The following is a 57,671-nucleotide window of genomic DNA, read 5'->3' as shown; positions in this document are numbered from 1 at the left end:
ACATTCGCTCTTACTTACCCTCAATTGACAACACTTCGCACGTCAAGTCGAGCGCGTAAAAGCGTATACTGAGCGAGTTGACCTGAGATTGACCACTCAACCTTGGCGTAGTGGGCAGTCGGAGCATCCTCGACTTCGAGGAGAGTGACCGCTTTGAGGGGCTGAAAATATCGGAGCATTAACGAATAATATAAAGTGAATAGCCCCAAGATTTGTAGACGCCTTCTTTCCTAATTTTGAGGCAAGAAGAGCATCATGAGCAAATCGAATTTCAGCGAAGAGTTTAAGCGCGACGCGGTGCGTCAGATCACGGAACGGGGCTATCCGGTTGCGGAAGTTTCGCAGCGGTTGGGTGTCAGCCAGCACTCGCTCTACGAATGGAAGAAGAAGTTTTCCTCTTCGTCTGGCAATCAGGCCAGCGACCAATCCGAAGAGATCAGGCAACTCAAAAAGGAACTGGCGCGGGTCACCGAGGAGCGCGACATATTAAAAAAAGCGACCGCGTATTTCGCCAAGGATGCAAAGTGAAGTACGCGTTCGTTGCCCAGCATCAACAGCGCTTTTCGGTGCGAATGATGTGCCGCCTGTTGCGCATCCATCCCAGCGGGTTTCATGCCTGGCTTCGGATGCCGTTGAGCAAGCGTGCCTGCGAGGACAAGCGACAAATCGATCTGCTCCAGACGGCTTGGGAAGAGAGCGGCAAGGTCTACGGATATCGCAAGCTTCATGACGATCTGCTCGATCAGGGCGAGACATGCTGCCCTAACCGGGTTGCCCGTCTGACACGGATTGCCGGGATAAAGGCTCAGATCGGCTACAAACGCCGTCCTGGAATTTACGGCGGCAGGCCTTCCATTGTCATCGACAACACTCTGGACCGTCAATTTGACGTTGCTGCTCCGGACAAGGCGTGGGTCACTGATATCACCTACATCCGGACCAACGAAGGATTCGCCTATCTCGCTGTCGTCATCGATCTCTATTCCCGCCGTGTCATCGGCTGGTCGATGCAGAGCCGTCAGACAACGGATGTCGTGTTGCAGGCGTTGCTGATGGCTGTCTGGAGGCGAAAGCCAAAGGAAAAGGTTCTGGTGCATTCGGATCAGGGATCGCAATTCACCAGTATGGACTGGGCATCGTTCCTGAAGCATCACAATCTGGTTCATTCGATGAGCCGACGGGGCAACTGCCACGACAATGCCGTGGCTGAGAGTTTCTTCAATCTGTTGAAGCGGGAGCGGATACGCCGAAAGGTCTATCGCTCAAGAGACGAAGCCAGGCAGGACGTGTTCGACTACATCGAGATGTTCTACAACCCGAAGCGCAAACATGTCAGAAACGGGATGCTGTCGCCCGTCGAGTTCGAAAAGCAGCAGAAAACCTAACCTGAGGGTGTCTACGAAACTCGGGGCTATTCATACCATCCAGGCGTCCTAGCGCTCGCTCAGCCAAGCTGAGGCGCTCTAGCAATGAAAGCACATCAATCGCCGGCTCGGGCGGCAATGGTGGGGGACGAACGCCCGCACTGTTTCACTGGCAGCGACCGTCTCGACGAAACAACCCAGGCAATTTTTCCCAATATCAGCCGCGCCCCTTATTTAAGCAAGACGCATTTCATTTAATTAAGCGACCGACGTAGATAAGCGCGCTTAATTAACGCGCCGACATTGAACTCCTGAGCTTTGGTCCAGGCGGCACAGGCGCCTAATACGATGATTTGGCGCCGTTAAAGTGACAGCCTGATACATCCTTTGTTAAAGCTCGCCTCATATTCCCGCTCGCCCTCGGCACTGGTGTCGAGAGAAACGGAATGAGCATGATCAAACACGACCTTTCATCACGTCATTTTCAGCGAAAAATATCCCAGTTCTGCGAACTGCGTATCGCGCCGATCACATCCAGGCGGGTGCCGGAGAACATCCGGCCCTACCTGGTCAGCTTAATCATCTATCGGAAATCGCCCCCGCTTCTAAATGGCCATATCGACTGGACGATGATCAGTCAGGCCTGCGGGATCGAAGCCGAGTTGATGGCAGAACTGAAAAAGCAGCTCCGGCCAGGCCTGGATGCAATCATCCGCTGGCTCGGCGCACCACCAGTGGCCGAAGAACGACGACCGCCAAAACCGACAGTTAGCTCGGGCAAAATGGCGCCCGCCAGGAAGGCAGCTTCCGCACGCTCCGCCCGACAGCCGCAACGCTCGGAGACCGACGGTACCTTTGTCGGGTCTGCGTCAACATCGCGCGGCCCTGCACCAAAACCGATAAGCCCTTTCCCAGAAGCACTATTTGAAGCGACAGAAGATCCGGCGAGCTTTCAGGACGCATTGGTCTACCATATGCGTCGGTTCGGCGACACATATTGGCAACTCCACCGCGCCGTTGTTCATCTGGATGAGACATTTGATAACAAGACGCTGCTATCCTGGATGCAGGGGGAGCGCGTGTCCCGCTCCGTTGCCAGCTTTAATATCCTGCGCCGCATTGAGCGGCGCTATCGGTTGCAGGATATTTTAAGGACAAGCTGCCGCACCAGGCGCGCTCGCTTTATGGTCATGATCTCGGCGATATCAGCCCGGCTGAGCGGCGCAGGATTTCAGTGCATCTGCCAGATGACTTCAGTAGCCTGCCCTTTACCAAGCGCGAGGAGATTCGCCATTGGGTGCGCCGGGTGATCATTTCCGGATCGACAGAGTATCGCCGATATCAGGCAGCAGCCAGCAAGCAACGTTATGCCATTCGCTTTCCCGGTGTCACTTATGGCGGAAGTTCCATATCACCCCGGTCCTTGGCATCTGCAGTCGGCGCCAATCAGAATCCAATGATAGAAAACGATGATCCGGATTTGCTCTCCGGGGTTATCGATGCGCCGCCAAGGCTTGCAATGGAAATGGCAGACCTTATCCGTTTCAAAACCTCGACCCTGACTGCCATTGGCTTTCAACGGAATGGCGTCTGGGGCGAGGAAACGGCCTCTCAGAAGATAGAACATCTCGGGTTGATGTTCGGCGCACTAGCTTCCTCGCCAAATAGCGCAGTAAGAGGTTTCGGCGTACCGCTTAGCTGCCAAAATCCTCAACCAGGTTTGGGAAGCTGCGTAAGATCGAATGAGATACTCGGCTCGGATTGTGATGACAGTCTCCGTCCGAGCCGACCTCTTCGTTTCGCCTTGAACCATATCGAACCCAAGCACCTGGCAGACCAATCCAGATCCAATTGATTTCCTTTATTAAATTGGATGTCGCCCTTCTCACTAATGGTTGTTTTCCCGCAACAGGACTCGGGACTTTTCTATTTCATCGGCCGGTAGAATGCCGAACGTGCGATGGACCGCCGCTTGATATTGCCTCTGGACGGCATCAACGCCCGTTGTGATTGCGCTCCTCCAAGATGGACCTCTGCCCCACGCTTCGTGAAGAGCATCTGCCAGATCTCGGCCAGCTCCGGTTTCCTGCAATGCCTCAAATAGCGTTCCGGCCTGACGCAAGTCCTTTTCCTTCTTTGCCCTCCCTCCAGCATCATCTTGACGCCGGCCGGCCACGATCAGTTTATGGACGGCGAACCGTGACGGATCGGGCACCACGACCGAAACACCGGCACCATGCAGCAAGATCGTTCGCACCGGATCGCGTATAAGGAAATCCATGTATCGGAGAGGTTCGGCAGACGCGCCGCCCAGAGCCGGCATTTGCGCCGGTTGATCCGCGTAATCTTCCGATCCCCGGTTTGTCGTCAGGAACTCTACTCGATAACCGCTCGAGTTGCGGAAAGCATTAGAGCGAGGTGAACCGGAAACATGAGGGACGGCCCGGAATGACGGATCGATGGATTGAAGGAGAGCGACAATCGGTGGAATCGAATCCTCGACCTCGCTTGATATCGCGTAATCTTGTGCCAGGTCCGCGTCACCTGTCAGGATCGCAGCCATAGGCAGCCGGATACCGAGATGGGCCGCATAACATTGGAAAGCGACTGTGCCGACGAGGACACCACGGAGCCGGAATAAACCGGCTGATGCCAATGCCTCAACAACTGTGCCTGTGAAGCGATCCGGAGCAATTAGACCCGCTTCGCGTGTCAGCGCCGCCACTATCTTTCGCCGGTTCTGGTAATCATCCTTCTCACCCCTGAAGGCTTCAACCCGGGTTGTGATTTCATTATCATCAGTAGGGCCGACATAGCGCCGCTTTTGACCACCATTGCCGTCCGGTTGGTCGAAATACCAGTATGAGCGGCTATCGACCTTGACCGAGACAAAGCGACCAGTGGGCGGAAAATCGGCTGACCATTGCGCATCAAAAGTCCGTTGCTGCAACTCCGCGACCATCGTCCGGAACATGAGGTCGATCTGCTTCATTTGAGGCGCCCTATAACATTTCCTCAAATCTAGTATAGTCGATCGGTTTGCGCAAGCCAGCCCACCGAAATGCGACTCAGGGACCCGAAATTTTCAACGGCCAAAATCATTAATCCTACGAGGCAAAAGCGATCTGAAACAATTGGAAATTCCGCGTCACCTCAAAGGAACCGTCAACGTCGAAATACAAATATTTTTTTGCAATTGAAGGAAAAGAACCCATCACCCCTACTATTTCCCCGCCACGCGCACTTCACGGCAGATATGAAGGCGCGCGGCCTCCATGCCTAGCTCTTGAAGGGATCAGAACCGACGACCCTGCTATTGCAAACTCCCTCAGCAAAGATCCGCAGACCAACCAATAACTTGGCTTAACTGTACGACTGACTTGGGACCGATTTCGCACAGACCGGCTTGTAAAATGCCAAGCGATAGCTACCGTTCTTGCTCTGAGCTGAGCCAGCCTTCATCTTCTCGATCTGCGAGGATATCGCGCTTATGACAGCCCCGAGGCAAAAAGGACAGATTCCTATGGAGCAGCTGAAACGCGCCGAACGATACCTCGCGAGGGTTCGAGCAATTTACACCGGCACCTTCGCCCAGTCCCATGATCAATGCGACTACGAAGACGACTTGCTTTCGTTCTTCATGCATTGCTATCACATACGAGACTGGATCGTTCATCTAAACAGCGTTGGTTTAACGGCAAAGGATGTCGATAATTTCATAAACGCCAATCGATGTCTTCAGCTCTGTGCTGACCTATGCAATGGAACAAAGCATTGCAACCTCGATCGAGCGGCCAGAAGCGGAAGTCAACCCCGCGTTTCTGGCAAGGCATACAAGGCGTCAACCTGGTTTACCGGCTCCGAGGGTGGTGAGGTACTTCGGGCAAAGTACGTGATCGTCACTTCCAATGGTTCAGTTGATGCCCTTCAGCTTGCGGAAGACTGCATGGAATGCTGGTCCAAATTTGTCGTCGAACTAGAAACGAAATTCAATCAACAATCTGGAGGTTGATCTTGCGAGGGACGTCTGAATAGTCTGTCCCTGCCGCTTCGGCTAAGTGGTATCACGTTTTCTGCTACTCACTCACAGAGAACACGGTAGCGTTTATGGGACAGTTAGGCGAGAAGTAGTTCGATCCCCGGAGCGGGAGAACGACCGAACTATAGTAGACGGCGCAAGGGAGGGCCCCCCCTAAAACTCGTTCCAGAATTTTCTAAACGCTTCCATGAATGTGTTGTAGTTGTCAGGCGACCAACACACGGAATGCCCATAGCGGAGCAGCCAATGGATACCATTTGCGCAGGTTAACTGCGACTTGTCGGACAGGTTATAGATGTGATTGAAGCAGTTGATGACAGTTTGTTGATAGCTGGTGCCGAAAAGGCTATCCGGCACATTCCAAAGCATCCCTTCTAGGAAGTATGACGGTGCAACACCCTCTTGCAGCCTACCGTTTGCGAGCATGCGGTTACGGATGTTCTTGAAGATGCGGACGGTTGGCTTGAAATAGCTATTTGTTTGCTGGTGCTTCGCCGTGCAATTGGCCGAATGCTGTTTGGGATAGTTGACAATCTTAGTACCGTCCTTGGTCCAGAACACGATACCTTCGCGATAAATTGGTTGACCGTAGGCCGGATAGCTCGCGTAGTGGCGATGTTCAGCACAAGCGAGGACATCAGCATCCCGGCGGTTTGCATTACCGGGCACGTAGATGGCCTTGCCGCTTCCATCAACGCCATTTCCATAATTCTTTGTAAGCCACTCCGTCACCTCCTGCTTGAATTTGGCGAGGGAGTAGTCCGCCTTCGTCCAGCCTTTGTCAAAGTTGGCTTTATCATTCGCCGAAAGCTCGCTGGTGTCGGAATAGTAGACTGAACTCAGGCGAATGACGATGTCCACGTCACTGTCTGCCCATACGTTCGTATCGTTACCGTATGAGCCCTGAAGGAATGTGTCGAAATTCTTTGGGTAATAGGGGGAGCCGGAATCGTTCAGGACAGCGCTGATGCTCTTGTAGGTGGCGGCTGACTGCTGGACGCTGCCTTGTGCCGACCACGTTTCCAATTGTGCTTCATCGACAGCCATTATCGCATCCTTTACAGGAGGAATTCTTTTAGGGTTGGTTCAACCTTCGCGAATGACTCACGTCCGCGCTGTCGCAGAATATTGAGCTTCTTAAGATCGTGTTCGAAGAGATCAGTAGCCATTTCCGGCTGCTCGAAGGTATCGCTGATCCTAACTGTGGGCACGTCCTTGAACAGGATCGCGCGAAGCTGGTCCATTGACTGAGTATTGATCTCCAGCGTCTTCTGGAGAAGCTGGACGCTCTGAAGGTATTTTGCCCAGTACATCATGCTGAACATCGATTTTTTCGGGCTAGGGTAAACACCGACGCCGATACTAATCACTCGCAAATCCTTGTGCGCGAGATTCAGTGCACGGGAAGCGTCCGCGATGGCATAGAGGGTGGGGTTGTTTGCGCAGTAGCCCCCATCAACAAGCTTGACCTCGTCCCCGGCGGCGGTAGTCACAGTGGTCGGCTCGAAGAACGGAAATGCAGAACACGACGCCCGTACAGCATCGCCAATTTTTACACCGAATCCAGGCTTGAATGTCCCCTTGCGGCCATGAGCCTGCTCGATACTACCTTTGAAGATCATGGGCCTCTCAATCACCCATTTCGTAGTGACGACGCCTACGGCGGTCTTCACGTCATCGAACATAGCGTCTTTGAAGATTTCTCGGGCCAACTCAGCCAGTTTGGCCGACTTCTCGGATGGCTTCTTAAGACTCATCACATCGGGCACGAACTTCTTATACAGGTCGTGGATTTCGCTGATCGACATCCCGAGCGCGATCATCGAACCGATAATAGAGCCAGTACTTGTGCCAAAGATGAGGTCAAACCGCTCGTGGAGGCGGCAACCGATCATGCCTTCGATCTCTTCGAGGACGCCCAGGCTATAAAAGCCTTTGGCGCCGCCGCCATCAAGGCTGAGAATGCGATATGGCTTGGTCCGCTCTTCCCCTTTGGTCACGGCTTAGCTCCCTCGCTCTGTGTGGCTAAAGGGCGATTGCTGCAAGGAACATAATACCACCCTCTACTCGCTGACGGATGCTCTGGAGCTTGGCAAAGCCATGTTTCCCCGCCGCGCCGTGGGTAGCCTCGTTGAACACGTGGAATAGCTGAAGGATGTCATCGATATCCTTTTCCACAAAGCCCAGCATCTCGGGAGAATCAGCGCCCTTTCTTTTCAAGAGATAACGAATCTTCGCACGACGGCTCGGTGTTCCGTTGGGGGTCTTGTCGTAATTGCTGTCCGCTGCAATCACGTCGGCATTATCCGCCCACTTTTCGAGAATCTCGGTGAAAATTTCCCTGACGCTGGTGCAAAAGTGACGAGCGGCGTCTGTATTCATGGGGTTAAGGGCGTAGAGCGCGCCCTTCCAGCGGTCGCAAAGGTCTTCAGAAAATCCAGAAAGGTATTCGAGGATGCCGCTTTCATCCATTTGTTCCGGCGTCAGCGGTGCTTCGGATGTGAGTGCTTCGGCCACATTGGCGCTGTTGCTAGCTTCTTTCTCGGTCAATTCGAGAAGGTCAGACACACCCGGTGAATATTGCGCCGACCGTTCAACGCGCTCGAAACTGTCGTAAACATCGTAGGCGGAGTTCCGCACTTCAACATAGCGGGTGGTTGTCGATGCTTGACTTTTCAGCGAGGCGATTTGCCGAGCGAGAGCCTGCCGATTTTGATGAACCTTTGCGTTATGGGAATTGACCGCTTGATTGTATTTCCTGACGGCTGCTTCGTTCTTTTGGTTTTGCTGCCGTACAGCGCGATTGTAGTCGTTGACGACCTGCTGATTGTGCCGATTGACACGGTCAACTTCGCGGTTCACTTCGCGGACGTATTTTTCGGCAGCTTGGCGATTAGCTCGATTGACACGGTCGACCTCGGCATTGTAACGCCGGACCCAAGCATTGTACTGCTGCGGAGTCATTCGCCGCGTCATCAGCGCCCCCTTTAAAAGAGATTTACCCACTGCCTAGAATTTAGTCAGCGCGGTGATGTGTTGCAAGGGATGGTTGCTTAAGGTGTGGCAATATCCACTGCAATTTGCGAGCTTCCTGAAATTATCGGGTGCGGCGCTCATCCAACGTTTTTCTACAGTTTCTTGCGTGATTTCGGTTCCGGGTGAGATCTTCCTATCTTGAACGCGATCGTGGATAAGATTGATTGCGTCAAGATCGTTTTCGAAGGCCCCGCCTTTGATTCAGACTTAGATGCCGCCCTTCGTGAGAAGGCCACAATAAAATAGGATTTTAGCGATGGCGAAAAGCCGCATCGACAATCACCTCAAGGAAGACGCTTCTGAGCTTCTGGTAGCGAAGCTGCTTCCGGAGGAGTGGGTTATTCGCAAGCTGCATCCGGACTATGGCGTGGACGTGTCGATCGAAGTTTTCGAGCGCCAAGGACAGCAGATTCCAACCTTGGGAGAATTCCTGTTTGTTCAACTCAAGTCAACGACGTCGCTAAAGCGCGGCGTTGAACAAATCAGACCACGGGGAAATGTTGAAAAAGCTCTCGACACTCAGGACAGAGAAGCAGAGCATGAGCTCGACGTTCTACGATTTGTCATTGACACCGACACGATTGATAATGCGCGTCTCATGGGACCATCGACACCCCTTATGCTATTCGTTTGCGATCTCTCTGAGAACGAAATCTATTACGTCTGCCTGACCGACTACTACGACAAGATCATCGAACCGCGGGCGATCGACCTCAGCGGGCAGAACTCCATCACAGTGCTAATCCCGGCCGCAAATAAGCTAACCGATCCAAGATCTGTCCAGGTAATGCAGTTCTACGCGGCCCGCGCAAAACTCTACGGCATGTTCAACTTGGCGCAGTTCCAGTATCGCGAAGCTCGCTGGATTCTCCAAGAGCTAGCAAGCCATGAACATGTTGAGAAACTAGAAGCTAATTTCGCGATGATCGAGAGGTTCGCGCGGCGTCTACGTGCCATGCCTATCTGGGAGCGTGACATCCCATGGCAGTTAATGCGGGACTATAGAGCCAGGCTGGACTTGATCATCAAGAGCATTGAGGCCGATACGCTCGGGCTTATATTACGGGGTCTCGAAGCGTTCATTAAAGGCGACGATGCTGCCCTTACACCGCTCAAGCAATTCCATGGGCTTTGCATGCTGTCTTGGGAGCAGTTTTCCGCCATTGGCCAAACGTTCGAGGACATAGTTCGCGAGTGGTTCCTTCCAACATGGGTTGGTCAACTTGGAAGTGGTGAAGAACCATATTTTCGCGAAATTCAACCACAGCCCTCCAAATAGAATGCTCTGAGGGCGCGGCAAGCGGAGGACACGTATTACCGAAGCCGCTATTAGCACTCCTCGCCTGAGCCGAAGTGTCGCCGGCCGGGGCAGGCGCTACGGCGAGCGGTCGCTATTGACGATCACCACATCATCCGTAGCGGCCGAAATGAAGACACAAGATTGCCGTCGGCGTAGGCACAAATGACAGCAACTTACTCGTGAAGGGACGCCAAACCGCAGCCCAGATATCAAACTAGATGCGTAGAGACGACAGTACTCGTATTTGCCCTTTTCCCCTATCCGATTTCGGTGGTGCTCATTGTGAAGCATGGCCATCCTCAATGGATGCCAAGACGTGCATCTATGCTGTCGGAAAAATAATACGAGCCTGCGTACCGATTTCCTGAAGGAGGTAGAGAAGTCCACCGCCATCGACCAACTCGATAGGCTTGTCAGACGCGAAATTAAACGCGTCGGGTCCATATCCGCTCGTCGTGACCAAAATGCCTTTGTTCGCCCCTTCGTTCATCATCGTTCCATAGAGGTCTCTTACTGCCGACACGCCGACGGTGTGCCGATAACGCTTAGCCTGGATCACAACCTTGCCGCCCAATATCGGTCTCTTGTCATAGGCGATGCAGTCCACGCCACCATCTTTGGACGAGCGGGTGAGCTTCGATTCGAGTCCCATCTGGCCGAACAGGTTTGCGACCAGAAGTTCGAATTCCCCCGGGGTTAGATCCATCAGGTTCGGTGCAGAGCTCAAGCCGGAAACAAGGTCTGTCTGGTCGATAAAACGGGCATCCGTGATGTCAAACTCGACAATGGGTTTTACAGGTTGGGCCTCGGTGGCATGCCTTGACACCGCCGCACCAAGATTTCTGAGGCATATCGCCTTGTCGACCCGAGCCAGATTGATCGCGGAGAAGATTTCCTTGGTCGTCCTTACGGAGATCAGATGTGGCTGCACATCGCGGCCAGTCGCGGGGTCGACTGTGTGGATGAAGCCGTTGAAGCAGCATGTGTCGACCGCCTGCCCCTGATCCGCCTCGAACACCTCGTGCAACGTTCTAAGCGCGATGCTTGCAATTACATCCTGGTATATTGACTTAATGTCGGCCGGTTTCCGCGGCTTTCCTTCGATCACATCACGCGCCTTCACGAACCGGTACTCAGTGCATTGGGGTACGATTTCCGATGTCGGCAGCTCATACTCGATCACCAACTGTTTCGATGGAGCCGAATAGCCGATTGAAAAAGCCCTTGGGAAACAATCCGGGTAATTTGAACGCTCGAGAACCATTGTATTGTAGGCAATCACTGCATCGGGATCGAGAGCGAAATAGAGATCCTTGAATGCGTCGACCTCGGCATTTCGTTGAGACACTTTCAGATTGAACGCATTTAACTCGCTATCATGCTGGCTCGTTAAAGAACGCACCTGATTCAAGCGTTCTGCCTCGTTTTCATGCCAAACCGCCAGATCGGCCGCATACCGATTTTTTGCCTCATCGACTGCTCTCTGATAGCGCTTATTGGCGCCTGGCACGAGCGATGCAAGTTTGGACGGCTGGCGCGCCACCGCGAGATAACCCTCTAACTGCGGCTGTTGTGCTGCCGTCTCCAGGGCTTTATTCAGTTTTAGTACAGGTGCTGATTGGCTTACCCGGAGACTGTCAAAGTCCAATGTATCGTCAATCGCCAGGGTGTCGTTTAGAATATCTTCCAGCTCTTGCACTCGATCAGCGATCTCGGAAGTCCGATAATCTGCTTCCTGTTGTCGGTCTTCGACCTTGCGAAGAGCCGCTGCTTTCTGAGCCTCCCGTTGAGAGACGACCTGCTGCCGCTGATATAGGCTTTCATCCCGAAGCCTTTGCCGCTCTTGTTTTTCGGCCTCTCTGACCTGTCGTTTGCGGTTCGCGGCACTGACACGTTGCTGCCGTGCTGCTTCGCGGGCCATCGCCATAACAAACTTTTCCAACCCACCCCGTCGCGCCATATTCCAATTCCCCCTGAAGCGATAAGCCTCGACATAAATCTCCAGCCTCAGCTGGCAAACACTCGTTACAATTTCCGGACTGGCATTGATCGTATCAACGTCTGGAAGCTTTGACCGGCACCAGACCACGCCGCCTGAGAGCCGACCACGTAAAGGTTCTGCTTCGCCCGGGAAATCGCGACGTTGAGAATATTGGGCGGGTTGCCTGCCCAGACGCGCGCCCTGTGCTGGCCGGGTTTCGGAGCGCCGAGCAACAGGATAACAGTCTCCGCCTCACGGCCCTGGAATGTGTGGATCGTCCCGACGCGATCTCTGACCCATGTGGCGGCGTCTTCGCCGATCGCGTTGAACAAATCCTTCTCGCGCTCCAGCCGCCGGCGCATTTCCATTTCGATAATCTTGAACGGTGATATGACGAATACGTCTGGAGAGACGATGCCAAGCATCGCAATCTTGCGCATCATACGGACCACTATCTCGCCTTCTCCGGAAGACCACTTGGTTTCCGCGTCGGCGTCGATATCGAACCAGCATGAAGGCCCGAACGCTGCACCAATCTCTCCGGGATCGGGCTTGGCAACGGCATGCACCATTTGTCCGTCATAGGCGATTGCATTTGACACCGAAAACATCGGATCCTGGCATCGCCGATGTACAAGAAGGGGAAATCCAACCTTTCGCAGACCGGCATCTGCGTTGAACGTCGACTGAAATGATGAACCGTGATCCGCCAAAGTCTGCACGGATGCAGTTGGGGCAGACCACCGATCTGGATCAACGTTGAAGAATTTGCAGATCTCGACGTTCAGCTTCTCGGGTAGCGAGACCACTGGCGGGACCTGGAGCGGGTCCCCGACCACAATACAACGTTTTGCCCTCATGATCGCGCCAACTGCGGCTTGCGGCACGGCCTGACCAGCCTCATCGACCAGAAGCCAACCAAGGGCTTCCGAACCCAGATCGCCAAACATCGTATTGACGGATGCGAAAGTGGTCGACACAGCAGGAATAACCATGAAGAGGGTTGACCAGAGATCACCCAGAAGCGCTTTGTGCGCCGGGTTCGCCAAGGCCCCGGCGGTAAAGGCGCTCATCAAGATGTTAAGGTTATGAAGAACCTTCTGCGCAGAAGCATCAACGAACGCTTTCTGAACGTTCAATGCTTCCGCAAACAAATCCTCGCGTTTGCGGTGCAGGCTATCCGGAAGCCAGGGAGCAGCTAGATTGATCACCTCGTGAGATTGAGCGAAAAACCTGTTGTCAATGATGCGGTCACCAAGCACCTTTCTCGCAGATTCAATAGTTTCGAGGTGATCAGCGATACTCGATCGGAGCGCGCTGAGTTCCTCGTCAATCCGATCGAGTTGCTCCTGCCGCCGGCAAAATTCCGCCTTGGCGGCTTCAAGTACTTTGGATGCGTCCGTCCATCTCGCTCGCGCTCTATCGCAAAGGTTGTCAATGTTGATCTTGCGGGTCTGCCAGCTTCGCCAGGAAGACGTCCCGAACAAACGGGCAAAAAATCCCGGACGGGCAAAAATATGAGCGTGCGAATCTTGCTGCGCCCGATCAAACTCCGCCTGTGCCGCGGCAAGCGCCGTCTCTGCATCCCGCTGCTGATCGCCGGCGTGTTTAGCAAACGAAACCAGTTGCTGCCGTTTAGCCGACATCGCGACAACAGCGTTTTGTGCAACAGGCAATAGTCTGCAGGATTTCCGAACCTGCTCGATATCTGCAAGGTCTTGATCGATCTCTTTGCGCAGGGTCCGAAACCGATTGCGCGCCTTTCGCCAATTCGTAAGGGCTGCTGCTTCACTGACAGGCGGCGTCTCATTCGTCACGACCGACGGGATTTCGCGACGGATTACTTTTCCGTCGTCATCCTTGATTTCACGCAGGACGTCATCACCCTTGGCCGCTTTCAGATAGATACGGAAGCCACCATCCTCATGCCACCAAAAAGTCTGCTGAAAGGCAGAGCGTTTTCCTCCGTTACCCAGGACGGCCGCGATCAGTCCCCAGGTTTGCTTCTGTGTGACGTTTGAATCCTCGTCATCCTCAACACCGAAGCGTCGTGGGTTTGCGACAAGGTCGCTGATCGAGCGCAGATAGGAAATCTCATCGGCTCGCCCATTGTTCTTATGAAGCGGCAATTCTTCGCTGACGTTCTGGACGGCTTTATTGTTGCTTGAGGCAATGACAATCTCATGCCCTCGCAACGTTGGATCTACCCGGTAGAAATGGAAAAACGCATTGCCGCCCACGCCCATTTTCTGGCCTGTCGTCGAAAATGCGTCAGCCGGCTTTTCAAACTGCACCATGGCCGTTGCACGATCGAGTACACATCCAACGACAATATCACGCAGCAGCGTTGTCTTGCCGGTTCCCGGCGGCCCATTCACACCAATCAGGCCGGCTTTATCGCCCAATTCCGCTCTGGCAACATTCACCGCAGCTTGTTGCAGCAGGACGAGTGGATGGTGACCGCTGGAAGGCCAGCGGGCTTGAGGCATCTTGGCAGGCGCGACGTATGGCTCGATCGTCGCCGGCGGTGCCAACACATCAACTGCTTCCTTAACCTTCGAAATCCCAAGAAATCGGCTGAGCCCCTCCCCTTGCTTGCCGGATGACACGAGCTGCGATGCAAGGCCGATATCATCGAGAAAGAAGGAATTGAGAAGTGAAGGCTCAGGTGGCGTCCTCGAGTTGAAATGATGGAAAACCTTGAGCGCGAAGGATGGTGCCTCAACAAGATCACGAGGAACATCGAACTGCCCCACCAGCCACTCGTGGGCTGCAGTGATCGTGGCGGCATCCAAAGGCAATGTATTGCCGTCCTTGTCTTTTCGCCGGACCAGCTTTTCCAGTTTCTCCAACACCGATGCCTGAGCAACTGGCCAGTTGCCAAGCTGGCCGAGATTAAGGGCCAATGCTTGCCGCAGAGCCCAGGCAAAGCTCGATACCGCGATGGCGTTCTCATCCAGAAGATAACCTTCTTTGTCGACGAGGACAGCCGCGATGACCGCCTTGCGTCCATCTGGTCTTGAACGCTCTTCATCCTCACCAAAAGCTTCCACCAAAAGGTCTGTCGCACGGTCCAGGGTGATGCAGCCGAGAACAACCTGAAAGTACAACCGATGTTTGGGCTTTGCCTTGAGGCCGCGTTCCCACGGAAGCCCCGCCCCGACCAGGGGCACTATTCGGCTTCGTTCTCCAGACGCCAGGTCTTCCGGCCGTTTGTAACTTTGAGGCGATAGTGCCTCCAGGGCCATCCAGGCAGCCAGTATCGAGGAAGGATCGTCTTTTCGCCCGCTGGGCTTGAACTCTTCCAAATCTGCCAGTTTCGAAACAGATTGGGGTACCGAAATTTGCGATGGTTGTTGTATTGATGGACTGGAATTTCGCCTCACCACCGTAGCCGGGTCCGAAGCACCTACTGGGAGGTTTCCGCCACGCTTTGAACTTGACAGCTGTATGAGAGCAGTATCAACCTCTTGACCGAGAGTCGCAGCCTTCTGGACAGTTCGTTTCGAAAGTTCGAAGGCCAAGCTCTTCAGTTCCGTTTCATCGTCCCTGAATTGTTCGAATAAGGCTCTGAGCTCGACAATGGATTTCTGTAAATAGGGCCGCTGCTGCATGTGAATTTCCGTGACAACTCCAGAAGCAATCGCTTATTTAGAGTTGTATGTCGAGAGCGTTGGTTAAAGTACGCGAGCCCTGAACAAGGTCCCCCAAAGGACTCCCCATTACAGTTGCGGCAAATGCATGATTTTAGGGCTTAATATCTAGCACAACGATTGCCCGTTTAGGCGCCGAAAACGGTAATTTATATCGGCCGATCATGCCAGTATATCTAAGGCGATTTCCTCGATATTCGCATTGTGCAGGTGCTTTGCGCTGCTTAATTCGGACGGCAGGTGCTCGCCCACGAAATAACTTCGAGAGGCGAGATTGAGCATAGGGATATCTCCGTGCGAATCCCCCGCCGCCGCGACGGCATCCCTGTTGATACCCAATTCGACAATCAGGGAGTTCAAATAGCTGGCTTTATCTTCCGGCCAAAAATGAACGATGGTCCCTTTCTGTTCCCAGCCGGCACCGATGGCGCAATCTGCACCCAGTTCTGAGGCGAACCAGCCGACAGCGAATTCCCAAGTGATGGACACAAGGGCGATCTTGACTCCGGCCTCTTTGAGGCGTGCAAACCCTTCTTTGACACCCGGAGCTAGACGAAGCTCCGACAGATGTCCAATCAGGGCAGCCCGGTCAAAGGGGGCATACCACTCCAACATTGTTTCACGTCCGGCGGCAATCTCATCTCGGGAGCGGAAAAGCTCGAAAGCGTCCATTTCAACCGTACGGCCTAGTTTCCGGGCAATACAGCCGCAGACATTTTCTCCCCGCAGAATGGTTCCGTCTGCGTCAAACGCAGCTAGTTTGATGGCGCTAATCTTCTGTCCCCTTCATGCTCGTTGGTGCCCACAGACCGGGGTAAAAGAAGCCGCCTGCCACAACGTCTCCGGTTGGCGCTAAACTGACATCCGCCCCTTTGCCAGACGAGCCCCTTTTATTTCGCCTTGAGTAGATTCGAACTCAGGACCTCGCGCTGGCACCATTATCAAGGTCCAAGGGAAGTATCGCCCTGCGAGGGTCAACTAACCTCGGTTCCATATCGTGCCACCATCGCCCTCGAGAGTGATAACTGTGCCGTGGGGTATGGACCGCGCCGCCAGATCCTTCATCATCTCATTTGCCAGTGCTGGCCGTGCCGGAACCGGTACGATCCGCTCATGATAATTGGACCCCTCCAACAGGTCGCCGCCAATGACCACTGGAAGTAGGTCTATAGACTTGAGGCGACCCTCAGCGTCGAAATGACACGTGGCAATGACGCTTTTCCAGACGTCGGGATCGGTCCAAACGACTTCGCCTTCCTCCAAATGAAACAGGAAGTTGCCAAGACCAAAGAAGATCGGCGCATCACGATAGATTTCGATCGGCTGCAGCACCGGTGCGCCATGGCTGACAAACGCGCCGGCGCCTGCATCGATACAGGCGCGGGCGAGCATCTGAACCCAGCCAGGAACCTCGCGCCAGCTCGGCTCCCAGTGATGATGATGGAGATAGGCGATGACGAACGCACCTTTGGCGGCCGTCTCGCGGATCGTCGAAAGATGGATGTCTATACTTTTCTCGTCCACCAGTATTCGCCGCTGGTTTTCCTCGGCACGGCGAAAGACAGTACCGTAGAAATCCATATCCTGTGCATCGTTGAGAACGCGCGGATCTTCCGGCTGTGTGTAATTTGCCCGCTCCATGGGGGTGCTTTGAAATGTCTGCTGGATGCCGGCCAAGAACCCAAACGTCGCGGCATCGACGTCAAAACGCCGCGAGACGTCGAGATGGTTCACACCGGGCCTAGCCGGTCGCCTCGCCGTCGCATCGGCGGCATACATGTTCGAGGGTCCCGGTCCCGCATCCGCGGCGACAAGCGCCACCTCCCTGTCGCCGAACATCCTGGTCCCTGGCAGGCGCGCATGGGCAGCGTCGACGCCGATACCCGCATGCAGAAAGTCCCTCGCTGCCACTTCCTCCAGGGTCGATAATACGCCGGAAGGCCCCAGATCGAAGGCATGATTATTGCACAGCGCCAGCGCGTCGAAGCCGATATCCTTCAACGTATCCAGCACGACCGGGTCGGAACAGCCGAAATAGAAGCCCTTCATGGGCCACCCGCCATGCCGGCCATAGATCGTCGTCTCCAGATTGGTGAAGGCGATATCGGCCCGACGGATCACCCGCTTGATCTCGTCGAAGCCGCTATCGACGACCTCTCTGACATCGTGATGAATGAGGGATTGGCCCGTCAGGACGAGCGTGAACGGCGAAGACATGATGACAAACCTAAATGGTGGAAGGAAACAGGCGGCCAGCAGCGCCGCCCGGAACTATCGTGAGAGGGTCACTTGGGAAGCTGCGGCGCGATATCCATGCGGAACCACTTCGTGGCGATCCGGCTGATCGCGCCATCCTTGATGCTGGCTTCCAGCACCGCATCGAAAGCGGCGGTTAGATCGGTATCGTCCTTGCGCAGGCCGATCCCCACACCCGGACCCCAAGTGCCACCGGAGAGCTGTGGGCCGAAGAAGTCCACATCCTTTCCATCCGGCGTCTCGATAAAGTCTCGCCAGACGAAGAAGTCTCCCAGCCCACCATCGACGCGCTGGGCGACAAGATCGAGTTTGAGGTTTTCCTGGCTGTCATAGCTGCGCACTTCGGCGATGTCGCCGAATAGCTCCTTCACCACCGCTTCGGAATTGGATGATCGAAGAACGCCAAGTGTCTTGCCGGTCAGACTTTCCCGCAATTTGGCGACGGCCTCTTTCTTGGCGTCATCCATGTCTGTGAGGTTGAGCTTTGCCGTGACATCGCCATGCTCGAGCCCCAGGTTGCGGCGCATAACGATCTGGTTCGGCCCGACGGCGTAGGGCTTGGAGAATGCAATCGATTTCTTGCGTTTTTCGGTGATGGACATGCCTGCCATGATCGCATCGTATTTCTTCACCAGCAGGCCCGGAATAATGCCGTCCCAGTCCTGCGCCACGAAGGTGCATTCGATCTTCATTCGCGTGCAAAGTTCCTTGCCTACGTCGATGTCGAAGCCGACGAGCGCACCGGTTTCGTCAATATAGTCCCAAGGCGGCGATGCGCCTTCCGACGCAATGGTGATCGCCGTGCGCTGCCCGGCCTGGCCCAGGCCCGTACCGAGCACGAGCGCGGCCAGTATGAAGCTCAGATGTTTTCTCATGTTCATTCCCCTTTTTCTTGGTTGAGACGCGAAGGATGAGCGGCGTAGCACCGCACAAGACTGTCCCTGAGGCCGCAACTGACACCAACCTCGTCGGTATTCCAGGCCGCTGCGATCTCTGGCAGCGTGATCCGGGATGTACCCGAATGGCCGAGCAGGATGGCTTCGTCGCCCAACTTGATGTCGGGGACGTCGGTGACGTCGATGCGAAGATGTTCAAGATGGGCAGGAGGCACGATCGGCACACGCCGCCCGCCAACGATCGCTGCTGATCCAGGCGCGAGCCGGCGTGGCACCCCATGCCCCCAGCCGATTCCAAGGACCGCGAGACGCATGGAGGCTTGATAGCCTGGCAGACGCGGACTAGGCCCCAAGCTGTCGTCGCACTGTTTGAGCGCAATGATCCGCGCCTTGATCGCCGACAGGGCTGGGCGCGTGACCAGATCACGCCCGCCAAGTTGCGGGCACGCCACGCCGAACAGAAGGGCGCCGGGATCTACGGCGTCGAAATCAAATTCCGGATGCCTTATCATGGTGTCACTGCTGGACACCATGACGGTTGCCGGCAGACGCCCGCTTGCTTTCAGCCGTTCGAGGATCGGCGTGAGACGCGCCACCTGTTCGGCTGCAGACGAGCCGGCCTCGCCGAATTCGCTGAGATGTGCATAGACCCCGTCCAAGGTGATAGCAGGTTCTGTCGCGCACAGATCCAGCAGACGCTCGAGACCGGCAGGCGCGACACCGGCACGCCAGAAGCCGAGATCCACCTTGACGAAAACTCTGAGCCGCACACGGGTCAAAAGCCAGCGCCGCAAGTCTTCCTCGCCAGAAATCGTAATGGTCAGGTCGAGATCCCACACTAGATCGACCGCCTTGGGGCCAATACCGGCATACATCAGGATCTGCGCTGCCGGTACCGCCTTGCGCACCGCAAGGGCGTCGCGAATGGACACCACGCCAAAGGAGTCGACACCCTCGGTGGCGAGGGTCGCGGCCACCTGGCCTGCGCCGCAGCCATAGGCATCCTGCTTCAGGCAAGGCAGGATCCTGGTCGTCGGACCGACGACGGCCCTGATGGCGCGGTAGTTGGACGCGACGGCGGACAAGTCGATCTCGCGCCAGGCGGTCTCGCCGGCAAGAATGCTGTCCTGACGGAGACTAATGTTCATAGCGCACCTGCTTGAGAACTGCGCGGCCGGCACGGGCCTTCGTTCGCGGAGTATCTGTCAATCGAATCTCCAGCGCTCGCAACAAACGTGTGAAGATGATGGTGAGGCTGAGATACAGAAGGCCCGCGGCGATGAAGATCTCGTACGGAGCAAAAGTCTCCGCAACCAGCTTCCGCGACAGCCCTGTTACTTCAAGCAGCGTGACGGTGCTGGCCAGCGAGGTTGCTTTCAGCATCCCGATCACTTCATTGGCGTAGGAGGGTAAGACGCTTCTGAAGGCGATGGGAAAGACGATCCGGCGCCTGATCTGCATCGGGGTCATGCCGACGGTCTCGGCCGCCTCGACCATGCCGGGCGACACCGCTTGAATGCCGCCGCGGAAGATTTCTGTCATGTAGGCGGCGCCGTTGAGCGAGAAGGCCAGCAGGCAGCACCAGAACGGCTCGCGCAGGAACACCCAGGCGAAGCTCGCGCGAATAAACTCTATCTGGCCGAGGCCGTAATAGATGATGAAGAGCTGGACCAGCAGCGGCGTTCCGCGAAAGACGTAGGTGTAGACGAGAACCGGGAGGGAGAACGTTTTACGTGTGGATGCGCGCATGAAGGCAAGCGGAACCGAAAGAGCCGTACCGGCGCCCAGGGAGGCGAATGTCAGCAGCAGGGTCAGCGGAATGCCACCCGCGAGCACGATCGTACTGTCTAACAGGAGTGCGATATCCATGGTGTCGCTCCTCAGCGGCCGGGCACGGCAAACCGCCGTTCTAGAAGGTTGAAGGCGACCAGTGCTATGCTGGTCAACACGAGATAGAGAGCGGCCGCGGCGAGATAGAAAGTCAGCGGCGCCCGCATCGAACCCGCCGCGATGGAGGCGACCCGCATGATGTCGGTCAGCCCGACGATCGAGATCAGCGACGTCTCTTTGATGAGAGAAATCCACTGATTGGCCAGCGCCGGCAGAGCGATGCGCATCATCTGCGGCAGGATGACCAGCATCCAGGTCTGCCAGGGATGCATACCCAGCGACCGGGCCGCCTCGACTTGTCCTTCCGGAATGCTGAGAACAGCGCCGCGAAAGATCTCGGCCATATAGGCGCCGGAAACGATGGTAAGTGCGACAACCCCCGCCAGGAAGGCGTTCACCTCCACATACCGGCCGAAGAGAGCGCTCATCGCAATGGTTCCGCCAAAGAAGATCAGCAGAATGACCAGCAGTTCCGGCACACCGCGGACGATCGTCGTGTAGCAGCCGACGGCAGCGCTCAGCGGTTTGAGCGGCGACAATCGCCCTGCTGCAGCGGCCAGTCCGAGCGCCGTGCCGAGCAAGCCGCTGACCACCGCCAGCAGTACGGTCGTCTTGAGCCCGTCAATGAACTGGATTGCAAAACCATCCATGGGGTTGACCTTCTATCGATGAGAGGCGAGGAAACCGCGGAGACGATCGGATGCCGGCGACAGGAAGAATTGTGGTGGCGGCGCTTCTTCCTCGATCAGCCCACGATGCATGAAGGCCACCCGCGTCGACACTTGCCGTGCAAAGGCAAGTTCGTGGGTCACGATCACCATCGTTCGCCCCTCGCCCGCCAAGACCTCGATGACGCGGAGCACCTCGCCGACGAGTTCAGGGTCCAGCGCGGAGGTCGGCTCGTCGAATAGCAGCGTCAGTGGCTCCATGGCCAATGCGCGTGCGATCGCCACACGCTGCTGCTGGCCGCCCGAGAGATGCCGCGGATAGGCATCGGCCTTCTCGGATAGCCCGACCTTGGCGAGGTAGTGATGCCCCAGATCCGCTGCGGCGCCGCGCCGCATTCCCTTCACGTGCACAGGCCCTTCCGTGACGTTCTCGAGCGCGGTCTTGTGCGGCCAGAGATTGAAGCTCTGAAACACCATGCCCATCGAGGCGCGGATGCGGCGAACCTGCCGTTGGTCGACGATCGAGGCAGATGCGTCCTGCCAGGCGGCTGGCCGGATGGCCAGCCTCTCGCCGTGAACCCAGATATCGCCGCGATCAGGGACGGTCAGTAGGTTGAGACACCGCAGAAGCGTGCTCTTTCCCGACCCGCTGCTTCCGAGGATCGAAAGAACTTCGCCGGGCCGGACATCCAGGCTCACCCCCCGAAGGACATCGGTGGGGCCAAGACGTTTTTCGATGCGGTCCGCGCGTATGCCGTGAGATGACGCTGGTTCAAGAAATGAGGCGCCGGACGTCATGGGTACCGCCGCAAATGCGATGCATTCCCTACAGGGGATCCGACAAAATTCGGGCACGATAAAGCTCTTGTTGCGCGCATGGAGCGGCACCATCCTCTTGCTTCTTCAAATTTCGAATGATCGGAGCGATTTCCGCTCCTCCGTGCCGAATGCGTCCTCGGCCGCGTCTGGGTGTAAAAATTGCTCCGAAATTCGGCAGGCGTCAATTTATAAGCAAGATTATTTTCTAATAAGCCACGCTTATAGGATAACAGCCATACTTCGCCAAATTTGCATATTGGTATAAGCTCTGCTTTGCGCATAAATGGATTTGCACGTTCCGGGAGTTCCGCCATGGTCGAAATTGCAGGCACCGGCATTACGCTTCGGCATCTTCAAATCCTGCGCGAAGTCATCAGGGCGAGGTCGGAACGTGCGGCAGCGGCAGTGCTCGGCATCACGCAACCCGCCGTCAGCCAGCAGCTCAAACAGCTCGAGGCGCTGCTCGCCGTGCAATTGTTCGTACGCGACAAGGGTCGGCTTCTCCCGACCGCACAAGCGACGGCGCTCTTTCGCGACACGGACGCAACCTTTGCCCAGATGGACAGGATCGCCAAGACGGTGACCTCGATAAAGGGTATTGACAGCGACACGATCAGCATTGCCGCGCCTTATGTGTTCTCAATGAAATTGATTCCGGATGCCATACGCGCGCTACGCTTGCGTCAGCCGGTTCATGGAATTCAGCTCAAGTCAGGCAGCTATCACGAGATCGCCGCGCATGTGCTCGAAGGGCGGGCGGACATCGGGCTCGCCCGCCTGCCGCTTGACGAGAACGTCTTCGACTGGCGCCCCGTCGCGACAGCGACGAATGTTTACGTCTTCTATCCCGGCCACCGGTTCTCCGGGAAGGACATAATTCGGCCGGAGGATCTGATCGGCGAACCTTTGGCGGATGTCGAGCCACAGATGCACTCACACCAGATGAACGAAAATGCGCTGCGCTACATGGGCGAGGAGCCGCATCTGGCAGTTCAGGTAGATATCATCGGCCAGGAGATAAACTATGTAGCCGCGGGCCTCGGCATCACGAGCAGCAATACTTTTGCCGCGCGCCAGTTTGCAGCCTTCCCCGTCGAGTTTCGTCCATTCGAGCCTAGCGCGCTCTATCACTACGTTGTCTTCTGGCAGAAAGGCCGACGGCTCGGGCCGGTGCTGCAGGAAACGATCGACATCATTGTGGAATGCGCAACGGCCGGAGGAAGTACCACTCAAAAGGCGGAAAAGGCGAAAAGCAGTTGAAAGGAATCGAACCTGAGCCACCTCAATTGAGGGAGAAACTTAAATTTATCTCATTGAGATCCCTGCGATTTCGGTAGAATTCTGTGAGATGAACAGACTTGGACACTCAAATCCTTCTCAATCTCTTCGAGTTGGTCGCGCCACCAATATATAGCCTCTCGTAAAAGCTCCTGACCATCCATGTCCAGAGTGTCATGAAAAAGGCCATGACCATCAGCTTCGACGCCAAATTGGTAAGCCTTCAACAGATTGTTGCGCTCGTCCTCGATGAAGTCCCAAAACACCCAATGGTGCGCTCTCTGCGCCTTCCATTCTGCCCATTTAGCATCGATGGTCACTTTGTGGGCGGCCGAGATGTCGATATCAACTTTAGCCAATACATGACCAATAACGCGGAGCAACGTCACTTGGCTCAACCACATCATTCTCCATTCCGGATGTTCGTCGTCAATCTCTTGATGGTTGAATGAGAAGTAAATTCCTAAAACTTCCCAAAATGGCTCCCATGCCGCGAGCGTAGTCCGTCCCATTTTCTTGACAAACAGATCGTCGCGCCCGTTAGCGATATGCCTTCTCATTGCATCCCCACGATTGTTCGGCTTCCTGTTTTTTCGAGAATATGTCGATCAATGTTTTCTTTTACCGTCGTCTCTTCATTCACCTGGCAATAGAACAGCAATGGTGATTTTGGCGCCGATGTATTGGCGGCTCGGTTTTTGCACTGAAAAACTCCTCGTTCTTCGACTTAGCATTGAAACACGCACGCCAAGACGATATGCAATCTCTGGGCGAGGGGATAAAGTGCTACCAAAAGTTAGGCTGCTGCAGATTGGCGATATTCACCTAGTTTCCAACGCTGGCAACAAGGCCTTCGTGGACGACAAGGACACCACGTTTCCTCTGAATCTGAAGAACATCATTTCGCGCAGCCCAATCAAAACTGTTTTCCGGCGCATCTTTGAGATCATCAAGGAGCAGGATATTGACGCAGTCCTGTTCATGGGCGATCTGACTGATTACGGCAAACTCGACGGCTATGAAGCCTGCTCAAAATACATTGCTAGCGCACTGCAGATCGGCTCAAAAGGTCTATATCGCGATATTCCAGTCGGCATTGTTCCCGGAAACCATGACATAAACCGCACCCTGGCCCTTAAACCCGGCATAAGCACGAAATTCACGCCTTTAGTGGAAGCCCTAACTGGTGCCGGCCTGCCCCCCTTGCCCGTCAATAAGGCGATGCATCGATCAGTCGAAAAAGGCAACGCTCGCATCGAGCTCTTTCTTCTCAACAGTTGCTGGGGCTGCGGTGAAGAAAGCTACATTCCGCCCGAATTTCGCAGCCAGATTGCTGCAGCAATGGAAACGGTGATGGGCGGGCCGGACTCCGACGCCGCGATTAGGGCGTATTATGATCGCCAGTTAGACACGCCAGCGATCTCGGAGGAAACGATCGAAAGCGTTGTGACGAAAATGGAAGCCCTTTCGGGCGCCGCTATCCCAGTGCTCGTCGCTCACCATAACCTGCTTCCGCAACGACGGCCGCGGCTCGCTCCTTACACTGAGCTCGTTAATGGCGGCGCGCTGCGTGGCGCCCTCGGGGAGCTCGGACGGCCGGTGATATATTTGCACGGCCACATCCATGAGGATCCTATCGAGGTGCTGCAGCTTCCAGGCGGCTTTCCCGTCGTCTCGATCAGCGCACCCGATATTCCCAAAGGCTTCAATTTGCTCGATGTTCTGTTCGGAGAGAATGCAGTCCCGCTTGCCTGCCACGTCACACCCTACAGGGTCGACAAATCAGGGATCTTGAAGCGCGAAAACACGATCTCAATCGCCCTAAACAATGGACGCAAGCGGAGTTCCGATCGCAACACCGGCATTATCTACGGAAAGATTTTGGAGGTCGGCCAAATATACTGGCCCGAACTGACCAAAAATTTTCTCGATGAGGCGCACGGCTTGGACGAACAGCGCCTGACGATCATCGTCGAGCAATTGCAGGCTGAAGGCAGTATCACGATCGACAACTACGATCTGTCGCCGACGCACTGGATTTTGAGAGCGGAGAAGTAGGTGGCAGCCGTGGTGAACCCTTTCCGGCCAACGCGATGGGAGCATGAGAGTTCAGGCTCTCCTCTAATATGGTTCACTCCAACAGCCGCGCATTTGGCGGCCGATAAGTCGGTTTTCGTTTATGGAAGCAGAGGGAGTGGCAAGACCACGCTTCTTAGGAGCATTTGCTGGGAGGATCTGCTGTCCAACCCTTCTCTGCGAATCCAGAAGACCATCTCCGACTTCAACCACATCGGCGTCTATTTACGCTTGCCGGACCACGTTTCGGGCTCAATGGGCTATATGCGCTGGTCCGAAATCTTCCCGGACTCGCCGCGCCCTGACTACGAATTCTTTCGCTTCTATTCTCTTGCTCTCGAATTGATCGCCGTGGAAAAAGCACTTTCAGCTGCTCACACCTTGCGCGTCGAGAGCATTTTGACCCTTTCGGCAAGCAGCGAGCTTTCGATCGTAGCGAGCACGACGGCGGAGTTCCCGGAAATATTGTCTTTCACTGAGCAGCCACCGAAAACCTTCGTCGATCTGTCGCGGGCGCTTCGCAGCATGGTTAGGCGAATGAACGAGGCCTGCGGGCGCGGTTACGTTAAGAGCTTGGTCGATAAGCTGCCGGCCTGCGAGCCGAATGAATTCCTGTCTTTTGTGATCGAGCGCTTGTCTCAATCCATTGCCCACAGCAAGCTCGCCAGCGCCCAAAAACTTGGCTTCAAGTTTTGTCTCGACGATTGTGAGGTGATGAGCCCGCTTCAGAGAAAATCGGTCAATACCCTGGTACGCAAGAGCAAGTTTCCGATCTCGTGGGTCATCTGCTCGGTTGGAGAGGCGGTTGAGGCCGGAGAGACGTTTATTGATGAACAGCCCTTGACCGACGCCGACCGGCGGGTCGTGTCGCTCGACGATAGGGACCGGCCAGAATTTCAGGCCCTCTGCGAAGCCGTCGCCAGCCTGCGAGTGTATTTTTCTCAAGAGCAAGATCGGCGTCCAGCGGTTACGGGTCCCGAGGTCGAGCGCTATTTCTCGCTTAAAGCACGCCTCGGCACGGTGGTGGTGAACGACATTATCGAAACGATGATCTCGCGCTCGACGAGCCCGCTCGCGCGGCAGCTGCGCGAGGCTGCGGAATTCCTTCACGGACTCAATTTTAGCCAATACGGGCTTGAGCTTACGCCTTCCGGGGCTCTGCCTTACTATCAGGCCTATGTGCTTTGGCACTGGACCGGTCAAAAGGAGAATTTTTCAGCGGTTTCGCGCCCTGCGGATTTCACCAAGATTGCAAAGAACGCAAGGGCGATGAAGGCCAGAAGCCAGCAAGCCTGGATGCGACGCAAGAGTGTAGGCGCGATGCTCCACATTGCAAACCGGCTCGGCTTCCGCCGGCTACCGTTGTCCGGAGTAAGCGTAATCACGTCGCTAGCCGACGGCTCGATCCGCGATTTCCTCGAGATCATGGCGGAGATTTTCGACCGCTTCGCGAAAGACCGCGGTACGCTTTCCTCGGATGAAATTCTACAGAAATTCGCCCGCTCGGGATCGAAAATCTCTGCCAAGACGCAGACCGACGGCATCTACGCCTCCAGCGAGGCTTTCTATGATGGCATCGGCATACTGACCGACTCGAATGCAGAAGCCGTTATGCGCTTCATAACGGTCCTTGGGCGTCTCACCCACCAGCTCCAAGCGAATTTCGAGGACCCTTCGTCTCTGGCAACGGCCGAGCGAGGGCTGTTTTTCATTGATGCGGCCCGTAGCTATCCGGCAAACGCAATCCAGATCGAACTTATCAACCAGATCATCCATCGCGCCGAATTGTCAGGATATCTGCGCGCCACTACGTCTAAGCGGGGCGCCAATACCGACGAAGACGACCAAGCCCCCAAGATCTCCGGCTTTCGGTTGCATCGCCGTTTCGCGCCTCGTTTCATGTTCTCATACAGAGGCGCATACGAGCCCGTGAAGCTGACTGAGGACACCCTGTATCAGGTTTGCATAGGTTCGCCTGAAATCGATGCAGATGAGTGGGCGAAGCAGTTCGCACGCCGATCGACGTCGAGTTCGCAGCTGACACTCCCCTTGGCTCAAGAGGCTCCGAATTTCGATGATTGACGAGACGCCTATCGGGACGCTCAGCATATCACAGACGATCCTCGGCGATCACAGCATCCTTCGTGCACAATATGATCTCGTGATCGGGATTGTAAGTTGGGAGACTCGCTGTCACGCCTGTAGTTCGCTGCTCTCGGGACGCAGCGACGAAGTTTTGATCATCCATTTTGCATCGTCTGATACTGAAATGGGAGGGCGCAAAAGCGGACATCGCGCCACGATTGAAGCAGCGATTCCAAATTGCAGGTTTCTCGACCTGGAGAGGTCTGCTCAGTTTACGGACAACGCCGGGAAGCTGGAGCAGGAAATTTTCGCGGTAGCGCGCAAGAAGGGCCGGGCTTTGCGGGTACTCATGGACATGACATGCATCCCCAAACGCTATTTGCTTTTCTTGCTTGGATTGGGATTCCGCCGAGAACTGTTTACCTCTATCGACCTCGTCTATGCGGAGGCGGAAAAATACGAGATGAGCGCTGCGCCCCTAGATGCTGCTGGCCGAGCGCTCGGTCTGATCTCGGAAGGCGAGTGGACGACGTCACAGATCCCCTACCTGGAATCCGAAGATTATGTCCCTGATCGAAGGAACCTCTATATTTCAGTTGGCGCCGAGCTAACGCAAGCAAGCCCTATCGTCGACCGTTTCGAGCCGAACGGCCTGGTCCTGTATCACATTACAGAAGGGCATCTTCGACTCCCTTCATCGGTAATCGACAGGGAGCGGCCGGCGCTTCAGCAACTGACGGCGTTCCCAGGCGTCAAGCAGGAACAGTTCGAGCTGCACGAAATTGCGGCCGTCGCCCTTAGCGTTCTACAAAACCGTTCCGCTGGCACCACGTGTTTTGCGATTGGTCCCAAGACTCATGCGGTCGCGTTTGCAATTGCAGCGCTCGCCGACGATCAAATACAGGTCGTTTGCCGCACGCCGACCACATATGTCGTCAACGAAGTAAAGGCTTCGGGCACGACCTATTTCTATCGCATCAACGACCGCTTCGATCCCGCCTCGTTCTGGAGCCAATGAGATTGGGCATTCGACTTTTCCCATAGCTTCAAACGGCTAAGATGTGCGCACGCTTGCCGGAGTCCGGAGATACAATGCCCAGCCTTACAGAAGAACAATCACTCGAGATCAAGGAAGCTCGCGATGCTAGGAAGCTGACACGCCGCACGGTATCCGACGGACTTGAGGATATCCTCTATCAAGCCATTCCAGTTCTCGACCATGGGTTTATACGTGTTATCGATTACATGGGCGATGACGCCGCCGTCGTGCAGGCGGCGCGCGTTTCCTATGGCCGAGGCACCAAGAAAGTTTCTGAAGATCGTGGTCTGATCCACTATCTGCTCCGCAATTGGCACACGACGCCATTCGAAATGGCGGAAATAAAGTTTCATGTAAAATTACCGATCTTCGTCGCCCGCCAGTGGATCCGGCACCGAATGGCTAACGTTAACGAATATTCGGCACGCTACTCTATTCTCGATCGCGAGTTTTACATTCCTGACCCGGAACATTTGGCAGCGCAGTCGGTGCAGAACCGCCAGGGCCGCGGCGAGGTCGTTGGGACCGAAGAGGCAGGCCAGGTCCTGCGCATTCTCTCCGATGACGCGCAACGCAACTACAATCATTATCTTGATTTGCTAAACCACGACGAAGCAGGCCAACAGATCCGCGATGACTACCAAGGTCTTGCACGCGAGCTTGCGCGAATGAACCTGTCACTCAATTTCTATACCCAATGGTATTGGAAAACCGACCTGCATAATCTCATGAACTTCCTTCGACTGCGCGCCGATCCGCACGCGCAGTATGAGATCAGGGTATATGCAGACGTGATGTTGGACGTTCTGCAAAAATGGGTGCCGCTGACCTACGAAGCGTTTCGCGAGCATCGCTTGGAAGCCGCGACCTTTTCAGGAGAGGCTGTCAAAGCGCTTCGTCGCATGCTTGCCGGAGAGACGATTGAGCAGTCCGATACGAAAATGTCGAAGCGGGAGTGGGAGGAATTTCTCGCTAAGATACAAGTAGTTTAGACCGAAATAGCCGTTCATTATTTTATCACTCAAAATTTGGGAGGCTGTTGTGGTGCTCACCGAGCCTCAACCAGTGGGCACTCTCGGAACGGGCGGTGATTTCCTCCAGAATTTCAAACGAAATTTTGATCTCGTTCAGGTTTCTGTTCTTAAATCATCGGAATTGTGCTCTGATAAAACCTGAAAACCCATTCGCTGTTGCGAATGGGTCCCCACCTCGGGCGTCTTCTTGCGGAGACGAACAGGAGTTGCCTCTTGAATGGCATCACGCTTACGATCAGCTTACCTAACCAAGACCTGAGGTGCAATGACTTCCTTAGCCGCTGCAATCGCACGTGACTCCCGCGGACCTACTGCGCTTTATCTGCTTACGGACAGCCGGATAACCTGGATCGAACATACAGAACGGTGGGATGCGGGGCGGAAGACCTTCGGATCACCAGTCAGCGCTGATGTCTTCGGGTATTGCGGCGACGCGTACTTTATGCCGATGGCGCTGGGCCAGGTTCTCAGTATGGTGGCGTGTGGGGTTATTAACCTGAACACAGCTACATCAGAAGAGCGGCACTCCATTGTTCTCAATCAACTCAAAAACTCGCTCGGCCGAATCTCAACCAAATACGCTTCCAACGTGACGCTCTTCCACGGTGCTCGAGACGGAGAGGGTATGAAGTCAACCTTTCGGCTATGGCGAAGTGTATATCGGCCCGCTCCGAAAAGCTGGTCGGATAGTGAGCTCCCAGTTGAGAACCGGTCCTACCTCGCAAAGATCGATGGCACGGGCAAAGCGACCTTGCAAAAATTTGAAGCCAAAATGAACGAGACGGCTGCATCAGGCACGAGTAGGGCAGCCATTCACGCGTTCTGCAAAAGTCTCAAGTCAGCAGAGGACCCTTTCAGTGGTGGCGCTCCTCAGATGGTAGGCCTATGGCGCATTGGGTCGGCCAAACAGTTTGGATATTACTGGCAGGGACGCTTCTACATTGCGGGCATGGAGTGCCCCAACAGCGCAGGCCGCGAGAATATCGACTGGTTTAACGAGCTTTTTGAGCGTTGCGATCCTGAAACGGGGCTCCGGCGCGAAGGAAGTGCCAATCACAAAACATCGCTGAAGGCATGACGCCGATCTGTGATCGGAACGATGTTTGCCCGTCGGCGCGATCAACTTCAATGTTATCACCACATCTGCCGACCACTCCAAGATAGGGTCGATCCGCATTCCGCCGAGCCAGTATCGTCGGTTGCGGCGGCCGGTACGACCTCCGCTTCAACACCGGTAGCTCATGCTGCGATACCGGCTTCACGCACGACGCCGTAGAGCTTGCCGCACATCGGAAGGTATTTTACGTCTCTCGACGTCAAACGCCATGAAACCTGTGAACTGCAAGTATTCAGACGGAAAAGTTGCTTTGCTATTCAGGATTGAGGCATATTCTCGATAGACGATGTTTTCGACTGAGGGGCCTCACCGGCTTTCACGAATTTGGGTCTACGAATCGACAATACTGCAGCTGCACAGGCCGCAGGCTACATTCTGCAATTGGATCGCGCTCTTTACCACCTCGCTCATGCCGCCGGCGGAGACGTGGCGGTCGCGGTGGAGCACGTCGATGATGTCGCCGTCGTTCGTGACGGCAAAATCATTTTGCTTGAACAAGACAAGAGTACAACCCGAAGTGAAGCTCGACTGCTTGGCGATCGGACCCGAGCGATCTGGAGAACATTGCAGATCTGGTTGCGGCATGCAGAAACCATAGACGGCGCGCACTGTCAGCGCTACCTGTTCTTCGTGAATCACTGGGTGTCTTCGCCGATCGCACAGTTGATAAAGGAGCGCGGTTGCGGGAAAGCGAGTGTTGCAGATATCGTGGGAGCGCTGCGCAAAGCCGGTTCGAAGCGCACGACCGCAAAGGTCCAAATCCTGATCGAAGACGTTCTGTCCCGGTCTGATAGTTCCCTTGCGGACCTGATTTCCAAAGTTGAACTTGTCGAAGCAACAGATCTTGAGATCGATCGCAGATCAATCGCAAATGGCCTCGGGCTCAACCCGCGTGCCGACGCGGCCGATATTTTGGACGGCCTCTTCGGTTGGCTGACCAACCGCGTTCGGCTTGAATGGTCAGAGGGCCGTCCCGGCTTGATAACTCGCGACGAAGTACTTGTGCAAAGTCATGCGCTTCAGGCAAAGCAGGCCAAGAGCCGCTTCCTGCCCCGCGCATCCGGTGAGATCGAAATCGACGATGAATTACGCAAGGGTCAGTTGTCCCGCAATTTCGTGGAACATCTTAGCCGCATTGATGCCGAAGGTGAGGATATCGTACAGGCGGTCGATCATTTTCTGAAATTCAACATTGAAAAACATCGTCTGGTTCGAGCCGGGGACGTACCTGATGCCGAGTGGAGCCACCGCTCCGATCGCCTTCGAGAGAGATGGGCCGGGCTCATGCGACGACGCCGGCGCGAGCTGAAAGGTCAGCGGAATTGCGATATCGGCCAAACCATCCTCGCGGACGTGACCTATGATCACCGGGAGGTCCTCGATGGGCACTCCTGTGAAGAGCTGTATATGACCTCCGGTCATTATCACCGGCTTGCCGAAGAGGATGAGGTCTGGTGGGACCCGACGTTCCGAAAGGCAGGTAAGGATGAGATCTGATCACGAGGAGCTGTTGGCGAAGAACCCGGCATTGCTATCGCGCATATTCTGGCATCTGGCTCGCAAGTATAGCGACACTGGGGCGGGAAAAGCGCCGGCCCTTCCTGTCTTCATCCTGAGCGCGGGACTGCTCTTCCATCGCGAAACCGTTGAGAAAATCCATCGCATGAATTTTGACAGTCAATTTTTGAAGGTCGTCGCAGAGCGACCCGATCTTATTGGTGGATTGCAGGCAAGGGTCGAGTCGTCGGCAAGGCCTGCGTTCTTGGCATTGCAGCTTGGGGTGGCCACAGGGCTTTTGCAGCGCGATGGCGGTGGAGGGTTTCCTACTTTCCGCGCACTCGGAGCGGCCGACCTCCCGCCAGCGCTCCGCGATAATGATTCCTCACTGGGCGCTATGATCCTGGCTGGAAAACGCCTCGGCGCTTGGTTCGCACTTGAGCCCTTTGAGACGATCCAGAGACAACTGACTGTGGAGTTCTGAGTCGATGAAATTATTTATAAAATCGATTATCATCTGGCCGGAAGATCCCAATCACGATCCCCGAATTTTAACCTTTGACACGTCTCGTGTCTCTATCGTGTCCGGCTGGAGCAGCACGGGCAAATCGTCCATCGTTGACATCATCAACTACGTGCTCGGGTCTGGTAACTGCTCCATCCCAGTTGGCGTTATCCGTGATCTCTCATCATGGTACGGACTCGAAATCGAAACTGATGCGGGACGGATGCGGATTGGAAGACCGAAGCCAGCTGCGCGACAAGTCTCGGACGACATCTGGCTACAACAAGGCAGCGACACAGAAGCCCCCCTTCCCCGGCGCCCGACACCGACGACCAATGTCACAAGGCTGAAGGCGATGCTCGATGCATTGTCCGGGCTATCAAATCTTAGTGTCGTTCCAGAAGGCGCGCAGGACCGGGCAAGCTTTCGAGACATGGCTTCATTCAATCTTTTACCACAACACATCGTCGCGAACCCCTATACACTCTTCTTCAAGGCTGACTCCACCGATCACCGCAACAAGCTACAGCACATCCTGCCGCTCGCCATGGGCATCATTACCAACGAAGATTTGGTCCGAGCCCACAGAATTCGGCTTCTTCGCGATGAGCTACGCCGCGTAGAGACCGAGCTACGTGGAAGGCGCAATGCAATCGACAATTGGCGTGCGACCGCACATGGAGCATTCTTTCGCGCTCAGGAGCTCAGCCTTCTGCCCGCTGGCGAGCCACCGAGCAACCTCACCGCGTTGATTGAACTTTTGCAGAATGTCGTAAATGCCGGTGGGCGTACCGTCGCAACGGCTGGCCGGGTCACGGCGGCTGTAACGCGTCTTGATGAGATCAGAAACAGAGAGCAGGAACTCGATGCGAAAATCGGCTCCGACCGCCGGCGCCTCCGTAAGCTTCGGAGCCTTTCCCGGTCTGTAGGGGATTATGCGGAGATCCTACAGGAGCAATCGGCAAGCGTCGTAGGTATAGGATGGTTTAAGGCACGAACGCATTCTGACAACTGCATCCTCTGTGGCTCAAGCACGGAGGCCGCCAAGCAGGCGCTTGCGGAGCTCGATGAACCCATCGCCGAACTCGCAGCCCTATCAACGGGCACGGCATCTGCACGCCCGATGGTTGATCGCGACATCGTCACTATCCAAGAAGAGCTGCTCAAGGATGAGCGTGAACTCCTTTCCCTGCGCCAAACGAGAGCCGCATTTGAAGCGGAGGTCGACCGAGAGCAGGGCAAAAGCCAGAGCCTCGAAAACGTCTATCGCTTCATCGGCTCGACAGAGCAAGCTTTGAGGCTACTAGGCGAGGTCGAGGGCGAAGGCGGTCTGACTAGCCGGGCAGAGGCCTTGCGGAAGGACATTCTTGTTCTAGACCAACAGTCGAACCTCGAAGAACGAGAGAGCCGTTCAGCCCGCATCCATAACCAGATTTCAAACTACATCCCGAAGTTCATCGCGGCTCTCGGTGTCGCTGGCGCCGAGGGCAAACCAGTCCTCGACGAGAGGGAACTCAATCTTCGCTTCGAGCGAGAGGGAGCAAATAGAGCAGATTTTCTCTGGGAGATTGGTAGCGGTGAAAACTGGATGGGCTATCATTTGGCCGCGCTGCTGGCCCTTCACGGAGTTTTTCTGAGCCGAGGATCCAACAATCCGGTGCCTTCATTCTTGGTTATCGACCAACCAAGCCAAGTCTACTTTCCAAGCGATACGTTCGACAGTTTCGTCGAGGGAAAAGATGCGGAGGCAGAGCCTCATTCCACCTCGCGGCGTCGCCATCTGACGGACATTGAGAGCACGATCAGGATTTTTTCGAGCCTTGCCAGAGCACACTCAAGATTCGAAGGTCGGCTTCAGATCATCGTCCTTGATCATGCCGATCACCACGCATGGGGTGAGGTGGAAGGCGTCGTTGGAGCCGCAAACTGGCGCGATGATGAGGATTTTCTCATTCCTGCAGCCTGGATACCTGATGGTTCTAAGGATGCGCGAGAATGACCACCCTGGTGCTTGCGATATATCGTTTGGCTGTGGGCGGCCCTTCGGGAAGCAGTAGAGGGATTTAACGTTAAACGATGATGAAAATGTGAAGGGTTAACCTGTGGCCTCGCTGCGACAATCTGATTTTAATCAACGAGAAAGGGCCGACGGCGGTCCATTTCTCCACATCTACGTTCCTGGCGAGGAAGCAAACTTCGTTGAAGTCTATATCAGCGATTCCGATGACCCGAGCGGCGGCGGTGACAGTCGTCTTCTCCTTCGAATATTCCCGGATGCGTTATTCGTGCACCCAATTCACGTTGGGCAAGGCAGCAAAAATTACCTGCAGCCAAAATACGGATCTCTCACCGAAGTCGTCATCCCACGCTCTACACTTGCGCCCTATAAGCTTCCACAAACGGTCGACGACGTGGACGAGCTCCTTTCTTCCCTTCCGAAGGGTTTTGAGACAAACTGGCGGCTCGGTCTTGGGCTGCTCTACGAATACCGTTTGATTTGCCGGTCGGTCGCGAGCATCCCGGGGGTCAACACGTTGGTCGTTCACGGCCAAAGTGGCGAAAGAGACGCCATCATCCGTCTGCCGGAATACGTTCTTGGTATAAAGAGGTTTCACGAGCTCCGGCGCGAGATAACCCGGACGACCACTCATTTCCGGCGCGAAGCGCGTCTGGAAAAGCAAAGGCGTGTGCATAAGACCCTCTTGCAGTCAGCCGACCCAGTCCGCTTTCCACCGCCCGAAAAGAAGATTAAGCCCGACTCGATTTCTGACCTGACAAAGGGAGGGACGGTGGTTGCGGGCCTGTCCAAGCGTGACAGACGAGCGGCGGTCCGGCTGGTTCAAGGCAGCGTCGCGACGTTGGCTAAAAGCGAACCACAGACATTGCTGGCTCTTAAGAGTGAAATTGAGCTGGTAACCCTCCAGCAATTGATTGAACGCTTTCAGGAGATGCTGGGCAAAGATTTGCCGGAAGCGCGCTGGCAAGAATTTCTGAAGAGCAACCCATTCATCTTGAGCATGGCCTTCTCTGCGCCGGCGATAATGATCCAAGAAAATGCCTATGTTGGCGGCAAGCAGTTCTACGGGGGCAACGGGAAGTTTGCAGACTTTTTGATGGCGACCGCATCAAGTGGGAATCTGGCGCTCGTTGAGATTAAGAAACCTCACACCGACCTTCTGACGAAAACCGCTTATCGTGGTGCCGATGTTTTCCCGCCATCGCAAGAATTGAGCGGAGCCGTATATCAAGTCTTAGATCAACAGAGCCAACTTCATAAGAATCTACTCACATTCAAGGACGAAATACAGCGCAACGACATTCATGCCCATTCGATCCAATGCATCGTCATCGCCGGAAAAACGCCAGAGTTGCCACACCTTCGAAAATCATTCGAAATTGTAAGGAATTCGTACGCTAACGTGACAATCATCACATTCGATGAACTTTGCGCGCGTTTAATTGAGATACAAAAGGCGCTATCTCCTCCAGTTGCCAAGGACATAAGCACACCTTGGTCAGATGGATTTTGAGTTTCGTGGCAAGCGACCAATACGGTTGTCGGAACACATCAAGCATGCCGCCAGAGGTCCTCAGCATCAAGAATAGTTTCGCCGTTCACCCTCGCCACATCGTCTCCTAACATGTCTTCGAGCCATTCGATTCGGTGACCGCGCGCGGCACAAGTCGTAAAAAAGGCTCGCTGCTGAGCGCGCGTCAATGCCACGTAGAAGGCATTCAGTTCTCCCGGGCTTTCCTGATCGAGGCTGCGCCAACTCCGATCGTCGAGGCCAAAGAAGATCATCGTATGAAATTCCATGCCCTTGCTCTTGTGCACCGTCATCAATGCAATCTGATCCTTGCCTTGCAGACGATCGAGTGCTTCTAACCAAGTCCTGGCACTCTCTAGGCTTTCTCGTAGTAGCGCGACGAGGCCTGCCTTGACACGATCAAAGTCGCGATCACGCTGGTAAGAAGCCGAAAGCGTTCTAATCTCCTGCTCGCCAACGTTATCGATTAAGCGCTCGACGATCTCCCCAGCCAATTCAGCGCTTGCAGGATTATCTCGCATGTATTGTCGTGTGCTTTTGATCAGTGCCTCAGCGCGCGCATTGAGACGTTGCTGCGCGGCCTCATCGTCATCGATGGCGCCGCTTAGCCTTTTCAAGTTATTCAACGTTTGCGACCAGGCGGTCCGATCTCTTCGGACAGCGCCCAGTAGCATGAGCGGGAACAGCATCTGCGTAAGTGGCTCAACGAGGGTATCCTGAATGGGAGCGCCGCCGACGTTCCGAGCCAGATTGCGCAAGCTAAGCCCGTGTTCAGCAAGCGCTGGTCGCAATTCGTTTTCAACGTTGTCCGCGAGCATTCGCACCAGAACCGCAAACTGTTCGGACGGCAATTGGTTTTCAATGATTTCCCTGGCCAGCCATGCAGCGAGTGTTGTGATCTCCGCTGCGCGGTTGTCGAAAACCCAGATCCCACTAACGTTGCCGGCTACCGCTCGAGCACGCCTCGCCACCACTCGTTCGACATTGGGGTTGATCTGCCGCGCAACGCGATGCTGGACAGTAACAAGATCGTCATGTGAGCGCCAATTGGACAGAAGCTGTATTTCCCGTGGATTGCAGCTCTGGGAAAGTGTTGCGAACGCATCTGGCAGCGCGCCTGCAAAGCCCATAATGCGCTGCTTGCCGTCGCCGACAGCGGTAAAGATTGTGGTGTTAGGGTCAAACGCATTCATAAGAATGCCGAACTGCGCCGGCGTAGCATCCTGAAATTCATCCAGAAAGACGAATGGATAGGTATTGCGCAAGGCGCGTGCGATCCTCACGTTAGATCTGACGAGATAGTCTGCGAGCCGGTTTAGCATCGCGAAGGTCAAGTGGGTGGTAGGACCCGCAAATTGCTCCTCCCAGTATCGCTCGAGCGCACGCTTTGTTTGTTCAGGAGCGTTTAGAGTCGCAATCGGAAGACGAGCCCGTTCTACGTAGCTTGTCATTTGTTTTGCGTTGATCTGTCGGATATTGGACCGGCGAAGAAAGTCATTGATAATCGCGGCCGTTGGAAAGGTGATCTCGTAGTTCGCGGGCGGACGGTGGTCCGCCGGTATTGCCATGCGAAACTGATCCACTAGTCTTTTTGTGAATGAATCGAAGGTCAACGAATGGAAGCGACGCGCCTGCGCCTCTGCGCAGCGCCGCTCGACGCGTTTGGATAAGGTTTCCGCCGCATCCCGCTTAAAGCTAATCGCAAGAATACGCTTCGGAGCCGGGCAAAGTCCCGTTTGGAGAAGATATGCCGCCTTCTGCGCGAGGAACTCGGTTTTGCCCGCGCCAGCTCCAGCAGTAACAGCGACATTCCGCTCGGTCTCGCGCAAAGCCTCCCACGCTCTGTCCTCGATTTCATCGATGCCTTGCGGTCTCCAGTCCTCCGGTCGCACGCGCGTCATGGCAGTATGGTCCTGGCAACCTTGTCGACGAGATCTCTAAGTTCAACCGGCGCGTCGCTCCGCAGCCGCGCAGCCTCGATCGTTGCCAGAGCCATGATGTGGGACTCGGGTTTGCTGTTCGAGAGAAACAAATATGGGTACCAGATAAATGAAGCGTCATAGCTGTCGCCGAAATCCTCGTAGAGCTGCGGATGCCCATCGGTCTTGAGCGTAACGGCCCGCTTCCTTTCCAGATGCTGCCTACCTCGTCTTGGGCCGCGTCCGCCTGAACGGGCGACCTGATAGTCGCCCGCAAACAGTTGAAGCATCGCAAAATCTAGGTCTATCGGGCTCGAGAAGTATACGTTTTCCTTTTGCAATGCCTTGAGCCAAATGTGATCCTGGTCTTCGTCGAGCAAGTCGGCATCGCTGATGTCGTCCATGTCGCTCGGGTCGATTTCGCCGCTACGGACGTACTGGTTTCGCGCCATGTTTTTGCCGACCCTGGCGAGTTCGGCTACGACCGATTTGATAGCGTTGGCGCCACCATGTTTGCGCCCGAGGTCGAGATCGAGCAGTGTCGCATGAGGAACATTCAAGCCATTTAGCAGCCGCCAAAAGTGGCGAACGAAACGTCCACCCAGTGGAACGACAGGCACGAAAGACGGATCAATCGGAAATCCCATGGCCTCGGCAAGCCTCGGCAGAACAAGTGACTCGGAATCGCCTTCGGCCAAAATCACGAATCTTGCGAAGTAAAGTTCTGGGTAAGCTTTGACGGCCAACCGGACATATGCGTTGGCCTCTGTCGTTTCGGGCGGGAGAATTATTTCGCGCACCGACGATTGACGCATCTCATCATCGAGCCGGCAGTAGCGCACCTCGTTCGCCTCGATCCTGGCCAATATGCTGGCGCTGTGACTCGCGATGGCGACCTGCGCGTTCGTCATTCCCCCGATTTCTCTGGCCTGCAGCATGATTCGAGAAAGGAAGAAGGGCGAAAGGCTGTTCTCCGGCTCCTCTATTACTAACAAAGTCAAATATGTTCTGCGAAGCCGTTCGTGCTCAAAGGGTGCGCCATCACCTGCCGCCAAAGCGTCTTGTTCGATCTCGAGTGTGGCCGCAGTGAGGGCAATGTGGAATAACGAGCGCTGGCCATCGCTTAGTTCTTCAAGGCCTAACATGTAAAATGGGTCTTCACCCGCAAACACAAATTCTGCTCGACGCACGAGGTCGCTCATATTGTGGTCGAGAAGCCTTAGCGCGGGGTTGGCATTCGTGTCGCCCCGATCGACCTGTTGCCATCGCCGTCTCAGGCGTTCGGCGATAAACCTCGCGGGAAGTTCACGATCGAACTGCTGCTGGATTTGCTCGGATCCTCGCGACACTATCTCAGTGAGCTCCGGGGACCATTGTGCAGCCTTCCAAAGACGTCCTTTAAGCAGGCTCGTCACCTGATCAAAGGCGTTTCGAGTGGCGGGCACATAAACAAGCTGGATGAAATTCCGCTCTGCCGCCTGCACTCTTGGACTTTCGTCCCAATCGAAATCATCTCCCAGCGTGTGAATCCACCGCATCTGCTCATCGACAAAACCTTCCGGAGTTCCGTCATCAGTCCAGGTTGCCTCAAATCGGATGCGCACTTTCAGTGGTTCATTCTCACCACCGATTGACATATTGTTGAACACTTCCGCAATCGCATCTTCGTCATCCTGATCGACGTTTGGAAAACCAAACAAACAGTCAATGGAGAGCGCCGCACCGGATGTGATATCCTGCACACCAGGGCCAAGATGGAAATCTCGCTTGCCGACCTGTCGCTGTGCTGCCGTCGTCCCAAACATTTTGCTCAGGGCTGCAAAAATCGCCGTCTTGCCAGCGCCATTGTTGCCCACAAACGCAGTCACGCCTTGCTCGAAATTGATGGCCTCCGCATCAGGCCCAAAGCATCGGAAATTCATTATCTTCAAGAGTTCCAGTTTCACCAGTTTCTCCCCAACTCTTTCGGCAATTACCCAAGTTATTACCCAAAACCCAATGGTTTCTGGATTGACCGCAAAGAGCCATTTGTACCAGTTTTCCCGGCAGGTCGCGATCGCGCCAAGAGTGATTTCAATCGGATTTCAATCGCTTGAAATTCTGCGGTGCGTTGGTTAACGCTGAACGTATATTTGTAGAATGTGAGCGAGAATCGCCAATAGAACGAACACCCCATTAATATAAACTGGCGGGTTCACCATTGTCTGCTCAATGATTAGATTGAGGTACTCGCCACCGAATCTAGAGCGGCCGCCGAGCTTAACGAGCTAGCTGAGACGGCTCTCAAATCACTCCCCATGCCCGAAACCTCCCCCTCCCGGTCATCTCCCTCAAGCCGAGCTCCAAAACAATCCGCCGCGCCGCCTGCGGCGTGACCTCGAGTGTCTTCGCCACCATCCCGGCCGACACCAGCGGTTTTGCCATGACCAGCTCAACCAGTTCCGGCAGTTTTGACGACGTCCGGCGCCCCTCCAGCTTCCGCTCGAACATTGTTCGCGCCAGCATCAGCCGGTCATGCTCTTTGATGCCGATCTCGGCGGCCGCCAAAAACCCGTGCGCGATGGCCAGCAGCCGGGTTTCCCGATCGCGATGCCGGCGCCGATCGACGGGAATGGTTTTCAGGCCAAGATTGATGGCGGCGAGATGCGCGCCGCTGGTAATGCCGGCCTGGCGCAGGATCGAAGCGGTCAGCAGCCGGCCAAGCCAAGGCGCATGCTGCAGCACCGACAATTCGTTCCAGGCATCAAGGGCAACGATCGCCTGCAGAACCGGCGGCAGATCTTCGACCTGCCGCAACACGCCGCGCCACTCTTCCAGGCGCGCGTCCTCGTCCCAGTCGAGATCGTAGACCAGCGGATCGGCCGGAGCCCGGTCGGGCTTCCTGGCTTGTTCAATGGCCGCCTCCGATCGGGCGAGCACCGCATCAATGGCGGCGTAGTCGACACCGGGCAGATCTTTGGCGTCATCACCATCATCCCCCTCCCCTTCCCGCTCGATCATTTCTTTAGGCTCGACACGACTGTCGTCCGCGATGCTATCAGATCCGTCCGATGGTCCAGGCCACGCCTGGGTCTGTCGCAGGGTTCGGATACCCTCTGCAGACAACGCCCAATCCGGCAACTGCGCAGCGATGCGCCGGCGAGTCCGAAGAACGTCGCGGGCGATTGTCAGCTCATGGGTGGGGGTGCGGATGTCGCGGGTGGCGTCGTGAAGGACGAGATCTTCGAGGTGCACGAGTTCGCCGTCGATCCACAGCGAGGCGCAGGCGTCGGCGAAATTTTGGCGCTCGATCCACCCGCTTCCCACCGGCGAGCGGGCGATGCGCTCATCGAGACGGGTGAGCGCGACACCGGCGTCGAAGACCGGCCGCATCAGGGCTGTCATGCTGATTTTCGCGAGATCGTAAGTCATTGAAATCATGGTAAATGATTTGCCAAAGGAACTCTATCTAAATATTGCAGTTCCTCACATGGTATGATTGCGAGATGACGCTATAACCATCGATAAGTTTTCATTATCGATGGTTAATCGACAAAGCCAGCGAATCCAGCTAATCTGGGCCAAATAACGCTCCCTAAAGGCTCCCAAACATGGAAGATCGCGTCCATTTCGCCCTCGAAAAGCTGCTCAATGTCGCCCATCAGGATACCGGCCAAGGCCGTCGCGTCGCCAACTTCATTCTCGCCTGGTGGAATGCAGAAGTACATGGCGGCTTCGACCTGACCGATCTCGCCAATGTCGATCGCGAGGTTGCCGACGACATGGTGACGGTTTTCACCTTCCTCGCCCGTGAAGACGGGCTCATTTACCCTGACGCCTACAGGCCAGAGATCATTCAGATCATTCGCCGCTGGCGGCCACATGTCGAGATCGACTGATGGCGACCCCAAAAAAACCAGCGTCGCTGTCGCCGGTCGAACGCCGTGGCGTCGAACTCGATACCATCGCCTCGGTGCTACCGATCGAGCGTCGTGACGAACTCGCGGAATTGTTGACCGACCAGGATGTCGAGACGCTGCGGCACCTGGTCAACGAAGGCATGGGCGCGAACACACTTCGGGCCCTGACTTCCGATCTCACCTATCTCGAAGCCTGGGCTTTGGCCGCGACGAAAAGATCACTGCCCTGGCCCGCCCCCGAGGCGCTGCTTTTAAAGTTTGTCGCGCAGCATTTGTGGGATCCGCAGAAGCGGGTCGACGATCCCGATCATGGTATGCCGACCGATGTCGATGACAACCTGCGCAGCCAGGGGTTTCTGAAAGCCGTCGGCCCGCACGCCCCGGATACGGTGCGCCGGCGGCTGGCCAGCTGGTCAACTCTGACGAAATGGCGCGGGCTTTCCGGTTCTTTCTCCTCCCCTGCCCTTAAACAGGCGATCCGGCTCGCCCTTCGGGCCACGCCACGGCCACGAAAACGAAAAAGCGCCAAGGCGGTGACATCAGATGTTTTGGCAAAGCTGCTGGCGACCTGTGCCTCAGAAAACCTGCGGGATCTGCGCGACCGGGCGATCCTGATGGTCGCCTTTGCGTCCGGCGGTCGCCGGCGCAGCGAGATGTCCGGGCTGCGGGTCGAACAGCTGGTTGTCGAGGCTCCGGTTGAAGTCGCCGACGGCCCTCCCCTCCCCTCTCTCGCCATTCATCTCGGTCGGACCAAAACCACGTCCGGTGAAGAGGACGATGTCGTTTATCTCACCGGCCGGCCGGTTGAGGCGCTGAATGCCTGGATGGCGGCGGCAAAAATCGACAAGGGCAGCGTGTTTCGGGGGATTGGGCGCTGGGGCACGGTGTCTAAACGAGCGCTTGATCCGCAATCGGTCAATGCCATTCTCAAGCAACGGGCAGAGACGGCTGGGTTGGACAGTGGGGAGTTTTCGGCGCATGGGTTGCGCTCAGGGTATTTGACCGAGGCTGCCAACCGGGGCATTCCCCTCCCCGAGGCGATGGAGCAATCACGCCACCGATCCGTTCAGCAAGCATCCAGCTATTATAACAGTGCTACACGCAGAAGCGGGCGAGCGGCCCGATTGTTGTAGGATCGGGTCTCACTGTCAGAATTGCCAGGGCGAGATCAATTCGAGCCCTGTTGTCTCGAAACCTTTGAGGTTTCGGGTCGCCAACCGGCCAACATTGATCCGCGCTATCGCCGCGATCATGCCGTCCGGAGCCGACACCCCTGCCGCGCAGCGTCTCCCATGATATCGCCATAGGCCAATGCTGCTTCTTCCGTGAAGGCAAACATCTTGTCGGAGAACCGGCGACGCCAGCTCACAAGTCCCTCTTCCAGGCGATCTGCGCGCTGATCCGGCCTGATCTTTTGAATACCAAAAATGATCTCAGCAACTGCAACCGTCGGCAATGCCAATTCGGCGTCGTGACGAACCAGCCATGCTATAACCGCAGAATCGAGAGCTTTCTTCAAAGTCTCCGACATCACATTCGTGTCGAGAAAAATCAAAGCTCGACGCCTTTGTGAGCGCGTCTGCTTTCATCGATGATACTGTCGAAATCGATATCCGTACCCGACTGCGATGAAAGACGGCTATAGAATTTCGCAGCGGGTTCACGTCCCGCCTCACGAGCCTCGTAGGTTTCGAGCGCGCGCTCGACAATATCGGCAATCGTGCGATTTTCTCGGCGGGCAAGCTTGTGGGCAAGGTCGCGCGCTTTGGAACTGCGGACAGATAGTTGCGGTGTTACCATTGAATACTCCTTCGTCTGAATCCAATCGAACTTAAATTGAGACAGCCATCAAGATGGCATATGCCATCTTGATGGCTTTCAGGCGTTTCTGATATTTAGCCCTGCGTTTTTGCCATCATGCATGTTCGTTGCGCCTGAAGACCAACACAAACGCCACACTTTAAGCAATTTCTGCCAAAGACGGCCACCAGAACGCATTTCATGCTGGCTATCTGATGGCATCCATCGACCGTCGCATTTCGAGCCTGACGACGTTGTATTCCGATCATGGGCCCCGCTTGCAACTGTTCATTTTCTCGCGCATTCCTTATCTGTACAAAGCACCTGAAAACGCGTGAGAAAACCATGGTAAAACGGCCAGGCGAAAATCCATCGTCAGCACCCAGACGGCTTATCGGCTATGACGCGTCTCGACCGACGATCAGGTCCATGACGCTCAGATGGACGAGTTGCGCGCCGCCGGCTGCGAGTGGATTTTTCAGGAGCACGGATCCGGCGCGTCACGTGCCCGGCCAGATGGGGGAGCGGCCCGCGCGCGGTGGACGCAAATGGCAACCGTCGTCAGTCCGCCACCTGCTGGATGAGGCGCAACGGATCGGCCTTATCCGCCACTGAGCACGAAATGCAGAGGTCGTCGTTTTACGCGACCTGTTCGGTGGGAGCGGCTCCCAGCGTTGCTAGGCCGTAGACTCATAAACTCGGAGCCACAGGCGGATCGAGGCAAGTTGAACCATCGCGAGAAAGCTCTCGGCTATCTTGTCGTATCGGGTGGCAACCCTGCGGAAGTGCTTCAGCTTAGAGAAGAAACGTTCGATGAGGTTTCGCTCACGGTAGAGCCATGTGCTGAAATATGGTTTCGACCGTCGGTTGGCTTTGGGCGGGATATTGGCGAACGCGCCCTTCTCGCGGAGCGATGCTCGGATGCGATCAGCATCGTAGGCCTTGTCCGCCAGCACGATTGTTCCAGCTACAACATGGTCGAGCAGATCGTCGGCAGCTTGTCCGTCATGGCTTTGCCCAGCGGTCAGGCCCAGCCGGATCGGAAGGCCTTGTCCGTCCACGACCGCATGAATTTTGGTCGTGAGCCCGCCTCGGGAGCGGCCGAGACAATTATCTCGATCCCCCTTTTTTGCCGTCGCAGCCTGTTGGTGCGCGCGAACGGAGGTGCTGTCGATCATCTGGATGTCGCCATTATGGGCGGCGGCAATAGCATTCATCATCCGCTCCCATACGCCTGCCTTCCGCCATCGCGCAAAGCGATTGTAGCAGGTGGTGCGTGGACCATAGCGATCAGGCAGATCACGCCACGGCGCGCCAGATCGCAGGACCCAGAAGATACCGCTCAACACGCGCCGGTCATCGACGCGAGGCACGCCTCGTGGCTTGTTAGGTAATAGCGGCTTAATCATGCGCCATTCAAAATCTGTCAGGTCATATCGGCTCATGGTGAGCCCTGAACCAGAAATCGTCGCGATGTGAAAGCGTAAAAGCAGAAGATGACCTCGCATTGGAGGCAGCTCAATGCTATCGTTCGTGCAATATAAAATGGGGCAAGACAATCATGGATTTGGCAATTCCCAGCGCAGCGAATCTCAGCCTGTTCGTCAGCGCCACACTGGTGTTACTTATCGTGCCGGGACCGGCAGTTCTTTACATCTTCGCGCGCTCGGTCGAGCAGGGTCGCTCTGCCGGCCTCGTTTCGATCCTTGGCATCCATACGGCCACGCTTGTTCATGTTGTCGCCGCCGCCGTGGGGTTGTCGGCGCTCCTGGCGTCATCCGCGCTCGCCTTCAGCGTCGTGAAGTATGCCGGCGCGGCCTATCTGATCTGGCTTGGCCTCAAAAAGCTTTTTGGCCCCTCGGACATTCCTAACGTTGAGGGCGGTTTACCGACACGGAGCCGCATGCGCCTCTTTCGTGAGGGCTTTATCGTTAATCTCCTCAATCCGAAGACAGCACTGTTCTTTCTGGCTTTCTTGCCGCAGTTTGTTGAGGTCAACCGTGGCCATGTGGCTATGCAGATCGCTTTTCTCGGGCTTGTTTACACAGCGATTGGCGTTCTGACGGACAGCTCCTACGCACTTGCCGCCGGCACGGCCGGCAAGTGGCTGAAGCGCAGTCCCGTGTACCTAAAGGCTGAACGCTGGGTCAGTGGTTTCGTGTATATCGGTCTTGGCTTGACGGCCGCTTTCGCTGGCAATCAAAAGAAATAGACCGTTCGTCCTCCTCTGGAAGTTGCCCTAAACGGCTAGCACGTCGGTGACGATCTGGAACGACGGCACGTCGTCGCAAAAATCAGATAGCCGTTCGCGTTTATGGGTTCACGACCTAGATAAGGTCACAGGCGATCGATCTGTCGGCCTCCGAATTCTTTCCAAAACTCTACGAATGCCCGGAGCTTGGGCAGGATCTGTTTCCTGCTCGGAAAGTAGATAAACAAGCCGGGGCTTTCAGGCATCAAGCCTTCCACGCATGGCTCCAGCAACCCCTGCCGGACGAGGGGGGGGCTCGACGACCGACGCAATGTTGTAAGTGAGACCGACGCCGATATGCATGTCGCCAGCCGGTTGACTGTCAGCGGGCCTTTGCCATCCATGGAAAAACTTAGCGGATCCCCTTGTCCGGATCGCTCCTTGAACATCCAGCGGTAGACCGCCCCCCGAACAGCCGGACGTTGACGCAGGCGTGCTCACTGAGCTGTTCCGGACGTAGCGGTTTACCTCTGTGGGCGGAAATACGCCGGAGATCCTAGGACAGTCAGCGGCGAAGGTTCAGTGAGCCTTACAGCCACCATGTCTTGCGCGATCACTTCGCCGATGCGGATGCCAGCGTCGTATCCCTCAGCGACGATATCGACAAAGCGGTCTTCAAACACCAGCTCCAGCTCGATACCGGGATACGCGGAAGAAGGTAATCTCGGGTTTTCCGCTGTTCGCAGAGTCGCTCCAAGGCGTTAGCCCGCCCTTCCCTTCTCGGCATCATCGGTCGCCTCCATCGTCGCGATGAGCAGGTCGGCGTGACGGACCTTAAAAAGTGTGTCGGCGGCGCACGCGACAGGTGCCAGGCCGCCGGAGCAAATCAGCTCGGCCAATCCATCCCGATATTCGAACCGGAAGTCGTATCGCGTGAAACACTTCATGCAGGAGAAGCGCAGGCAAACTCGGTGGATGGGGCAAGCCACGGTCTCGGAGCGCGGCCAGCGTCTGCGAACGTATTGATCGCGGCCGCCTTGCCGATCGCCCTCCAGGCAGGCGGGACAAATGCCGCGCGATCTGAACTGTCCGACATTGCCAAGTGGGGCGGCGTGCCTGGAAAGTGCAAGCGCCTCGACCACGGCAGGTCGGATTCTACAAGCGCGGCTACATGTATTTCATCGTGACCTTGAATAAGTCCCTTCAGTCGACGGCATGTTCATTTCTTGATACCAGTGGGTGCGGTCTTCACTGCTTGGCTTGGAAGGCACCTCTGGAAAACCTTGTCAGCTGACAAGGTTTTCAAAGCGCTGAGTCGCCCTTGTTAGCCTCCAAAGCCAACGGAGTTGCACCGAGAGAACCCGGGCGAATTAGGAATCAATTGGCACGCCGCACCAAAAACCTTGTCAGCTGACAAGGTTTGCAAAAGTGAAACATTCGCTTGGAACGCAGCTCAGGTGGAGCAGGAATGCCGAAGAGCTCAATATTGCCTTGCGAAAAACACCGCTTGGCATAGCTCGGCCACAAAAGAGAGCCGACATACTTTCGCAGGGACGGGGGAGGGGCCACTGACCGGCATGATAGTACGCTGCCAAAAGAGCCACTTCCCAAGTGCCGGCATGTCTACGATGTGGACGAACAACGGGCTCAATTTTGGCACTCCACCAAGGTGAATCTCTCCGGTCGAGCGCGAACCAGAACGGCGGTATCAGCCGCCGCAAACCAAGGCGGCATAACCGCGAGCCCCCGGCAACGCCAGAAAAGCCGTTGCGGGATGACGAGGTTCGCCGCGACCGTGGAACTCTTCAAACTCGCCCGGTGTCATTTTATTTCGCCGTAAACGGGAAATGCGCCGGGAACGTCCGAAGCGCCAGTTCTTTAACAACGCGCAACTGCAAGATAGCCGGAAGTGACTTACCCGTCAGTGATACCACCGCGTGGTCAATACCGGAGAAGGGGAGGGGCCTGCAACGGTATGCCTCTCTCGTGAGGCCTACAGAAGCTTTCAACACGCCGCCAGAATACACTTGTCTGCACGGCGCACCAAAAGATTACTATTCCGTCTGCGGTGACGAGGAGATCGAATCCCTTTCCAAACCGGTTGCCCCTGATGGCTGGTGCGTCTTCGACAGTATCGACCCAAGGGCCGCACGTTGGTCCTGCGATGATTGAGGACGTCGCGGCCATGCCACAAACGGAAGCCACGTGGAAATCCAAGGGCCAGGGGCGACGGTTAATGTCAAATGGCCTGCGTGGAAGCGCGTTCAACGATCTCGGTTTTTAGAACCACCTTGCGGGCGGCCCGATCTTCGCCATTTAATCGCTCAACTAAGAGCTTGGCCGCTGTCGCTCCCAGTTCGTAGACGGGTTGCCGCACGACAGTAACCGGGGGGGTGGTTACAGATGTCCAGTCCGCGTCATGGAACGACACCAGAGATAGATCCCCCGGAATATTTAATCTCAATTCACGATGTGCCTTGAACACTTCAAGACCGATTATACTGTCCGATGCAATGATCGCCGTCGGACGGTGTCCCGACTGGAACATTTCGATAATGATCCGGTGCGTGCGTTCCGGTGTAACGGCCCCAACCTTCACCCAGTCCTCCATACCGATAAGGCCAGCCTCACGGCAGACACCAAGATACCCTTCGATGCGGCGCCGCACCGAACCGGTGCTGATGTCCCGCGGCGTATGGAAGCGATGATCCGGTGTGTCACAGGCTGTAAGATAGGCGATGCGGCGGTGGCCAAGTGTGATCAACTGGCGGGTAATACTCTCCGCCGCATTCTGGTCGTCGGCGATGACAGTGTCTACGTCCAGCGCCTCGCCGCACCGGTCGAGTAACGCGAGTGGCAAGCCGGACCGGATGGCTTCCCTGAGGTGATCGACATCGTTCTCCTTGGCAGGGGAGACAATCAAGCCATCGACGCGTTTGGCAAGCAATGTACGAATCGCGGCCTTCTCCGCCGTCGCGTCCTCGCCCGAATTGATGAGAATGACGGTAAAGCCCGCCTGCCGGGCGATATCCGTGATGCCGCGTACCGCGAGGCTGAAGAAGGGGTTCTCGATATCCCCCACTACGACGCCGATTGTGCCGGAGCGGCCCGTCGTCATGCTGCGGGCAAGCTCATTGGGGCGATAATCAAGGGAACTTGCGGCAGCTGTGACAGCCTCGCGCACCCTGTCGCTGACAGTTCCGTAGCCGCCCAGCACGCGTGCAGCCGTTGCCTTCGAGACGCCGGCCCTGCGTGCGACGTCAGCCACGGTGACGGAAGGGGTTTTAGAGAGGCTTTTATCCATAAACGGTAGCCTTACAAGAGAACTTGACGAGTGGCAAATGCGAAGATAACAATTGCCAATAATCAAAGAGACCGGTCTCTTTATTATTGAGACCGGTCTCAATAACAGAAAAAGACTTCCGACATGCGAACTGCATGGGCCGGGCAGGCGACGTCGTGTCGCTTTCCGGATGGGACCTGTGCGCCTTGAATACATCGCAGACAACGACACCAGAGGAGACGAAACCAATGCGATTTACCGAAGCCTTCACTTCCCCCTTTGCCAGAATCCGCGCCACCGCCATCGCGGTCACGCTTGGTGTCCTCGCAGGCGCAACGACCCCGGCGCTTGCCGACAATCCACTTGGCCTCATTGATCCCACCACCATCAGTGTCGGAACGATGGGTGACGCCAAGCCCTATGCCTTTACCACTGCCGACGGTAACTTTACCGGTTTCGACATCGAGCTTTTCCTCAACGTTGCCGGACGCCTCGGCTTCAGGAAGGAGCAGGTTGTCTTCACCGGTCAGGAATTCTCGGCGCTGATGCCGTCGGTCGCCAACGGCCGCTTCGATGTTGCGGCCGCCGCAATTGGCACGACGGCCAAGCGCAAGGAAACCGTTGATTTCTCCGATGGTTATCTTGCAGGTTTCCTCAGCGTGCTGACTTCGGAGCCTGGCATCACCGATGCAGCAGGCCTCAAGGGCAAGCGTCTCGGCGTCGTGCAGGGCACGCTGCAGGAAATCTATGCAGAGAAGAACTTTGCCGGCACCGATCTCGTCAAGTTCCCGGACAACAACTCAGCCGTTTCTGCGCTCAACAACGGCACGGTCGACGCCCATTTCCTCGATTTCGAGGCGGCAAAGGACTATTCCGCCCGTTACCCGGCGCTGAAGGTCGCGGTCAATATTCCGAGCTTCGATGCGCCTGCCGGCTTCGTCATCCGCAAGGGGAACGATGCATTGCGCGAGGCGCTCGACAAGGGCCTGAAAGAGGCCATGCAGGACGGCACCTGGAAGAAGCTTCATGAAAAATGGTTCCCCGGCACACCGATGCCGGCGGCATATCTTCCCAAGCAGTGATGCCGCCTTCCGGTCCGGCCTTCACCGGTCGGGCCGGCCTTTCTTTCAAGGGATATCCTGATGAACTGGCTTGAAAACCTGCGCCGCAGCTTCCTCGACTGGAATGCCATGGCCGAAGTGCTGCCGACCATGATCACGGTCGGCCTGAAGAATACGCTGATCCTGGCTGCGACCTCGACGGTGCTTGGCGTCGCCATCGGCATGATGCTCGCCATCATGGGCATTTCCCGCTCGCCATGGCTGCGCATTCCCGCACGTTTCTATACCGATATTTTCCGCGGCCTGCCGGCCATCGTCACAATCCTCCTCATCGGTCAGGGCTTTGCCCGCATCGGCCGCGAACTCTTCGGCCCGTCGCCTTATCCACTCGGCATTCTGGCGCTCAGCCTGATTGCCGGCGCCTATATTGGCGAAATTTTCCGGTCCGGCATCCAGAGTGTCGATCGCGGCCAGATGGAGGCGTGTCGTGCACTGTCCATGAGCTACGGTCAGGGCATGCGCCTCATTGTCGTGCCGCAGGGCGTGCGCCGTGTGCTGCCGGCCCTCGTCAACCAGTTCATCGGCAACGTCAAGGATTCGAGCCTTGTCTATTTCCTCGGGCTTCTGGCCTCCGAACGCGAGATCTTCCGCGTAGGACAGGACCAGGCGGTGGTGACGGGCAATCTTTCACCATTGTTGCTGGCGGGCGTGTTTTATCTCATCGTCACCGTACCGCTCACCCATGTCGTCAATGCGATCGACAATCGCTTGCGGATGGGCAAGCAGCGTCCCTCCGTCATCACCAGTGGGCTGGAAGAGGTCAGTGAACTCGACAGTGCGGCCCGCGCCTCCGGTGTCGCCTTCAAGGGTGGCAGCCTTGATGTGCGCCGTCTCGGCATGGCCTACGGCGACCTCGATGTGCTGAAGGGTGTCGACCTTTCAGTAAAGCCGGGCAGCGTCACCTGCATCATCGGCCCGTCCGGTTCCGGCAAATCCACCCTGTTGCGTGGGCTCAACCGTCTGGTCGAGCCGAAGAGTGGCGATATTCTCATCGATGGTGAAAGCATTCTCGCCATGAAGCCGGAAACGCTGCGCCGCAGGGTCGGCATGGTCTTCCAGCATTTCAACCTCTTTCCGGATCACACGGCACTGGAAAACGTCATGCTGTCGCTGACGAAGATCAAGGGCCTACCGGCAGCCGAGGCCGAGCGCATCGCCAAGGCAAGGCTTGCCGATGTTGGTCTTGCAAGCCGCCAGCATCATCGTCCAGGCGGTCTTTCCGGCGGGCAGCAGCAGCGCGTCGCCATTGCCCGTGCGCTTGCCATGGAGCCGGAAGTTATCCTCTTCGATGAGGTGACGAGTGCGCTCGATCCGGAATTGGTCAAGGGCGTGCTCAACCTGATGGCCGAACTCGGCACGCGTGGCATGACCATGGTCGTCGTCACGCATGAAATGGGATTTGCCCGCCGGGTCGCCGATCAGGTCGTCTTCATGGACGAGGGGCGCGTGGTGGAAGCCGGCACGCCGGAGGCGATATTCGATACCCCGCAGAGCCCGCGCCTTCAGCGCTTCCTTGCGGAAGTGCTCTGAGCGTCGGGAGGAGAAAAAGATGACACGAACGATACGATGGGGCGTACTCGGTTGCGCAGGAATTGCCGCAAAGGCGGTCATTCCCGCCATCCAGTCAAGCCGTCTGGGGCGCGTTGTCGCAATTGCCTCGCGTGATGCCGCCAAGGCGAAGGAGATGGCGGCCCGCTTCGGCATAGCCAGGTCCTATGGCAACTATGAGGATTTGCTTGCCGATCCGGAAATAGATGCAATCTACAACCCTTTGCCCAATCATCTGCATGTGCCCATGACGATCAAGGCGCTGGAGCAGGGCAAACCCGTTCTCTGCGAGAAGCCGATCGCGCTTGATGCCGCGCAGGCGGTGGAACTGGCGACTGCACAGAAGGCGGCGGACCTGCCCGTCGCCGAAGCCTTCATGGTTCGCCACCATCCGCAATGGAAGAAAGCACGTGCGTTGATCGCGGAGGGGCGCCTTGGTGAGGTCAGGGCCATCCAGACGATCTTTTCCTATTATCTCGATGATCCCGGAAATGTGCGTAACCAGGCCGATATCGGCGGCGGTGGTCTGTTCGACGTCGGGTGTTATGCCATCAACACGGCGCGTTTCCTGTTCGACGCGGAACCGCTGCGGGCAATCGCTCTCATAGAATGCGATCCCGTCTTCGGCACGGACCGGCTGACGAGCGGGCTGCTAGCGTTTCCGGAGGGAAAGCAGCTTGCCTTCACCTGTTCCACGCAACTGTCCCTCACGCAGAAGGTGACGGTGCTTGGAACGCGCGGACGTCTGGAAATTCCCATTCCTTTCAATGCACCCGCCGATGAGCCGACTGTCCTCATCTTCGACGATGGCCGTGATCTGGCCGGCGGCGGACGCGAGGAGATCGTGATCGGCCAGGTCGATCAGTATCGCGAACAGGCCGATGCATTCGCTGAGGCGGTTCTTTCCGGAAAGCCACTCGTGACGGGGCTTGGCGACGCGATCGCAAACATGAAGGCGATCGACGCCCTTTTCCGCTCCGCCGCCAGCGGCCGCTGGGAAGAGCCCTGACTGCTTCACACCATCCCTATGATAATTGATTGAAAGCCAACCCCATGACCGACAACACCATCTCTTCAGCCGTCATCATCGGTGCCGGTATCTTCGGCGTTTCTACCGGCGTGCAGCTTGCGCGGCGCGGCATCCAGGTCACTATCCTCAATGACGGCCCGCCCGCCAACGGTGCCTCCGGCCGTTCGCTTTCCTGGCTAAACTCGGCGCGCATGCGCTCGGAACCCTATCATCAGTTGCGTATGGCCGGCATCGACCGGTATCGCACACTCGCGGCGCAGAACCCTGATGCGGAATGGCTTCGCTTCGATGGAGGGCTGACCTGGGATGCGGATGATGAGCGCAACGAGATCGACGCGGCCTATCGCCACGAGGTTTCGCTTGCCTATGATGCGCAGCGGCTTTCCGCAGCAGAAGTCGCCGGCGTCGCGCCCGGGCTCGATGCAAGTGCAATCACTCCGCAGGGCGCCATCTTCAATCCTGGCGTAGGCTGGGTCGATCTGCCGAGGTTGATCGGAGTGCTTCTGGAAGAGTTTTCCACACTCGGAGGCGTTCTGGTAATGGACCAGGGTGCCGCGCGGGTCGTGCTCGAGGGTGGTCGTGCCGTTGGTGCGGAAACCGCAGAAGGTCATCTCCATCGGGCCGATGCTGTTGTGCTCGCGACAGGCCCGGCCGTGCCGAAAATGGCTGCGGAAAGCGGACAGACAATCGGCGACGGGACACCGGTCGCGCTTCTCGTGCAGACCAAACCGCTCGCCCATCCCCTGCGCGCTGTCCTCAACACACCGCGCGTCGCTGTTCGCCCCGCGCCGGGTGGCTCCTTCTCGCTGGATGCCGACTGGGCGGCCGATGAGGGTGTGACAGTGCGTGCGGACGGCACCTATGAGATCGATGACAGCATTGTTGCCGAGCTTCTGGTGGAGGCTGCCAAGGTGATGGAAGGCAATCCGCAACTCGAAGTCGCTTCGATCGGTGTTGGTGGGAAACCGATCCCGGGCGACGGCGAGCCGGTGATTGGAGCCATCAAGGCCATTCCCGGCTATTACGTCGCCTTCAGCCACAGTGGCGCAACGCTTGGTCTTATCACCGGCGAGCTGCTGGCCTATGAGATTGCAACGGGAGTGGAACATCCGATGTTGGCGACTTTCCGTCCCGAGCGTTTCGCGGGCTAGAACCATTTTAGGAAGATTTCCGGAGGACGAGCCTGCCGAACTAACGGCGGGCTTATTTTGCGGCATACACCAATTATCGACCGGACGTGGATTGATCTTGTTCCGTTCACCAGTTCGGTGAAGTGAACGGGACGGGTCGATGAAGGGCAGGGCGGGTGGTGATAACTGGCATGGCCGTCTTCCTGACGTGAGCAGTTAACCGCCTCACCACCTTGACTACGGTTCCGAAGTCCCAGGCTGCGGCCGTCATAGATATCACCTCTCCGCCAACCATCATCCCGTGGCTTTCACCTGGTGACCGCCAGCTCGCAACAGCGCCATAAGTACCGGACCAAGTGAAAATTCACCACGCTTTGCCTTGTTCGTCAAATTCCTGAGATACCCGCCCGGTGAATTGATGTGGCCACCACGTTCCAGAATGCAGGCGATAGTTACCGCGGCATTCTCTGGACCCATTATCTCACAGGCTTCCTGATATGCGGAGGGACTAACCCCAAGCATTGACCTGACAACCACGGCGGCGGTCATGAGTTCGCGCCAACTCCCGATTTGGCCCCCAGGCCCATAGTTCGAAATCTCCGGGCAGGCTCGCAATACAAGGCCAATAGGAAAAGCCTTGATCGGCACATGGCCCGTCTGCTTGTTCTCGCCCGGCTTCGCTCCCTGCTCGTTTCTAGAGCTAGGTTCAAGTTCATTAGGAGGGTTGGTATTTGAATTCTGTATATGACGCTCAATTTGAGCATCATTGGTGATCATTTTTGAAGAAAAATCGCCAGAATTCAGGAGTTTGAGGATATCCGCTCGCAAACTGCCCATCTCGGCACCCAGATCGCCAAGTTCATTCAGTGTCGGGTTGCGCGGAATTCGTCCGACGAGCATAAGATATCGCTCTTCAAGCCCGCCCCAATCGCCTGAGGCTCCCTCTTCAACGCCAGCGGTGATCAGCTTTCGGATATCGCGCCGGCAGATCGTCAGGCTTTCCTTCGCTCTTCTGAAGGCAATTCGATCAGCGGCAACCTGCTGAGCCAGGCATGCGAGTTCCTCAGCACGCATAAGAAGCGGGGATATGTCGAATCCGAAGGCGTGTTCGATTGATCCCTCGTCATCCTTTCGAGCGTAGCGCTTGCCGTTCGCACTATCCTTGCGGATGATTAAGCCGGCCTCAACGAGAAGAGCAAGATGCCGACGCAAAGTGGCACCTGCGATGCCATGCGCGCGAATTGACAGCTGAATGTTCGACGGGAAGACGACGAGCTGCGCGTCCTGGCGCAGTTCATTCTCGGGATAAAAGCTGAGGAGAGCGTCGAGCACCGCAAGGCTACGATCCTGCAGACCGAGCACTTCTCTTGCCTCCGATGCATCACGAAAGACTTTCCATTTGTCTGCCGACTTGCCTTCCTCGATCTTGGTCGTGGCAATCTGCCGCTTCACAAGCGCAAGGGTCACCGGCCGCCGCCCAAAGGGCGTCGTCACTTGTCCACCTTCCATGTCCTCACCTTTCAAAAAGGCAAAAGATCCACGCTCACCAAAACGATGCCAAAGACTCTTGACTAGGATTCATGGAAATGCGATTCTCAAGTTCTCACACAACGAGAAGGGCTTCCATGACGGCAACGTTTCGGGGGCCTTTTTCTTTTGCGCACTTTCCTTCCGTAAAATCATTTCGAAGCCTGCCAGTCAGCTTCGATTTAAGTCCTGGATCCCCTCACGTGCGAACCGCTCCACCAGCGTAGGCAGTTCGGCTTCGATAAAATCGAGGAATTTTGCTCCGGCCGGCGTCTCCGCCGAAATGCGAATGTCCTTGGGCGTGCGCAAGTAACTGCCAAGCGGCTCGCCCGCGGCACCGGCAATCTTCTTGCCGTCCTTCCGGGGCTCTGTTGCGGGTTTCAGGGCATTGAAGGCGGCTAGAAACTTCTGGTCTGACCCCAGCCGCTTCTCTGCGGCGGCTGACAGCACTCTACGCAGTTCTTCGTGCAGATCAGCACGTTCAGAAAACACCTTCGCGAATTCTACCCATCTCGGACGGCCGACCTTGGCAGCCCGACCGATCGCCTCGATGATATCGAGGGGAACTGAGCGATAAACCGCCCGCATTCGCGCAAGCTCCGGATCATCGATCGACAATGCCGCCTTGATATCGCGAGGCTTCACGTCGGCGTCATCCATACGACGGGCGAACAGGGCGCGCTCGACCCAGCTCAGATCCTGACGATCGGCATTTTCGATACCCTGCGCGATGACAAGCTCGACATCGGAAATCTCGACCTCGATCGCCCTGACCGGAATTCCGAGATCTTTGGCTGCCTGCAGTCGACGATGGCCGTAGATCACCTGATAGCGATCCGGTGAGGATGGTGACTTGCGGACCTGAATGGGAACTTTCTGACCTTCGGACCGAATAGAGTTCCTGAAAGTCTCGAAGTCCGATGCATCGTCGTCCGGAAGACGATCAGGAAAGGGGGAGGGATCGACCATTAACGGATCGAGTTCCCGGATCGCACCGCCGCCCGATTCAACAAGCGCCTTCAGCCGGTCGCGTTCCGATTTGATGTCGTCGATTGCCCGATGTGCCGCACCGATGACGCCAGCGCCCACACGTGCGGGTGCTGGCGATTGTTGCGGGGAGGCAGAACTGTCCGTCGACAGCCGGTTTTCGAGCTCCGCCGACAGCAGTCCGAAATTTGCAACGATGGATTTACGCGACGACTTGCTGGTCATGTGCGTCCCCAACTGATGTTGATGAGTTTCAATATCGCCTCGTTGACGGCGTCCACCGCCTCGCGTGCGCGTTTGTGCGTATCACGGCCGATCTGGCCCATCTCCAGTTCGTAAATGGATCGCTTGGCAAGTCCCGCTGCCTCAACCGCCGTGCTTTCAATCAGCGTGGGTAGAAGCACATCAGTTCCGAACAGATGGCGCATCATAGCCACGACCTGCGACTGCGGCGCATCGTTCGGATCGTGGCGGGTGACAAGATACCGGATGAAATCCTGATCGAGCTGTGCTCCACTCTCGTTCAGCACGCTGATCAAATCGCCCATCATCAACAGGAACTGGCTCATGGAAGCCACGTCAAGCATCGCCGGATGTACCGTGATAATCATGCTGGTCGCAGCATAAATTGCACTGAGCGTCAGAAACCCCAGTGACGGAGGTGTATCGAGGATAACGACATCGTAATCTTGGTCGACCTCCGCAAGTGCGAGCTTCAGGCGCTCAAAGAAGATTGCCCCGGAGCCTGATTTTTGGGCCAGCACACGCGGTGTCTCGTGCTCGTACTCCATGACTTCGAGATTACCGGGAATCAGGTCGATACCATCGAAGTACGTCTTGCGAATAATATCGCGGATCGGGCGACGCTCGGCGTCGTCATAACGAAGAGCCGCATAGATAGTCTCGTTGGCGCCGACATCGAATTCGGGCTGCGCACCGAAGAGAGCGGAAAGCGATGCCTGCGGATCAAGGTCAAGTGCAAGGACGCGATAACCCTGCAATGCGAGATAATGTGCAAGATGAACGCAGGTCGTGGTCTTCGCGCTGCCGCCCTTGAAGTTGGCGATCGCGACGACCTGAAGATGTTCGCCCTCGCGTCTACGCGGCAAAAATCTCAGCGCCTCTGAAGGCTTCTGGCTGGCAAAGAATTCGCGC

At 56.2% G+C, this 57,671-nt stretch carries 44 protein-coding genes and 4 pseudogenes (1 of these 48 only partly in view); 22 read left to right on the top strand and 26 right to left on the bottom strand.

Going from position 1 to position 57,671, the window contains the following annotated elements:
• The first annotated feature begins 255 nt into the window (after positions 1–255).
• A protein-coding gene (locus I3J13_RS20125; protein WP_196379966.1) for an IS3 family transposase occupies positions 256–1,385 on the top strand; the annotation gives its coding sequence in 2 pieces (ribosomal slippage) (positions 256–499 and positions 499–1,385; 1,131 coding nt in all).
• Between the two features lie 31 nt (positions 1,386–1,416).
• Here the strand turns inward: I3J13_RS20125 and I3J13_RS25805 are convergent.
• A pseudogene (locus tag I3J13_RS25805) lies at positions 1,417–1,580 on the bottom strand (Fic family protein); the annotation flags it as partial.
• A gap of 230 nt (positions 1,581–1,810) precedes the next feature.
• Between I3J13_RS25805 and I3J13_RS20120 the strand changes: the two are divergent.
• Positions 1,811–3,063 (top strand): annotated as a pseudogene (locus I3J13_RS20120) (hypothetical protein); the annotation flags it as partial.
• A 189-nt stretch (positions 3,064–3,252) separates the two neighbouring features.
• Here the strand turns inward: I3J13_RS20120 and I3J13_RS20115 are convergent.
• Complete coding sequence (locus I3J13_RS20115; RefSeq protein WP_196379965.1) at positions 3,253–4,356, bottom strand: nucleotidyltransferase family protein; 1,104 nt, start codon at positions 4,354–4,356, stop codon at positions 3,253–3,255.
• A gap of 531 nt (positions 4,357–4,887) precedes the next feature.
• On the opposite strand from I3J13_RS20115, the gene I3J13_RS20110 reads away from it, so the two are divergent.
• On the top strand, positions 4,888–5,376 hold the full coding sequence (locus I3J13_RS20110; protein WP_196379964.1) for a hypothetical protein: 489 nt from the start codon (positions 4,888–4,890) through the stop codon (positions 5,374–5,376).
• A gap of 180 nt (positions 5,377–5,556) precedes the next feature.
• Here the strand turns inward: I3J13_RS20110 and I3J13_RS20105 are convergent, their stop codons facing one another.
• The 3 genes from I3J13_RS20105 to I3J13_RS20095 are packed head-to-tail and all read right to left on the bottom strand — an operon-like array spanning position 5,557 to position 8,379.
• On the bottom strand, positions 5,557–6,450 hold the full coding sequence (locus I3J13_RS20105; RefSeq protein ID WP_196379963.1) for a nucleotidyltransferase domain-containing protein: 894 nt from the start codon (positions 6,448–6,450) through the stop codon (positions 5,557–5,559).
• 11 nt (positions 6,451–6,461) lie between these two features.
• A complete protein-coding gene (locus tag I3J13_RS20100) occupies positions 6,462–7,403 on the bottom strand; it encodes a patatin-like phospholipase family protein (protein ID WP_196379962.1) in 942 nt (313 codons plus the stop codon).
• A gap of 25 nt (positions 7,404–7,428) precedes the next feature.
• On the bottom strand, positions 7,429–8,379 hold the full coding sequence (locus tag I3J13_RS20095) for a pPIWI-associating nuclease domain-containing protein (RefSeq protein ID WP_196379961.1): 951 nt from the start codon (positions 8,377–8,379) through the stop codon (positions 7,429–7,431).
• A gap of 316 nt (positions 8,380–8,695) precedes the next feature.
• On the opposite strand from I3J13_RS20095, the gene I3J13_RS20090 reads away from it, so the two are divergent.
• Entirely contained in the window at positions 8,696–9,718 is a 1,023-nt protein-coding gene (locus I3J13_RS20090) for a DUF4365 domain-containing protein (protein ID WP_196379960.1), read from the top strand.
• A 343-nt stretch (positions 9,719–10,061) separates the two neighbouring features.
• Here the strand turns inward: I3J13_RS20090 and I3J13_RS20085 are convergent, their stop codons facing one another.
• From I3J13_RS20085 to I3J13_RS20045, 9 genes are all read right to left on the bottom strand, one after another.
• Entirely contained in the window at positions 10,062–11,666 is a 1,605-nt protein-coding gene (locus tag I3J13_RS20085; RefSeq protein WP_206696256.1) for a restriction endonuclease, read from the bottom strand.
• A 98-nt stretch (positions 11,667–11,764) separates the two neighbouring features.
• The gene (locus tag I3J13_RS20080; protein ID WP_196379958.1) at positions 11,765–15,334 is read right to left on the bottom strand and encodes a DEAD/DEAH box helicase; all 3,570 of its coding nucleotides are present in this window, start codon (positions 15,332–15,334) and stop codon (positions 11,765–11,767) included.
• 201 nt (positions 15,335–15,535) lie between these two features.
• Complete coding sequence (locus I3J13_RS20075) at positions 15,536–16,138, bottom strand: HAD family hydrolase (RefSeq protein ID WP_338081652.1); 603 nt, start codon at positions 16,136–16,138, stop codon at positions 15,536–15,538.
• A gap of 213 nt (positions 16,139–16,351) precedes the next feature.
• The gene (locus I3J13_RS20070) at positions 16,352–17,590 is read right to left on the bottom strand and encodes a CapA family protein (protein ID WP_196379957.1); all 1,239 of its coding nucleotides are present in this window, start codon (positions 17,588–17,590) and stop codon (positions 16,352–16,354) included.
• A gap of 68 nt (positions 17,591–17,658) precedes the next feature.
• Positions 17,659–18,504, bottom strand: coding sequence for a transporter substrate-binding domain-containing protein (locus I3J13_RS20065; RefSeq protein ID WP_025591071.1), 846 nt, complete (start codon positions 18,502–18,504; stop codon positions 17,659–17,661).
• A 2-nt stretch (positions 18,505–18,506) separates the two neighbouring features.
• Positions 18,507–19,673 (bottom strand): alanine racemase, encoded by a 1,167-nt coding sequence (locus I3J13_RS20060; protein ID WP_196379956.1) that lies wholly within the window; start codon positions 19,671–19,673, stop codon positions 18,507–18,509.
• Positions 19,663–20,394, bottom strand: coding sequence for an ABC transporter permease (locus I3J13_RS20055; protein WP_196379955.1), 732 nt, complete (start codon positions 20,392–20,394; stop codon positions 19,663–19,665). The genes I3J13_RS20060 and I3J13_RS20055 overlap by 11 nt, the downstream gene beginning before the upstream one ends.
• An 11-nt stretch (positions 20,395–20,405) precedes the next feature.
• Positions 20,406–21,065, bottom strand: coding sequence for an ABC transporter permease (locus I3J13_RS20050; RefSeq protein ID WP_025591065.1), 660 nt, complete (start codon positions 21,063–21,065; stop codon positions 20,406–20,408).
• 12 nt (positions 21,066–21,077) lie between these two features.
• Positions 21,078–21,881, bottom strand: a complete 804-nt coding sequence (locus I3J13_RS20045; RefSeq protein ID WP_196379954.1) for an ATP-binding cassette domain-containing protein — start codon at positions 21,879–21,881, stop codon at positions 21,078–21,080.
• Positions 21,882–22,214: 333 nt separating this feature from the next.
• Here I3J13_RS20045 and I3J13_RS20040 point away from each other — a divergent pair, with 333 nt between their 5' ends.
• Positions 22,215–23,162, top strand: coding sequence for a LysR family transcriptional regulator (locus tag I3J13_RS20040; RefSeq protein WP_196379953.1), 948 nt, complete (start codon positions 22,215–22,217; stop codon positions 23,160–23,162).
• A gap of 50 nt (positions 23,163–23,212) precedes the next feature.
• On the opposite strand, the gene I3J13_RS20035 is transcribed toward I3J13_RS20040, so the two are convergent.
• Positions 23,213–23,740 (bottom strand): hypothetical protein, encoded by a 528-nt coding sequence (locus I3J13_RS20035; RefSeq protein ID WP_196379952.1) that lies wholly within the window; start codon positions 23,738–23,740, stop codon positions 23,213–23,215.
• A 100-nt stretch (positions 23,741–23,840) separates the two neighbouring features.
• On the opposite strand from I3J13_RS20035, the gene I3J13_RS20030 reads away from it, so the two are divergent.
• The 9 genes from I3J13_RS20030 to I3J13_RS19990 all read left to right on the top strand — a co-directional run bounded on the left by I3J13_RS20030 (position 23,841) and on the right by I3J13_RS19990 (position 36,063).
• Positions 23,841–25,238 carry a metallophosphoesterase family protein gene (locus tag I3J13_RS20030; protein ID WP_196379951.1) on the top strand — a complete coding sequence of 466 codons (1,398 nt, stop codon included), beginning with the start codon at positions 23,841–23,843 and terminating at the stop codon, positions 25,236–25,238.
• A complete protein-coding gene (locus tag I3J13_RS20025) occupies positions 25,239–27,338 on the top strand; it encodes an ATP-binding protein (protein ID WP_196379950.1) in 2,100 nt (699 codons plus the stop codon).
• Positions 27,331–28,359 carry a hypothetical protein gene (locus tag I3J13_RS20020; RefSeq protein ID WP_196379949.1) on the top strand — a complete coding sequence of 343 codons (1,029 nt, stop codon included), beginning with the start codon at positions 27,331–27,333 and terminating at the stop codon, positions 28,357–28,359. Before I3J13_RS20025 ends, I3J13_RS20020 begins: the two co-directional genes overlap by 8 nt.
• Before the next feature lie 74 nt (positions 28,360–28,433).
• On the top strand, positions 28,434–29,372 hold the full coding sequence (thyX, locus tag I3J13_RS20015; protein WP_196379948.1) for an FAD-dependent thymidylate synthase: 939 nt from the start codon (positions 28,434–28,436) through the stop codon (positions 29,370–29,372).
• 307 nt (positions 29,373–29,679) lie between these two features.
• On the top strand, positions 29,680–30,492 hold the full coding sequence (locus tag I3J13_RS20010) for a hypothetical protein (protein WP_196379947.1): 813 nt from the start codon (positions 29,680–29,682) through the stop codon (positions 30,490–30,492).
• Between the two features lie 363 nt (positions 30,493–30,855).
• Positions 30,856–32,028, top strand: coding sequence for an ABC-three component system protein (locus I3J13_RS20005; protein WP_236001049.1), 1,173 nt, complete (start codon positions 30,856–30,858; stop codon positions 32,026–32,028).
• Positions 31,976–32,512, top strand: a complete 537-nt coding sequence (locus I3J13_RS20000; RefSeq protein WP_338081651.1) for a three component ABC system middle component — start codon at positions 31,976–31,978, stop codon at positions 32,510–32,512. The genes I3J13_RS20005 and I3J13_RS20000 overlap by 53 nt, the downstream gene beginning before the upstream one ends.
• Before the next feature lie 4 nt (positions 32,513–32,516).
• On the top strand, positions 32,517–34,532 hold the full coding sequence (locus I3J13_RS19995) for a DUF3732 domain-containing protein (protein WP_196379945.1): 2,016 nt from the start codon (positions 32,517–32,519) through the stop codon (positions 34,530–34,532).
• A gap of 103 nt (positions 34,533–34,635) precedes the next feature.
• A complete protein-coding gene (locus I3J13_RS19990) occupies positions 34,636–36,063 on the top strand; it encodes a Shedu anti-phage system protein SduA domain-containing protein (RefSeq protein ID WP_196379944.1) in 1,428 nt (475 codons plus the stop codon).
• A gap of 38 nt (positions 36,064–36,101) precedes the next feature.
• On the opposite strand, the gene I3J13_RS19985 is transcribed toward I3J13_RS19990, so the two are convergent.
• From I3J13_RS19985 to I3J13_RS19975, 3 genes are all read right to left on the bottom strand, one after another.
• Positions 36,102–37,982, bottom strand: coding sequence for a UvrD-helicase domain-containing protein (locus I3J13_RS19985; protein ID WP_196379943.1), 1,881 nt, complete (start codon positions 37,980–37,982; stop codon positions 36,102–36,104).
• Complete coding sequence (locus I3J13_RS19980) at positions 37,979–39,946, bottom strand: AAA family ATPase (protein WP_196379942.1); 1,968 nt, start codon at positions 39,944–39,946, stop codon at positions 37,979–37,981. The genes I3J13_RS19985 and I3J13_RS19980 overlap by 4 nt, the downstream gene beginning before the upstream one ends.
• A 337-nt stretch (positions 39,947–40,283) precedes the next feature.
• On the bottom strand, positions 40,284–41,420 hold the full coding sequence (locus tag I3J13_RS19975; RefSeq protein ID WP_196379941.1) for an RHE_PE00001 family protein: 1,137 nt from the start codon (positions 41,418–41,420) through the stop codon (positions 40,284–40,286).
• A 170-nt stretch (positions 41,421–41,590) separates the two neighbouring features.
• Between I3J13_RS19975 and I3J13_RS19970 the strand changes: the two genes are divergently transcribed.
• A complete protein-coding gene (locus I3J13_RS19970) occupies positions 41,591–41,878 on the top strand; it encodes a DUF7673 family protein (RefSeq protein ID WP_174033839.1) in 288 nt (95 codons plus the stop codon).
• Positions 41,878–43,032 carry a site-specific integrase gene (locus I3J13_RS19965; protein WP_196379940.1) on the top strand — a complete coding sequence of 385 codons (1,155 nt, stop codon included), beginning with the start codon at positions 41,878–41,880 and terminating at the stop codon, positions 43,030–43,032. Before I3J13_RS19970 ends, I3J13_RS19965 begins: the two co-directional genes overlap by 1 nt.
• 15 nt (positions 43,033–43,047) lie before the next feature.
• Here the strand turns inward: I3J13_RS19965 and I3J13_RS19960 are convergent.
• Positions 43,048–43,454 (bottom strand): annotated as a pseudogene (locus I3J13_RS19960) (PIN domain-containing protein).
• Complete coding sequence (locus I3J13_RS19955; protein ID WP_174033835.1) at positions 43,451–43,699, bottom strand: type II toxin-antitoxin system VapB family antitoxin; 249 nt, start codon at positions 43,697–43,699, stop codon at positions 43,451–43,453. Before I3J13_RS19955 ends, I3J13_RS19960 begins: the two are co-directional and overlap by 4 nt.
• Before the next feature lie 345 nt (positions 43,700–44,044).
• Between I3J13_RS19955 and I3J13_RS25800 the strand changes: the two are divergent.
• Positions 44,045–44,214, top strand: a pseudogene (locus I3J13_RS25800) (recombinase family protein); the annotation flags it as partial.
• Positions 44,215–44,376: 162 nt separating this feature from the next.
• On the opposite strand, the gene I3J13_RS19950 reads toward I3J13_RS25800, so the two are convergent.
• Positions 44,377–45,144, bottom strand: a complete 768-nt coding sequence (locus I3J13_RS19950) for an IS5 family transposase (RefSeq protein WP_196379939.1) — start codon at positions 45,142–45,144, stop codon at positions 44,377–44,379.
• A 116-nt stretch (positions 45,145–45,260) separates the two neighbouring features.
• Between I3J13_RS19950 and I3J13_RS19945 the strand changes: the two genes are divergently transcribed.
• Positions 45,261–45,911 carry a LysE family translocator gene (locus I3J13_RS19945; protein ID WP_173993141.1) on the top strand — a complete coding sequence of 217 codons (651 nt, stop codon included), beginning with the start codon at positions 45,261–45,263 and terminating at the stop codon, positions 45,909–45,911.
• Between the two features lie 740 nt (positions 45,912–46,651).
• On the opposite strand, the gene I3J13_RS19935 is transcribed toward I3J13_RS19945, so the two are convergent.
• Both I3J13_RS19935 and I3J13_RS19930 read right to left on the bottom strand, forming a co-directional pair.
• On the bottom strand, positions 46,652–47,032 hold the full coding sequence (locus tag I3J13_RS19935; protein WP_196379938.1) for a TniQ family protein: 381 nt from the start codon (positions 47,030–47,032) through the stop codon (positions 46,652–46,654).
• Between the two features lie 1,097 nt (positions 47,033–48,129).
• Complete coding sequence (locus tag I3J13_RS19930; protein WP_196379937.1) at positions 48,130–49,194, bottom strand: LacI family DNA-binding transcriptional regulator; 1,065 nt, start codon at positions 49,192–49,194, stop codon at positions 48,130–48,132.
• A 227-nt stretch (positions 49,195–49,421) separates the two neighbouring features.
• Here I3J13_RS19930 and I3J13_RS19925 point away from each other — a divergent pair, with 227 nt between their 5' ends.
• The 4 genes from I3J13_RS19925 to I3J13_RS19910 are packed head-to-tail and all read left to right on the top strand — an operon-like array spanning position 49,422 to position 54,023.
• Positions 49,422–50,255, top strand: coding sequence for an ABC transporter substrate-binding protein (locus I3J13_RS19925; RefSeq protein ID WP_196379921.1), 834 nt, complete (start codon positions 49,422–49,424; stop codon positions 50,253–50,255).
• 60 nt (positions 50,256–50,315) lie between these two features.
• Positions 50,316–51,824, top strand: a complete 1,509-nt coding sequence (locus I3J13_RS25990; protein ID WP_196379920.1) for an amino acid ABC transporter permease/ATP-binding protein — start codon at positions 50,316–50,318, stop codon at positions 51,822–51,824.
• Positions 51,825–51,843: 19 nt separating this feature from the next.
• Positions 51,844–52,851: a Gfo/Idh/MocA family protein gene (locus tag I3J13_RS19915; protein WP_196379919.1), complete on the top strand. Its 1,008-nt coding sequence runs from the start codon at positions 51,844–51,846 to the stop codon at positions 52,849–52,851.
• 44 nt (positions 52,852–52,895) lie between these two features.
• Positions 52,896–54,023, top strand: coding sequence for an NAD(P)/FAD-dependent oxidoreductase (locus I3J13_RS19910; RefSeq protein WP_196379936.1), 1,128 nt, complete (start codon positions 52,896–52,898; stop codon positions 54,021–54,023).
• A 273-nt stretch (positions 54,024–54,296) separates the two neighbouring features.
• Here the strand turns inward: I3J13_RS19910 and repC are convergent, their stop codons facing one another.
• The 3 genes from repC to repA form a co-directional block, all read right to left on the bottom strand.
• A complete protein-coding gene (repC, locus tag I3J13_RS19905) occupies positions 54,297–55,511 on the bottom strand; it encodes a plasmid replication protein RepC (RefSeq protein WP_174033821.1) in 1,215 nt (404 codons plus the stop codon).
• A gap of 189 nt (positions 55,512–55,700) precedes the next feature.
• Positions 55,701–56,741, bottom strand: coding sequence for a plasmid partitioning protein RepB (gene repB, locus I3J13_RS19900; protein WP_196379935.1), 1,041 nt, complete (start codon positions 56,739–56,741; stop codon positions 55,701–55,703).
• Positions 56,738–57,671: the 3' portion of a plasmid partitioning protein RepA gene (gene repA, locus I3J13_RS19895; RefSeq protein WP_162729542.1), read on the bottom strand. 290 nt of this gene lie beyond the right edge of the window; 934 of the gene's 1,224 nt are visible here — the last part of the coding sequence; its start codon lies off the right edge, out of view; it ends in the stop codon at positions 56,738–56,740. The genes repB and repA overlap by 4 nt, the downstream gene beginning before the upstream one ends.

This window comes from Agrobacterium leguminum, from assembly GCF_015704895.1.
GTDB classification, from domain to species: domain Bacteria; phylum Pseudomonadota; class Alphaproteobacteria; order Rhizobiales; family Rhizobiaceae; genus Agrobacterium; species Agrobacterium leguminum.
The sequence above is the reverse complement of the archived record's forward strand: the minus strand, read 5'-3'. Positions and strand labels throughout refer to the sequence as shown.

What these genes read in the sequence shown, in the direction of transcription:
- I3J13_RS20065 (WP_025591071.1), bottom strand. Translation starts at nt 18,504, where the DNA reads ATGAGAAAACATCTGAGCTTCATACTGGCCGCGCTCGTGCTCGGTACG.
- I3J13_RS19975 (WP_196379941.1), bottom strand. Translation starts at nt 41,420, where the DNA reads ATGATTTCAATGACTTACGATCTCGCGAAAATCAGCATGACAGCCCTG.
- I3J13_RS19965 (WP_196379940.1), top strand. Translation starts at nt 41,878, where the DNA reads ATGGCGACCCCAAAAAAACCAGCGTCGCTGTCGCCGGTCGAACGCCGT.
- I3J13_RS20105 (WP_196379963.1), bottom strand. Translation starts at nt 6,450, where the DNA reads ATGGCTGTCGATGAAGCACAATTGGAAACGTGGTCGGCACAAGGCAGC.
- I3J13_RS25990 (WP_196379920.1), top strand. Translation starts at nt 50,316, where the DNA reads ATGAACTGGCTTGAAAACCTGCGCCGCAGCTTCCTCGACTGGAATGCC.
- I3J13_RS20115 (WP_196379965.1), bottom strand. Translation starts at nt 4,356, where the DNA reads ATGAAGCAGATCGACCTCATGTTCCGGACGATGGTCGCGGAGTTGCAG.
- I3J13_RS20060 (WP_196379956.1), bottom strand. Translation starts at nt 19,673, where the DNA reads ATGAACATTAGTCTCCGTCAGGACAGCATTCTTGCCGGCGAGACCGCC.
- I3J13_RS20040 (WP_196379953.1), top strand. Translation starts at nt 22,215, where the DNA reads ATGGTCGAAATTGCAGGCACCGGCATTACGCTTCGGCATCTTCAAATC.
- thyX (WP_196379948.1), top strand. Translation starts at nt 28,434, where the DNA reads ATGCCCAGCCTTACAGAAGAACAATCACTCGAGATCAAGGAAGCTCGC.
- I3J13_RS20080 (WP_196379958.1), bottom strand. Translation starts at nt 15,334, where the DNA reads ATGCAGCAGCGGCCCTATTTACAGAAATCCATTGTCGAGCTCAGAGCC.
- I3J13_RS19970 (WP_174033839.1), top strand. Translation starts at nt 41,591, where the DNA reads ATGGAAGATCGCGTCCATTTCGCCCTCGAAAAGCTGCTCAATGTCGCC.
- I3J13_RS19930 (WP_196379937.1), bottom strand. Translation starts at nt 49,194, where the DNA reads ATGGATAAAAGCCTCTCTAAAACCCCTTCCGTCACCGTGGCTGACGTC.
- repB (WP_196379935.1), bottom strand. Translation starts at nt 56,741, where the DNA reads ATGACCAGCAAGTCGTCGCGTAAATCCATCGTTGCAAATTTCGGACTG.
- I3J13_RS20010 (WP_196379947.1), top strand. Translation starts at nt 29,680, where the DNA reads ATGACTTCCTTAGCCGCTGCAATCGCACGTGACTCCCGCGGACCTACT.
- I3J13_RS19995 (WP_196379945.1), top strand. Translation starts at nt 32,517, where the DNA reads ATGAAATTATTTATAAAATCGATTATCATCTGGCCGGAAGATCCCAAT.
- I3J13_RS19925 (WP_196379921.1), top strand. Translation starts at nt 49,422, where the DNA reads ATGCGATTTACCGAAGCCTTCACTTCCCCCTTTGCCAGAATCCGCGCC.
- I3J13_RS19945 (WP_173993141.1), top strand. Translation starts at nt 45,261, where the DNA reads ATGGATTTGGCAATTCCCAGCGCAGCGAATCTCAGCCTGTTCGTCAGC.
- I3J13_RS20085 (WP_206696256.1), bottom strand. Translation starts at nt 11,666, where the DNA reads ATGGCGATGGCCCGCGAAGCAGCACGGCAGCAACGTGTCAGTGCCGCG.
- I3J13_RS20030 (WP_196379951.1), top strand. Translation starts at nt 23,841, where the DNA reads ATGGTGATTTTGGCGCCGATGTATTGGCGGCTCGGTTTTTGCACTGAA.
- I3J13_RS20000 (WP_338081651.1), top strand. Translation starts at nt 31,976, where the DNA reads ATGAGGTCTGGTGGGACCCGACGTTCCGAAAGGCAGGTAAGGATGAGA.
- I3J13_RS20090 (WP_196379960.1), top strand. Translation starts at nt 8,696, where the DNA reads ATGGCGAAAAGCCGCATCGACAATCACCTCAAGGAAGACGCTTCTGAG.
- I3J13_RS20020 (WP_196379949.1), top strand. Translation starts at nt 27,331, where the DNA reads ATGATTGACGAGACGCCTATCGGGACGCTCAGCATATCACAGACGATC.
- I3J13_RS20035 (WP_196379952.1), bottom strand. Translation starts at nt 23,740, where the DNA reads ATGAGAAGGCATATCGCTAACGGGCGCGACGATCTGTTTGTCAAGAAA.
- I3J13_RS20050 (WP_025591065.1), bottom strand. Translation starts at nt 21,065, where the DNA reads ATGGATGGTTTTGCAATCCAGTTCATTGACGGGCTCAAGACGACCGTA.
- I3J13_RS20055 (WP_196379955.1), bottom strand. Translation starts at nt 20,394, where the DNA reads ATGGATATCGCACTCCTGTTAGACAGTACGATCGTGCTCGCGGGTGGC.
- I3J13_RS20110 (WP_196379964.1), top strand. Translation starts at nt 4,888, where the DNA reads ATGGAGCAGCTGAAACGCGCCGAACGATACCTCGCGAGGGTTCGAGCA.
- I3J13_RS19915 (WP_196379919.1), top strand. Translation starts at nt 51,844, where the DNA reads ATGACACGAACGATACGATGGGGCGTACTCGGTTGCGCAGGAATTGCC.
- I3J13_RS19910 (WP_196379936.1), top strand. Translation starts at nt 52,896, where the DNA reads ATGACCGACAACACCATCTCTTCAGCCGTCATCATCGGTGCCGGTATC.
- I3J13_RS19985 (WP_196379943.1), bottom strand. Translation starts at nt 37,982, where the DNA reads ATGACGCGCGTGCGACCGGAGGACTGGAGACCGCAAGGCATCGATGAA.
- I3J13_RS19950 (WP_196379939.1), bottom strand. Translation starts at nt 45,144, where the DNA reads ATGAGCCGATATGACCTGACAGATTTTGAATGGCGCATGATTAAGCCG.
- I3J13_RS19955 (WP_174033835.1), bottom strand. Translation starts at nt 43,699, where the DNA reads ATGGTAACACCGCAACTATCTGTCCGCAGTTCCAAAGCGCGCGACCTT.
- I3J13_RS20045 (WP_196379954.1), bottom strand. Translation starts at nt 21,881, where the DNA reads ATGACGTCCGGCGCCTCATTTCTTGAACCAGCGTCATCTCACGGCATA.
- repC (WP_174033821.1), bottom strand. Translation starts at nt 55,511, where the DNA reads ATGGAAGGTGGACAAGTGACGACGCCCTTTGGGCGGCGGCCGGTGACC.
- I3J13_RS20095 (WP_196379961.1), bottom strand. Translation starts at nt 8,379, where the DNA reads ATGACGCGGCGAATGACTCCGCAGCAGTACAATGCTTGGGTCCGGCGT.
- I3J13_RS20070 (WP_196379957.1), bottom strand. Translation starts at nt 17,590, where the DNA reads ATGTCTTCGCCGTTCACGCTCGTCCTGACGGGCCAATCCCTCATTCAT.